The organism is Flavobacterium sp., assembly GCF_049240005.1.
Lineage (GTDB): Bacteria > Bacteroidota > Bacteroidia > Flavobacteriales > Flavobacteriaceae > Flavobacterium.
Map to the genome: position 1 here is coordinate 1 of NZ_JBMLTK010000029.1, position 57,288 is coordinate 57,288.

Genomic DNA, 57,288 nt, shown 5'->3' on the forward strand with positions numbered 1-57,288 from the left:
ATTAAAATTAATTATAACCCGGATTTTGTTGACTACGGATGTTCGGATTACCCTGAATTTCAGTTTGAGGGATCGGTAGAGTAAAACGATAATCGGTAGTTGGCAACGTTAACGGAGTAGCTGCTAAAATATCATCAGATGGATTTCTATCTATAGCTCTATTTGCAAGTACACCCAAACGCTTGAGATCAATATAACGGTGACCTTCGAAACACAATTCTTTTCTTCTCTCATCAACAATATCAGCCCAAGCTGCCTGTGCATCTGCATAAACCGGCAAGGCAACAGCTCCAGTTCGGCTTCTTGCATCTCGGATATTTTTAATGTATCCGGCTGCAGTTGCTAACTGATTTTCAACGACAGCACATTCGGCCAGAATTAAAAACATTTCCGAAATACGATAAACTTTAATATCATTACGCAAAGGTGCGTTGGTTTTACCAGGATACTTATCGATAATTTTATCTTCAGCTGTCGAAGTTGGATCAACGAATGCTAATCGGCGAATGTCACCAGCATTTTCATTCAATTCGTTAAACAAATTTAGTCCCATATTGAAGAAAGCGCCGCCAGTAATTTCGGTAGTATTAAAGAAGAAAGTACCTCCGATGCTTCCACCACCTCCAACAGTAGGTCTCGATAATGCAAACAATATTTCTCCACGACCAGCCGGAGCAGCTGCATCTGCCCACATTCTTCTGTACGGATTAGTAGTTCCAGCTGTATAGAAATTAGCTGCATTGTAAGGAGTGGCAGGAGTTAGAGTCAAGCCTGATTGATCGATTGCTTGCTGAGCATACTGTTTAGCAAGTGTATGGTTACCTGAATACAAGTAAAACCTTGCATAAGTAGCATTAATAAAATCTTGAGTAACGTACTTATATTGATTTGCAGGAACTGGATCAGGTAAAACAAGATTTGCCTGAGCATATGCTAAATCCGCTTCAATCAAAGCAAATATTTCCGCATTGCGAACTCGTGGTAGCTTCGTATCAACCTCTGGAACAAAATCAAGAAGCATTACGCCTAATGCATCAGGATCAGTCATATCAGGAGAATAAAAAGCGAGGAGCTGCATGTAAGCAAATGCTCTTAATGCGCGAGCCTCAGCAATAATGCTATTAACTCTCTGTTGATCTGCTTCATCTGCAACAGTAATTAAAGTCGCTCCGCGAATTAATCTATTAACACGGTTTATAAGTGAGTATTTACCCAACCATAACGATGATGCATAACCTTCTGCTGGAGTTAAAATATACCTGAACAATTCAGTACCTTGACCACCATTACCTGGGCCAATTCCAATCTCATCAGTAAAATTTGCCGTAAATCCAATTTCGTTGTCGACCGAAACAAAAGAATAAACGTTTCCAACAAGAAAGTCTTGTAAATCATCGGAAGTTTCAAACAGAGCCTGTTCAGTAAGCTCGCCTTCCTGCTTTATGTCTATGGCATCATCGCAAGAACTACTTATAAGTAGTCCGAGCACTGCGATTAAAGAAAATATTTTTTTCATCTATAATAAGTATTAGGATTAAAATTGTGCACTTACACCAAAAGACAACGTTTGTGGATTAGGATACCCAGTGATCAAACTAGCTGAAATACTTTCAGGATCAAATCCTCTCCATTTTGTCCATGTTAACAAGTTTTCACCCTGAACGAAAATTTTCATCGAGGTAAAGAACGTTTTTGCCAAGAAGTCACGAGGCACATTGTAACCAAATGAAACGTTCTTTAAACGAAGGAAAGACGAATCTTTCAACCAGCGTGTTGAATCAGAATCAAATGTATAGTTAGTTGCGTTTAATGCAGGGTAGTTTGATGGATTATCAATAGTCCAAGCGTTTAGCATGTCTGCAGAAACATTCTCTTGTCCAATAAACTCCGTAAGATTCGCCCAACGCATCTGGTTATCGTATCTGTAAACTTCTAATGCGTAGGAAAACTGAGCGTCCAAAAAGAAATTCTTGAAATCAGCATTTAATCCAAAACCACCAGTGTACACTGGAATTGCTGATTTGCCAGTCAAACGACGATCATTTACTGGATCAGGATTTTCAGTGACATTTCCATTGCGATCTAGGAATAGTAAGTTACCGTTTGATTGATTTACTCCAACATAAGGAATAAGGTTCCACTCATTAACTATTCTACCTGGCAATAAAACAGTACTGTTTCCAGCCTGATTACCTGGGTCGTTAATTTGGCGGATTTCGTTTTGGTTATATGCTCCATTAACAAATACTTTCAACCCATAATCTGCGCCTTTCAGAACTTGGTAACGCAATAATAGCTCAATACCTCGGTTTCTCAACGTACCGTTGTTTGCGTTCTGTGAATACTGGCCTGTTCCAGCAGAAAGGAAGTCTGGTGCATAAAGCTCTCGTGTTGTTCTTTCATATACATCAATAGTACCTTCTAATTTATTGTTGTAGTTAAAGTCAAGACCAACGTTAGACTGAGACTGCTCTTCCCATGCTAATGTAGGGTTACCTAACTGAGTAAATCCAGATCCGCTGCTACTTGCATCGTATCCAGCACCAGTACCGTACAAGTCACGAACAATGGTTGCCCCTGTAACAAGTGCATTTGTCCCATAGCCAGCAGCCAATACATTCTGGTTACCTTGAGTTCCGTATGAAGCACGTAATTTCAACATTCTCCATTTAGTATCTTTCATGAAAGCTTCTTTATCGATATTCCATCTTCCAGAAATAGCCCAAAAAGTTGCCCATTTATTGTCTTCTACAAAGCGATAAGAAGCATCTCTTCTTAATACAAGACCAGCACCGAATCTCTCGCTATAATCATAGTCAAAGGTTCCAAAATAAGAAAGTGTACCAGCAGTAATTTTACTAGCAGAAACTGCCGGCAAATAGCTATTTGGCGTGCTTGGATCAAAAGGAATATATCCTGTTCCTGCTCCAAAAGACCACGTTTTTTCATTTAACCCGTTTTGAGTAAACGAATTACCATTTACGTGCACCTTCGTATATTCCATATAAAGTCCTGCATCAATTCTATGCTTGTCTTTAAATGTTTTTGAATAATTCAAACTAGCAATATTTGTGAAAGTAACGTCACGAGTACTAGCATGAGATTCGAAACCTCCAAATTCTTCTTCTCTAGATTCTCTTACAGCAATAGCTAAGAAACCTCTAGGATCTCTTGCAAAAATACGTCTAGACAATCTGTAATCTACACCAAATTTGTTTTGTATAGAAAGCGTTTTTGACAACTTGTAACCTGCTGAAAAGTTTGCGAGAGCGCTTGTTTCGGTAAACTCATTTGGAACCGAACCTCTTAAAATATCTTCCAATACATATGTATCGTTAGCTCCGTTAAAATTAAATCCAATTCCGTCAAAAAGTTCTTGACCAGTTAGATAGGGAGATGGCTCCAAATAAGGCAAACCAAGAAGAGCACCTTGTAGCGGATTCTGGATGGTATTGTTATCAATTCCACTATTTGTTTCTTGCGCTAGTTGATTTCTTCTAGAAAAACCAATAGTAAATTGAGAACTGTATGTAAATTTCTCATTGGCACTTCGGCCATTAAAATTGTTACGAACTGTAAATCTTTGGAAATCAGTTGTAGGAACTAAACCTCCCTGTTCAAAATAATTGAAAGAAGTATAGTTACTAGTGTTAGCACCACCAAATGTTAATCCAACGTTGTGCTGTTGGAATATATCCTGATTAAAAAATTGATCTCTCCAATTTGTGTCAATTTGATAAGCATCAATTTGAGCCTGAGTTAATGAAGCACCTAAACCTAAACCAAATCTGTTTTCGATTGTTAATGCTTGCTTTGCATTAGATAAGTTGTACGATTCGCTTGGTAATCTAGAAACACCTGTCATACCGTCGTAGCTAACCTTTAATGAAGAGCCGTATTTTGCGCTTTTGGTAGTAATTACAAGTACACCGTTAGCTCCTCTGTTACCGTAAATCGAAGTAGAATATGAATCTTTCAACAAAGTAGCTGTCTCGATATCATTTTGGTTCAAATTTCTAAACTGATTCGCCGCAGTAGGAACTCCATCAATTACAATTAGAGGATCTAAGCTTGCGTTAATCGAACCAACACCTCTAACAATTAAATCGATTTGACCAGAACCCGGTGAACCAGAGCTCGAAATTACATTCAAACCCGCTATTTGTCCTTGGAGTGAGTTAAAAAATGAAGCGTTTGGTCTGTTTTGTATTGTTTCCGAAGAAATTGTTGCAGACGCTCCCGTTGTTCTCGCTTTTGTACTGGTTCTGTTATAACCTTCACTTACAAGCTGTACCTCAGTTAAGACTTGAACGTCTTCCTGTAGCGATACATTGATCGTCGAAGATGCTCCAACAGTAACTGATTTAGTCTTCATTCCAATGAAGGAAAATTCGAGAACATCGCCAGCGGCAGCCGAAATGGAGTACTTTCCATCTAAATCAGTCGAGGCGCCCTCGTTTGTACCCTTAATCGCGACAGTCACGCCGGGTAAAGGCATTTTTCCATCAGTCACAACTCCACTGATTGACTTCTTTTGCGAGTAGCCAACTAAAGTGGTAAACACAATCGCAATAGTGAGTAACCATTTAAATTTGAATCTCATATTTAATTAATTTGAATTAGTTATTCCGCAAACTTCATAATAATTTCTTAATTACACAACTTCTAGCCTTTTATTGCGAAAAATTAACTTATTTCCAAGCTAAGCTTCATATTTTTGAATAACTATGTTAACAAGAGTATATTTAAAAAAAAGGTTGCGCCTCATGAAGTTTTTTAACATTTTTAAGCTCTTTTTCAATTAGTTATGCTAAAACTAAACCATTTAAGCCATCTTCTTGAAGCTGGAGTCGATGAAGCTGGAAGGGGCTGTCTTGCTGGACCTGTCACTGCAGCAGCGGTTATTTTGCCTCCTCAATTCGAGAATAAATTATTGAACGATTCCAAAAAACTGACCAGTAATCAACGATTTCAGCTGCGCGAGGTCATCGAAAAAGAAGCCATAGCTTTCGCAGTTGCTTGGGCAAGCGTCGAAGAAATTGAAGCAATCAATATCCTGAACGCATCAATATTAGCCATGCATCGAGCCATAGAAAACCTTGCTGTTCAACCTCAACACCTATTAATTGATGGCAACCGTTTTAAAAAATATAAAGAAATACCTCATAAGACCATTATAAAAGGTGATGCCACATATATGAATATCGCAGCGGCTTCTATTTTAGCTAAAACCTATCGAGACGACTATATGGAACAAGCCGCAACTACTTATCCGCAATACGACTGGCACAAAAACATGGGATATCCAACCCCGAAACATCGACAAGGAATTCGCGACTTTGGGATTACTGAGCATCACCGAAAAACCTTCCAACTACTGCCCGAACCAGAACTTCCGCTTAATTGGTAACAATTTCGGCTTCGAAATACTGCCGGAAAAATTTCAAAAACAAGGCTTTTACTTCTTCTATAGGAACCTGAGTAACTCCTAGTTCGTTTTGCAAAGAGGTAACACCTTTGCCTCTAATTCCGCAAGGTATGATATGATCGAAGTAACCTACATCGACATTTACGTTCAAGGCAAAACCGTGCATGGTAACCCACCGCGAAGCTCGAACACCCATGGCACAGATTTTCCGCGCAAATTTCGTGTCGGGATCGAGCCATACGCCTGTTTCACCCGACGATCGTTGTCCTTTTAAACCGTAATGTCCAATAACAGCGATTACTGCCTCTTCCAACAAACGCAAATACTTATGGATATCTGTGAAGAAATTCTCCAAATCTAAAATCGGATAACCGACCAGCTGCCCCGGACCGTGATAGGTAATATCGCCTCCCCGATTAATCTTATAAAATGTAGCTCCAATTCGAGTTAATTGCTCTTCCGACAACAGTAAATTTTCAAAATCACCACTTTTGCCTAAAGTATACACATGCGGATGTTCCACAAATAGCAACTGATTTCTTGTAGGTTGATAGACTCCTGAACGATTTGCTAATTTTTGCGAAACAATTTGCTGAAAAATTTGCTCCTGTAAATCCCAAGTTTCTTTGTAATCTTTCGAACCTAAATCGGTTAATAGAACTTTTTTGTTTTGGAGTACTTGCATGCTGCAAAGTTACGAATCCTAATTCATTCTGTTTTTGATGATGATGTTTTTGAAAAAGTAACTACTTTTCTATTTAATTTTAACACTTGTAATATTGCAATATTACCTCGTATAAAATACTGATTTAAAATATTTTAAAACCTAAAAAACCAAAAGAAAAAAAATAACTTTCTTAAAATTTTCACAACACGCCTCCTAGCAACGATTGCCGCGGCCGTGATGGTAGTGGAAATAAAGCCTCAACCGTGCCGTGTGCGGGCGTTTTGAGACCAGCGACCAAAGGAAGCTGACTCGAAAAACAGCCCAAACCGGTACGGCAAGGCGGTATTGCAACGAACAGCGCGAAAAGCCGCCCTGATAAAACAGACAATCCAATTGAAAATGAATCAATTACCACAAAAATTTTACTACTCAATTTATCCGTGCTTTGGGTTTTGCAGCCGCGAGCTTAAAAGCTATCTTTGCAAAAAATTTATTCCATGCTTTCAGAACAGGAAATACTTCGCAGAGAAGCACTACAAGAACTTAAAAAGCTAAATATCGATCCGTTTCCAGCGGCGGCCTTTCACACCAACGCTTACGCGGAAGAAATTCTCAATAACTACGACGCCCTGGCGGGGAAAGAAGTCACTATTGCCGGTCGTTTGATGGGTAAACGCATCATGGGGAAAGCATCGTTTGCAGAACTTAAAGATGCGACAGGACGCATTCAAGTATACATTTCTCGAGATGATATTTCGACCGATGAAGCCGCTACTGCCTATAACGTAGTCTTTAAACGCTTACTGGATTTAGGAGATTTCATCGGAATAAAAGGAACTGTTTTTAAAACACAGGTAGGTGAGATCTCGGTACATGCTACTGAGCTGACAGTACTTTCAAAGGCACTTCGACCATTGCCGGTGGTTAAAACCGACGCCGATGGAAAAGTACACGATGCCTTTAGCGATGCCGAATTGCGGTACCGCAGAAGATACGTTGATTTAACCGTAAACGATCACGTTAAAGAAACCTTCATAAAGCGTACAAAGCTTTTTAATGCGATGCGCAATTTCTTTAATGAAAAAGGGTATTTGGAAGTAGAAACACCAATTTTACAACCTATCCCAGGTGGCGCTGCCGCACGACCGTTTATCACGCACCACAATGCACTTGATGTGCCTTTGTATATGCGTATTGCCAATGAATTGTATCTAAAGCGACTCATTGTAGGCGGTTTTGAAGGAGTTTACGAATTTTCGAAGAATTTCCGTAACGAAGGAATGGACCGTACGCACAATCCGGAGTTTACCGCTATGGAAATTTACGTAGCCTACAAAGACTACAACTGGATGATGTCGTTTACCGAAAAATTACTCGAGCATTGTGCGATTGCGGTAAACGGAACTACAAAAACGACTTTCAACGGCATGGATGTCGATTTTAAAGCGCCGTATCCGCGAATTAGCATGCGTGACGCTATTTTGAAGTTTACGCAGTTTGATATTTCTGGAAAATCAGAACAAGAATTATACGAGGCTGCCAAAACTATGGGTATTGAAGTGGATGGCACCATGGGTAAAGGAAAACTGATCGACGAAATTTTCGGCGCTTTTTGCGAAGGAAATTTTATTCAACCTACGTTTATCACGGATTATCCGATAGAAATGTCGCCGCTTTGCAAGAAACACCGCGAAAATCCGGAATTGACCGAACGCTTTGAGTTGATGGTTTGTGGAAAAGAAATTGCTAATGCTTATTCGGAATTAAACGACCCGATTGATCAACGTGAGCGATTTGAAGAGCAACTGCGCTTGTCGGAAAAAGGCGATGTGGAAGCCACGCAATTTATCGATGAGGATTTTCTTCGCGCTTTAGAATATGGAATGCCTCCAACATCAGGTTTGGGAATTGGCATGGATCGACTAATCATGTTTTTAACTGATAATACGTCGATTCAAGAAGTGCTTTTCTTCCCACAAATGCGTCCTGAAAAACAGAAAAAAACTGTTGAATTGCACGCTGAAGAGCAGCGTTTACTGGATTTACTGCAACAAGCCGAAGGAAAGCTTCTCATTTCCGAATTAAAAATCAAATCAGAATTATCGGGCAAAAAATGGGATCAGTACACTAAAAACTTGTCAAAATTAGGTTTGATTGGCGTAGTTGCTGAAGGAGAGGATAAATTTTTTGAGATAAAAGCCGAACATTAAACCTTTTGAAAATTAAATCGTCATAGACATATATCTAATTTTTAAGCAAATGAAAAAACTATTGATGATTGCGATTGTACTTACGAGTTTCGTAGGCTTCGCTCAAGAGAAAGAAGTTAAAACCCGCAAAGCACCGCTAACGCCCGAGCAACGCACCGAATTACGTGTTAAGGAATTGACGTTGCAGCTCGATCTGACTGCCGCTCAGCAAAAGGAGATTAAGCAAGTTTTCCTTGAAGCGGAAAAGAAAAGAGAAGCTACTCGCGAAGAATTGATCGCTAAAAGAAAGTCGGGTGTGAAGCCAACCGATCAGGAGCGTTTCGACATGAAAAACAAAATCCTTGACGAAAAAATTGCGCTTCGCGACCAAATGAAAAAGATTCTGAAACCAGAGCAATTTGCCAAATGGGAAGCATCGCGTGATAAAAGAGCGGATAAGATTGAGAAAAAGCTATCAGACCGACGTAGAGGAAAAAATGCAGAACCAGCACCAAATGAGCTGCAAGATTAATTTTATATCAAATAATTTCTTTAGATTTGGCTTTCTTTAAATCGAAAAACGTTATGAAAAAACTTGCATTACTTAGCTTTATGATGTTCTCGCTTGCGGGAATGGCGCAAAAAGCATCACCAATAGTAACAAAACCAGCTACTATTCAAACGGAAACTACAAAAGGTGTAGATCTCAAAAAAGTTGAATCTAATCTTGCGGACATGACATCGGTACTAGCTCTTACAGAACCACAAAAAGAAATGTTCAAAGAACTTTTTACTACCAAATACCGTCTTTTGAATGAAGCTGCAGGTGCTAGTGACGAACGTAAAGAAATTATCTATCAAACCATTGCGAGAAAACTAGAAGCTTCTCTTCCAAACGACCAGTATGAGACGCTGAAAGCAAACCAGCAAGTATTCCATAATTTAACTCATTAAAAAAAGGCGGTCGATTGACCGCCTTTTTTGTTCCATATTGCCATAAAACAGCTTTCTGTTACATCTCTGCCGCGACTTTCTTCGCCGCTGTAATCGTAAAATCTAAATCTTCGTAAGTTAAAGCGTCGGTTAAAAACCAACTTTCGTAAGCCGAAGGTGCAATGTAAACGCCTTCCTGCAGCATGCCGTGAAAGAATTTTTTAAACCACTCGTTATCGCCGAGCTTTGCAGTGGCAAAATCAACAACACTTTCCTTGGCAAAGTGAATAGAAATCATCGATCCAACCCGATTAATTGTAAACGGAATCGCAGTTTCTGAAAATGCCTCACGCAAGCCGTTTTCTAAATACGCACATTTCTCCTCGAGCCTTTTAAACAACTCGGCATCGGAATTTATTGCACGTAGCATCGTTAGTCCGGCAACCATAGCCAACGGATTTCCAGACAATGTTCCGGCTTGATACACAGGTCCAACTGGCGCTAAGAAATCCATGATTTCCCGACGAGCTGCAAATGCACCTACGGGCAAACCGCCGCCAATTACTTTTCCAAAGCAACAAATATCGGCCGTTATACCGTATAACTCTTGTACGCCTCCTTTAGCTAATCGAAAGCCCGTCATTACCTCATCGAAAATCAACAGCGTATTATTCTCCGAACAGATGTCGCGCAAAAACTGTAAAAATCCTGCTGCAGGAGGAATGCAACCCATATTACCCGCTACCGGCTCCACAATTAGTGCGGCAATTTCATTCGGATTGGCCGCAAACAACTCGCGAACACTGGCTTCATCGTTGTATGTTGCCAATAGCGTATCTTGTGCTGTTCCAGCGGTTACACCCGGACTGTTTGGCATACCAAACGTACTGGCACCACTGCCGGCTTGAATTAAAAACGAATCGGAATGCCCGTGATAACAGCCCGCAAATTTTATAATCTTGTTTCTCGAAGTAAAACCGCGCGCCAAACGAATAGCACTCATACAAGCCTCTGTTCCGGAATTTACAAACCGAATTTTATCGATGCCTGGAACCATTTCAATGGCTAGTTTCGCGATTTCAGTTTCAATTTCCGTGGGCATTCCAAACGAAGTTCCCGATTTTGCTTTTTCAATCACAGCTTCCACTACGGGCTCGTAGGCATGTCCTAAAATCATGGGGCCCCACGAATTAATATAATCAATCAATCGGTTGCCATCTTCATCATATAAATAGGCGCCTTTTGCCGATTTCACAAAAATCGGATGCCCGCCAACCGCTTTAAAAGCACGTACCGGAGAGTTTACACCACCCGGAATATACTGTTGCGCTTCAATAAATAAAGCACTACTTCTTTTGTATTCCATTATTTGATTTTAATTTTTTGTCCGACAGCAATCGCATTGTCTGCCAAATTATTTTTTGATTTTAATTCCTCTACACTGAGTCCGAACCGCTTTGAAATCGAATACAACGTATCGCCTTTTTGCACTTCGTAATAATCGCTGTCGCTGAAGGCAATCGATTCGTTGGGTGCCTGCTTCGGAATGTAATTTTTTCCCAAAACAGCCGCATCGTATTGCGCCAACTCGTACCGTTCTATATACGAAATTAACTTCTCTGGGTATTTCGGATCGGTGGCATAACCTGCATTTTTTAAGCCGCGTGCCCAAGCTTCGTAATCGTTCTTCTCTAATTGAAATAACGAAGCATAGCGTTGTCTCCCTGTTAGGAAAACGGCATGATCCCGATACGATTCGCTGGCATCGTTGTATTTTCTGAAACACTCTTGCTCGCTGTCGTCGTCGTGACGAACACTCTCGCCGGTCCAATCTTTATGACATTTAATTCCGAAATGATTGTTGGCTTCAACCGCCAGCCGACCTCTACCCGCTCCCGACTCCAAAATTCCTTGAGCCAAGATTATACTCGCCGGAATACCGTAAGTACGCATGTTCGACATGGCAACGTCTTTGAAATCGTTCACGTACGATTGCACTACTTCGGTGTACACCACAGTATTTGATGTCGATACAATGGTTTCTGTTTTCTTGGAATTATTGGGTTTAGTGATTTGCGACTGGTTTGAAGCACTCTGAGCAACCGGCTTTGTTTTCACGGTTTTGATCTTCGGTTCCGTTTTGGTGGTTCGCACTAAATTTTGTTTCGATTTGCAGCTGGTTGCTAAAAATAAAACAGCTACTAAAGCCAGTAAATACTTCATAATTCAGTTTGTATTTCTAAGAGTCCATTTGCTTTCAAACGTGCATTCATACCAGAAATTGCTTGCAATCCGCCGGTGTGAATGGCTAAAATTTTTGCCCCGTCTTTAAAAAATCCGTTTTGTACTAAATCTCCTAAACCGAACATCATTTTTCCGGTGTAAATCGGATCGAGTAAAAAACCGTTTTGTTTGTAAAAATCGTTGATAAAGTGTACTAATTTGGGCGGACATTTCGCGTAACCGCCGCAATGATACTGCTCAAAAAGCCGGCATCGCTTTGCATCGGCAAAAGTAAAAAAATCGCTGTCAGTTAGTGCGCCTTTCAAAGCAGAAAAAACGAGTAATTGTTGTTGTGGAAACAAAGCATGCGACAAACCGGCCGCTGTGATTCCGGTTCCGAGCGATACAGCAATGTAATCGTACGTCAAATCGGATTCCGATAAAATTTCCCGACACCCGTGCACGCCCCATTCGTTGGCACCGCCTTCCGGAATGATGAAATCGGTTGGCGCGGCTTTAAACGGCAATTGCTTTTGGGAATAAATCTCGCGCGATACGAACCGCAGCTGCATGCCACAACTTTCGGCAAAGCGCAAGGTGGCGTTGCGCTCTTGAAATTCGAGTTCTTCGCCACGAATGATTCCAACCGCCTTAAAACCAGCAGATTTACACGCATACGCACAAGCAGCAATATGGTTTGAAAACGCACCCCCAAAGGTTACAATGCGCTTTGCACCCATTTTTGAGGCGGCTTCTAAATTATACCTTAGCTTAAAAAACTTATTACCAGAAATCACCGGATGCCACAAATCGAGTCGCTTCATCGAAACCGAAACGCGATCGGATCCCGCTAAAAAAACACGCTGATTTTTTATTTGTGTCGGTAAAATAGTCATTACCGCAAAGATAATTGCCTAAGCAGGAACAACTGTTTGCATTTTGGTAATTTTTTGGGCGGCATTTCGCGCGTTTCACTACCTCCCGATAGCTATCGGGACGCGCCAAAAACGCTGCTTTTGTAGTTGCTTGGCGTGGCTTCTGGCGTCGCCCGCTCGCTGCCACAAAAGCCGGCGTTTTTGGCTGTGGGCTATTCGTTGCACTCGCGGCCGCGGCAGAAGTGCTCGAGGAAAAACGATTTACCAGACACCCTCAGCCCGCACAAGGGATGGCAACGAAAATATAAGCTTTTTGGCGCGATTGAAGCCCGAATTTGGCTGGCGACCAACGGAAGCCCAACCAAATACCTAGGCTGAAACTGCGCCAAAACGCGCGTATTGCAGTGAACAGCCCGACCTGCCGCTGCACAAACTTCCACTAAATTCGGCGGCAGGATGTGCACGGAAAATAGAAAGAATAGAAAGAATAGAAAGAATGGAAAGAATGGAAAGAATTGAAAAAAATGAAAAAGGGAAGAAGCTAAAGACTAAAAGCTAATTGCTAATCGCTTAAAGCTAACGGCCAACAGTTAACAGCTTAAAAAGCTCTCTCGACGATCGCTTAGGATGTGTTTTTTGGGCGTTGGCTGCTGCATCTTTGAAAATGCGGAACCAAAACACATAAGGCCCGACCAACTATTCCGTACCTTTGAGTATGCCAGAAAACAACTTCGATATCAAAGGATTAACCAACGAGCAGGTGAGTCGCGCTCGAGAGCAGTTTGGCGAAAATAAACTCCACTTTAAAACAGAGAACTCCTTTGTAGCGATCGTGAAACGCACCGCGCAAGAGCCTATGGTGATTTTACTATTGGTAGCAGCAACCATTTACTTTGTGAGCGGGAAAGCGGGCGACGGACTTTTTCTGACCGCAGCCGTTCTTTTTCAGGCATCTATTTCGCTGTACCAATTCTCGAGAAGTAAAAATGCTTTAGAGAAGCTAAAAGACCTATCGCAACCGCATTGCGACGTTATTCGAAACGGCGCACGGATACAAATTAAAAGCGAAGAACTCGTTATCGGCGACAGTTTACTTGTGGAAGAAGGAACCTTGATAACCGCCGATGGCAGTATTGTACACTCCAATGATTTTTCGGTTAACGAATCGGTTCTCACCGGCGAATCGCTTGCGGTTTTTAAAGATAAATCTAAAAACGACAACCGTATTTACGCGGGTAGCAGCGTAGCCAGCGGTTTGGCGATTGCTACCGTAACAGCTAGTGGAAATGATACCAAATTGGGTAAAATTGGCTCGAGTTTAGAAGGTATTGCCGAAGAAAAAACACCGCTCGAAGTACAAATAGCAAACTTTGTCAAAAAAATGGCCGTTACTGGCGCACTGGTTTTTGTAATTGTCTGGTTAATAAACTATTGGCGCACTCAAAACATACTCAACAGCTTGCTGCAATCGCTAACCTTGGCCATGAGTATTTTACCGGAGGAGATTCCGGTGGCTTTTACAACATTTATGGCCCTTGGCGCATGGCGATTAATGAAAATGGGCATCGTAGTAAAACAAATGAAAACGGTTGAAACCCTAGGTAGTGCCACGGTAATTTGTACCGACAAAACAGGCACGCTAACCGAAAACAAAATGAGTTTAGCCCAATTGTATGTGCTGTCGACCAACAAAATTATCGATGCCAGCGAAGCAGCAGCAAACAACGAAATACAACTTGTGCAAACAGCCATGTGGGCCAGCGAACCTCACCCTTTCGACCCAATGGAAATGGCGCTCCACAAAGCATATAGCGCTGTTGCTCAAACCGACGAAAGGCCAAACTACAAGTTAGTGAACGAGTACGCATTAGCAGGTAAGCCACCTATGATGACGCACGTTTTCGAAAATTCGGACGGCAAAAAAATAATCGCCGCAAAAGGCGCTCCTGAAGCACTCATACAGGTTTCGGACTTAACTCCCGTGCAAAAAGATCAAATAACGACTGCACTTTTAGACTTAGCTACCCGCGGTTACCGACTATTGGGTGTGGGTTTGTCGCACTACGAAAACAGTACCTATCCGGAAAATCAGCAAGACTTGCCGTTTGAATTCTTGGGAATTGTAGCCTTTTACGATCCGCCTAAAAAGAACATTCAAAAAGTACTGTCTGATTTCTACACCGCAGGAATCGACGTTAAGATTATTACCGGCGATAACACCGCAACAACCGCAGCCATTGCCAAGCAAATTGGGTTTCGAAACGTCGAAAAAACAATTACCGGCACCGAACTTATGCAACTCGATGCCGCGGAATTACAAACTTGTGTGCATGAAACTGCCATTTTTACCCGAATGTTCCCCGAGGCAAAGCTCAAAATAATCGAAGCGCTGAAAGCAAATAAGCAAATTGTAGCGATGACCGGCGACGGCGTAAACGACGGTCCGGCTTTAAAAGCAGCCCACATCGGTATTGCCATGGGTAAAAAAGGAACTGAAATCGCGAAACAAGCAGCTTCGCTGATTTTACTCGAAGACGATTTATCTAAAATGGTCGACGCTATTGCCATGGGTCGCAAAATCTACACGAACCTCAAAAAAGCAATACAATACATCATTTCGATACACATACCCATTATTCTTACGGTTTTCATTCCACTGGCTTTAGGTTGGGTCTATCCGAATATATTCGCTCCGGTACATATCATTTTCCTTGAGATAATTATGGGGCCAACTTGCTCGATCATTTATGAAAACGAACCGCTGGAAAAAAATGCCATGTCGCAAAAGCCAAAAGCACTCAGCAGTACTTTCTTTAACTGGAATGAACTGTCGGTTAGCATTTTACAAGGACTGATAATCACGATCGGTGCATTAGCCATTTACCAATTTTCGGTAGCATGCGGCTACAACGAGGCGCGAACGCGAACCCTCACTTTTACGGTACTCATTGCTGCAAACATTTTTCTAACCGTAGTAAATCGGTCGGCTTTTTATTCGGTTTTTACCACATTTAGATACAAAAACGATTGGGTTTTATTTATTATTGGTGTCACAGTTAGTTTAGTAACACTGTTGCTTTTTGTGCCCGTTCTAACTGCATTTTTCGATTTCGAACGCTTAAGTTATACAGATTTGTTTTTGTGCATAGCGCTTGCTGCCCTTACCGTTTTCTGGTTTGAAGGGGTAAAATGGCAGCGACGAGTAAATGCGCAAAAGGTCAAAAAAGACAGTTTGTTGTAAAACTGAGATTGTTTTATTTGATTGAACCACCTGTTTTTTTGGGCGGCATTTCGCGCGTTTCACTACCTCCCGATAGCTATCGGGACGCGCCAAAAACGCTGCTTTTGTAGTTGCTTGGCGTGGCTTCTGGCGTCGCCCGCTCGCTGCCACAAAAGCCGGCGTTTTTGGCTGTGGGCTATTCGTTGCACTCGCGGCCGCGGCGGAAGTGCTCGAGGAAAATTTTTCATAAACTCAGTGTATTAACTGTCTTAAGATTCTTATTTCAAAAGTTGATTTTGTACCTTTAAAGCAGCGATAGTAACTCATCTTCTGAAGTTAGGTACCACCGCCACATACACGAAAATTAATAAGCGTGAGCGTTCCCTACACATATCGATTAACAACTATTATTATCGCAAGCGTTTGGCTTATAAACGGACTTTTTTGTAAAGTACTTCAGCTGGTACCACGACACTCCCAAATTGTTCAAGAAATTCTGCAATTAGACTACGTAACTGCGAGCGCACTTACGACTTTTATTGGCGTTCTAGAGATAATCATGTTTATTTGGATCATCAGTAGTTACAGAAGCAAACTCAACGCCGTAGCGCAAATTATTAGTGTGGCGATAATGAATATCTTGGAGTTTTTATTTGTTCCAGAATTACTGCTCTGGGGGAGACTTAACGCATTATTTGCTGCTGTTTTTATTGTCCTTGTTTATTATACCGAATTTATTTGGCATAAGAAGCTCAAACTAACAACTCCATAATGAAGTCGCTTAAAAATCACCCATTTGCCGTGGAAGCTTTCTTTGAAAGCTCCATTGTCCTAACTTTTGCTGTTCCAAAAGCACAGTTAGAAAAATATATTCCCTCTTGCCTCACGCTCGACACGTTCCAGGACAAGTGGGCATTTCTTGCAGTCGCAATGGTTCAAACAAAAAACCTGCGCCCAAAGGGATTCCCAACATTTATGGGAAATGATTTCTTTTTAATAGGTTTTCGAATTTTTGTTAGATACAAAGCAAATACAGGAAAGCGTTTAAGAGGCTTATATATTCTAAAGTCAGAAACCAATAAAAAGAAGATGGAACTTTTCGGAAATATTTTTACACATTATAATTACAGCACAACGGATATTTCTATTACTACACACGAGAGCTTAAAAACGATACATTCAAAAAAATCAAATTTCGAATTACAGATTGAGTCGAACGATGAACCTGTTTGCATACCCGCTGAATCGCCATTTAACGACTGGAAAACCGCAAGAAGATTTGCAGGACCACTACCCTACACGTTTACTGTTAATAAAGAAAATCGAACGGTTTTAATCATTGAAGGCGTTCGACAAAATTGGAAGCCAGAACCAATAAAAATTAAGCGAAGCTCATTTGATTTCATTGACAATTTACAACTCGAAAATGCTGTTCTAGCAAGTGCATTTGAGATAAAAAATGTTCCATACTATTGGAAAAAAGGAAAGCTCGAAATATGGAATTAAGACGAAAACCTTTTCAAGGAGTTCTAAATATCATTCGATTTAACTGGCATTTCTATCTAATTGCTGGAATCTGCCTAACAATACTAGCAATATGTAGCAAGGAGATACCCGAACCGTTTCGAGATTTAGTTACTATTATATCATATATCACAGTATCGACAGTGGTAATTTCACTAGCTGTATCGTGTTACATTTACGATTTTTCAAAACTCTATAATTTTGACTGGTTACCTCCTGCCAACTTTAAAACAGCCCTTAACATTAATGCCGGATTTGACGAAACCAGCACACTTCTTAAACAAAAGTATCAACATATTAACTTAACAATTTGCGATTTTTACAATCCGATAAAACATACTGAAATATCTTTAAGAAGAGCTCGAATAGCTTATCCTCCAATAGAAAACACGTTGAAAGTTAGCACTGAAAAGCTGCCTTTTAATACACATACTTTCGATATTGTATACGCTATCTTCTCAGCTCATGAGATTAGGAATCACGAAGAACGTGAGTGCTTTTTCCAGGAATTACACAGAATTACAAAACCCAACGGTTGTATTGTTGTAACTGAACACCTAAGAGACCGCTTTAACTTTTTAGCGTATACCGTCGGATTTTTTCACTTTCACTCCAAATCAACTTGGAAAAAAACATTTATAAAGGCTGACCTAAAAATAGAAAAGGAAATAAAAACAACACCCTTTATTACAACCTTCAAACTAATCAAAAATGGAAGTACATCTTAAAATTATCGGGCTTTTATTTATCGCTTTAGCATGGGTACATATCATTTTCCCAAAGTACTTCAATTGGAAAGAAGATTTGAAACCACTCAGTTTAATAAATAGACAGATGATGATTGTACACACCTTCTTCATAGCTTTGGTTGTGTTTTTGATAGGATTACTCTGTGTTGTTGCTAGTAAAGAATTAATAAATACCAAATTGGGTCATGTCATTTGCTTAGGCTTAGGTGTGTTTTGGACATGTCGCCTCTTCATACAATTTTTCGTCTATTCGTCGGCATTATGGAAAGGAAAAACCTTTGAAACCGCAGTGCATGTTGTATTTTCAGTACTTTGGGCCTACTCAAGTATCATATTTCTAGTGGTTGCATTAGGTTAAAAGAAAAGCAAACTCTTTAGATAACTACTGCCGCACAAGGGATGGCAACTAAAATATAAGCTTTTTGGCGCGATTGAAGCCCGAATTTGGCTGGCGACCAGCGGAAGCCCAAGCAAAAACGTAGGCTGAAACAGCGCCAAAACGCGCGTATTGCAGTGAACAGCCCGACCTGCCGCTGCACCAACTTCCACTAAATTCGGCGGCAGGATGTGCACGGAAAATAGAAAAAATAGAAAAAGGGAAAAAAGCGTTAGATGTTAACAGCTAACAGCTAACCCAAAAATTTCCACCAGGCAAATAGCTTGCGCGCACTGAGGTAATTAGCGTCGTGTTCGAAAGTGTAGGCTTCTTGTTCAAAACAAATGTATCGATAGGCTTTCTGGGCATTTCCGCGATAAACGAACATATTTCGCAGGAAATCGAGGGCGTAAAACAAATAGAAAAATACGAAGAGTAGTTCTTTTTGTTGGTTGAAATGGATGCGCTCGTGCTGCACCAAAACCGCATCGCGCGCATCGGCAGCCGTTGCCACAAAAATAAACGGATACACCGCCAGCGCGCGAAAACGTTTCGAAAACAAAAATGGAGCTACAACAATCATTTGCTAAATGTTAAATCGGTTTACAAAGATGAGATTAAACGCGTAATTTTGTTAAGTCGTTATGCAACCAAATAAATTCCAAGAAGAAAAGCCCAAAGAAGGAGAAGATTACTATCTGACTCCCGAAGGCTATCGTTGTTTTACCGAAAAGTGGCACTTAAAGCGCGGTTATTGCTGCAAGAGCGGCTGTCGCCACTGCCCGTACGGATTCGACAAAAAAACAAACACCATCAGAAAAAAGAAATAAAAGCATGACTTTTAAAGAAGAAATTCTAGCGGGCATTCCCGATTATTTACCCGAATTAAAAGCGTACGATCCGACAGTAAATCACGCGCCAAAACGAAAAGCTATTCTTAGCGAGGCCGAAACTAAATTAGCCTTACAAAACGCATTGCGCTATTTCAAACCGGAGCTGCACGCTGCTTTACTTCCCGAATTTAAAGCGGAACTCGAAACCTACGGACGTATTTACATGTATCGTTACCGACCCGATTACGCCATTTACGCCCGACCTATTTCCGAGTATCCCGGACAATCCGAGCAAGCCAAAGCCATTATGTTAATGATTCAAAACAATTTGGATCATGCTGTGGCGCAACATCCGCACGAGCTAATTACGTATGGCGGAAACGGCGGCGTGTTTAGCAATTGGGCGCAATACCGCCTTACCATGCAGTATTTGGCAACCATGACCGATGAACAAACTTTAGTGATGTACAGCGGACATCCGCTGGGTTTATTTCCGTCGCATAAAAACGCACCTCGTGTGGTTGTGACCAACGGCATGATGATACCAAACTACTCTAAACCCGACGATTGGGAACGATTCAACGCATTAGGAGTTACGCAATACGGACAAATGACCGCCGGATCGTATATGTATATCGGTCCGCAGGGTATTGTACACGGAACCACGATTACCGTTTTAAACGCCTTTCGAAAAATTGGCAAGAATCCGAGCGGCGGCTTGTTTGTTACCTCGGGCTTAGGCGGCATGAGCGGCGCACAACCTAAAGCTGGTAACATTGCGGGTTGCGTTACGGTTTGCGCGGAAGTGAATCCGAAAATTACGCAAATCAGACACGAACAAAAGTGGGTTGACGAAATTTACAGCGATCTCGACGCCCTTGTTACCCGTGTTAAAGAAGCAAAAGCGGCCAAAGAAGCAGTCTCGCTTGCTTATTTAGGAAATGTGGTTGAAGTTTGGGAACGTTTTGATACGGAAGGTATTATGATTGATATTGGTTCTGATCAAACATCGTTGCACAATCCGTGGGCAGGTGGCTATTATCCGGTAGGTTTGCGTTTTGAAGAAGCCAACGATTTGATGGCTAATGATCCGGAAACGTTTAAAGAACAGGTACGAAAGAGTTTGAAGCGACACGCTGCTGCCATAAATAAACACACAGCGCACGGTACTTACTTTTTTGATTACGGAAATGCTTTTTTATTGGAAGCAAGCAGAAGCGGCGCCGATATTATGGCAGAAAACGGCATCGATTTTAAATATCCGAGTTATGTGCAAGATATCATGGGACCTATGTGCTTTGATTTTGGATTCGGTCCGTTTCGTTGGGTTTGCGCCAGCGGAAAAATGGAAGATTTGGATTTAACCGACCAAATTGCACTAGAAGTTTTACAGCGCTTGGCCGCGAAAGCTCCTGCGGAAATCGCGCAACAAATGATGGATAACATTAAATGGATTGAAAGTGCCAAGGCAAACAACTTGGTTGTGGGTTCGAAAGCACGAATTTTATACGCCGATTCGGAAGGGCGAGTTGAAATAGCGGCAGCCTTTAACCGAGCGATTGCCGAAGGAAAATTGGGAACTGTAATTTTGGGTCGGGATCATCACGACGTTTCCGGTACCGATTCGCCATACCGCGAAACCTCAAATATATACGACGGCTCTCGATTTACTGCTGATATGGCGATTCACAACGTAATTGGCGACAGTTTTAGAGGTGCCACTTGGGTATCGATTCACAACGGTGGCGGTGTTGGCTGGGGCGAGGTCATAAACGGCGGCTTCGGTATGGTTCTTGATGGTACTGAAGAAGCAGCTAAACGATTGGAATCGATGCTGTTTTGGGACGTAAACAACGGAATTGCTCGACGAAACTGGGCGCGAAATGAAAATGCCGTTTTTGCCATTAAGCGTGCCATGGAAGCGCAACCCTTATTGAAAGTTACCATCCCAAATCAAGTAGATGAGCAGTTGCTGAAGTAAACCGTGGAAAAAGTTGGAAGCTTAAAAATTTTTCTGTTCGCGAACGTACTTCTAGCTTTAGGTTGGCTAATCGACAATTTGTACTTAAAATACAGTTTGTTGTTTACTTCCATCGTGCTTAATGTAGTTGCCGTTTATACGAGTATTAAAGAAAAGAGAAGAAAATGAAAAAGGCTGTTTTTTTACTGATGGTGCTGATGCTTACGGTGGGATGCCGTAGTGTGCACGTTTCGGCAGATTTCGACAGAAAAGTTGATTTCGCTGCCTACAAAACTTACAATTTCATGAGTACTGAGATTGCCAAAGTTGCGATTTCAGACTTAGACAAACGACGCATTACCGATGCCATAGAAGAATCGCTGCAAAGCAAAGGTTTTTCGAAGTCGGAAAATCCGGATGTTTTGGTGAACATATTCACGAAAGAGCGCAAAGAAGTAAACGTCAACAACTGGAACGCCGGCTGGGGCTGGGGCTGGGGCTGGGGCTGGGGAGGTCCTTGGGGTTGGAATAATTATTCTGTAACTACCGACACCTACGGCACGCTCTACATTGATGTGGTTGACGCTCGCAAACAAGAACTCGTTTGGCAAGGACAAGGCGACGGACTGTTGGATTTGCACCCAAAACGAAAAGAAGCGAAAATCCGCGAGTTTGTGACGGAAATTTTGTCACAATATCCACCACAAGCGAAAAAATAAACTGATTTTCAGAGTATTAATTTCTGTTAATCGTTTCAAACAAAAAGCCGATTTAACTTTTAAAAGTAGGATTTAATGACAGATTAACGTATCGAACGACGCATTTACAACGTTTTCGCTGCGATGCGTCGTTCTACTTTTTGTACTTTAGCTGAAAAATATCTTATGTCTGAGCATTTTGTTAGCAATCCGTTGATTGACCGCTTACCGCAACATCTCAAACAATTCATCAAACCACAGAATTACGACGATTACACGCCTATAAACCAAGCAGTTTGGCGTTATGTGATGCGCAAAAACGTAGATTACCTTTCGAAAGTTGCCCATCATTCGTATGTGGATGGATTAGCGAAAACAGGCTTAAGCATCGATGAAATTCCGAATATGTATGGCATGAACCGGATTTTAAAGGAAATCGGATGGGCGGCAGTAGCTGTCGACGGTTTTATTCCGCCAAATGCTTTTATGGAATTTCAAGCGTACAACGTTTTGGTTATTGCTTCAGATATTCGACAACTTGAACACATCGAATATACTCCAGCACCCGATATTATTCATGAAGGCGCCGGCCATGCACCGATCATTGCAAACCCGGAATATGCCGAGTATTTGCGCCGGTTTGGCGAAATTGGTTGCAAAGCCATTTCATCGCACAAAGATTACGAAATGTACGAGGCAATACGCTTGCTATCGATATTAAAAGAAGCTGAAGATGCTTTGCCGGAAGACATCGCTGCCGCAGAAAAGCGTGTCGACGAACTCCAAAACAATATGGGTGAACTTTCGGAAATGGCGCAAATACGCAATTTACATTGGTGGACAGTGGAATATGGATTAATTGGTAGCTTAGACGATCCGAAGATTTACGGCGCGGGCTTACTTTCTTCTATAGGCGAAAGTAGTTGGTGCATGACCAATGCCGTGCAAAAGCTCCCCTACTCGATCGCCGCGGCACAACAAAGTTTCGATATTACCAAACCGCAACCTCAGCTTTTTGTTACACCTGATTTTGCACATTTGAGTTTGGTCTTGGAAGAATTCGCCAACAGCATGTCGTTGCGTACGGGCGGCTTAGCAGGTATCAAAAAATTGGTAAACAGTCAGGCATTAGGTACAATCGAGTTATCGACGGGCTTGCAAGTTTCCGGTGTTTTCACAAACGTTATTGCACATGAAGGCAAACCTATTTACATACAAACAACAGGAAAAACAGCTTTGGCATACCGCGAAAAAGAATTGGTTGGTCACGGAACTGAAACCCACAAAGACGGCTTTGGTAGTCCGATTGGAAAACTAAAAGGCATCAATTTAGCTATCGAAGATATGTCGCCGCGTGATTTAAGAGCTTACGATATTTACGAAGGCGAGCGCGTAGAATTGGTTTTTGAAGGCGATTTAACGGTTGAAGGCGAAATCATTACGGGAAGTAGGAACTTACAAGGTGAGATCATCATCATTAGCTTCCGCGATTGTACGGTAAAACACGGAGATAACGTATTGTTCCGTCCGGAATGGGGCGTTTACGATATGGCGGTGGGTAAGAAAATTGTTTCGGCATTTTCGGGACCAGCCGATGTGCGTAGCTTCGATTTGATTACGCACGTACCTTCTTCGACAACCATAAAAGCTAAGAAATCCGAAGAACGCTCAGCCTTAGAAGCGCTGTATGCAGCAGTTCGCAAACATCGAAACGGTACGGAAAAAGCTAATTTGTCGGAAATTTTACAAACCCTTGAAAGCCGTTTTCCAGAAGATTGGCTTTTAGCTGTTGAAATACTTGAATTAGCACATGTTGCTGAGAATGAAGCACTACAAAACGCCGCTTTAAAATTACTTGACACTCGCATGGAAATGCGGAAAGAGATTGCGCATTTGATACGTAATGGTATTGAGTTGGCGCAGCCTCAAGCCATCTAGATAGAGACAACCATCCACAAATACGCTTGATGCAATCAGTTCTTCGCAATCACATCACAAACCGACTAGGCGCCGATGTTCCTAATTTAGAGAAAGTAATTGCCGAATTTGAGCATCTTTCCGTAAAGAGAAATGTACTTCTGTTGGAGCAAGGCAAAATTTGTAACTATGTTTACTTTGTTGCGAAGGGGTGTTTACAAGTTTACATTTACGATAGCCATTTTAACGAAACAACGCGAGATATCGTGATTGAAGATCATTGGTGCTCGGAACTGTTAAGTTTTGGAAGTGGAAACCCAGCAACCGAAAACATCCGAACTGTTGAAGCCTGTGAACTCTTTGCGATCAACCGCCAGTCCTTTCAAAAAATGATGGAGACCGTTCCGCAATTTGACAAAGTGTACAAACAAATTTTGGAAGCTTCGTACGCCAATTCTGTTTACCGAATCAATACGTTTGTTTCGCTCACTGCTTTGGAACGCATTCAGTGGCTCATGACGTACCGACCAACACTAATGACTCGTCTTTCGAGTAAATTGCTAGCCTCCTACTTGGGTATCAATAAAGATGTTTTCAGTCGTTTAAAAGCCAAACTATAAAACATCGACTTTTGTCATCGTTCAACGAAAATACAAACGAGAATTTTACATCCTAATTAATTGTAAAATTGAACGTTATGACAGAGTATTTATTATTGTTTCGCAACGCCAGCAACGAAAATGGTTATTTGGCAACCTCGCAAGATATGGACGAAGACATGCCTAAATGGCAATCGTGGATTAGTGCCATTGCCGCTCAAGGAAAATTAGTTCACACAGCTCCCATGGAGTATCAAGCACGTATAATAAATTCTGAAAAAGTGATTGATGGCCCTCACAAAGAAAGTAACAGCGTTCTAGTATCCGGCTATCTGATTTGTAAATCCGACGATTTGCAAGAAGTTGTAGATTGGAGCCAAACCTGTCCGATCCTTAAATATCCTGAGAGTTCTGTGGAAATCCGTCCACTAATTCCATTTCCAATAAATTAGTTTTGTAATGGATAAAATACTAAACATCGGAAGATACCTCTTCCCGATTTCGTTCTTACTTTATGCAGGATTACACTTAGGAAAACCTGAAGTGGGAGCCGCTTTTGTACCTGACTATTTGCCCTTTCCGCTATTTTGGAACTACTTTACACTACTATGCATTCTGCTTTTTATCGGAAGTGCAGTACTCGGAAAATACGATAAATTAGCCTATACCTTAATGGCGCTGTACGTTATCTTAATGGCTTTTTTAGTTCACTTGCCGCGAGCGCTGGGTCAGGAACTTGAAATTGAGCGCATGACAGCCGACCTCGCTCGTGAGAAGGAGCTCGAAATGGTAAACTTTTTCAGAAATATCCTTGTAACAGGCGCATTAATGGGATTCGCGAAATTTGTTGCAAAAGACAACCGCATTGTTGGATAAGTTAAAAATCGCAATTCGTTAAAAAAACAAAGAGCGGACTAATCATCCGCTCTTTATTTATTTCTCTAACAGATAGAATTTTTTATAGATCTAGTATTTTGGTTATAAACTCTTTGCCTAAGTGCATATTCCCATAATTATTTACTTCAAGTAGTTAACTATTTTATCGGTATTTAGGTAAAAATAATTGTCGAAGATATCATGGCGAACTCTATTTTCGATTCTTCTTTCATCTGTGCCGCCTAGAATTTTGTTAATATCATTTATTTCTTTGGAACTTGTCAAATAACCCCAATGGTCTATCAATTTATGTAATTTTCTCTGCATAAAAGACATGTTTGTGGTTAGATCATAATCGATGTCGGTTACATCAATTACAAAAGTTGACTGAGGTAAGTTGGCGATATCTTCGGGACCCGCTTTTCCAAGACGTTTTGTGAAGTTCTTGGTAGCAGTAGAAATAGTTAGTGCATCGTCGCCTTTATGAATGTAGATATGCGTTCTTTGCCCTAACTTTTGCAACTTTCGTAGAGGCTGATTAATGTTGAAAGAGTCGGCTGAAACGTCGGCATGCAAAATAATCACTTCGTCAACTAATGGTACGATATATTTTTCTTCTAGATTTAACATCATTTGCTTTAGGACTTGATTTCCCATCGAATGAGCCATTATATGTATTCTTTGCTTACAGTTTTCTTCACTATATTTTCGAAACATTGTATAGAAAAACTTGTTGAGTTTTACATAAATTCTCGCTAGGTTCTGCCCTGTTATGAAGGAGTCATCTTTATCACTCCAGTAAGTGAGTACTTTTGAATTTGATGTCGGCCAACTAACATAAATTAGATGTTCTATAAAATCGTTACCATCTAAATATAGTTCTTTAAGTTTAAGCATATGGGCTTTTTCTTCTTCATGAGTTGTTTGGTAACCATGAATAAAAAATAACACATCTGACTTCGGCTTATAGTCATTCTTCATCGATTGATATAAATCATAGAACATTTTTTCGGTCCCACACAATTCTTTTTGATTTAAAGTCCCATTAAGAACTTTTTCAACATTTTGATAATCAGGATCAGAACTGTCTTCTAAAATCGTGTAATTAATGGCCGATTTTTCATCATTAATGAAACACTCCGCAATCCTAAAATTGTTAAGAGCTACTTTACTTCCGTCATTACTAAATTGCTCAATACCGGAAGAGTCTTTAATTACCTCCCGATTACTTATCATGTATAAACTCATAGGATAACTATTAAATTATTAAGGATTTATATTATTCATTTCTAACAAAAATGCTAATGTAATTCTGCGTTTTATTGAAAACAGGATGTAATAAAAAGCTCTGCTTGATGGGAATTTTAGAATCTCTAATTAACTTTGATATCTCCTGTGATAAGTCATCTTCATTAGTTCCTTTTTCGAAACGAATTTGATTGGTACTTATTCGATATCCTTGTTGAACATTTATCGATTGAGGCAATAATCTTTTTCTTATCACAAACTCAGGATAACTTATCCTTAGAAGTCTTTCAATTTTCTCTGACTTAGCTAATGAAATAGATAAATTATCTTCAAAATAAAAAATATCAACTGTAAACTTGTCAGTCCTTAGTGGCTTAGCTTGTTCAATTAAAAAGTTAGCGTTCTCAACCACAATCTTTTCAACGACGGGTGAGTTCTTTGCACTCAATAAACTCAACAAATTCCTTTGAAAATCAATTTCAGTAGAATCCAAAAGAGAATAAAGCATCAATGCTACCAGAGAGTCGTTTTTCGAGCTTTTATTGTTAATTGCAAACTTTACTTCTTCGTATAATTTAAACTTCAACTGATTATTGAATTCTTGAATCTTAATTTTTGTGTCCGTTTCTTGAGCTAGTATGTCAATATTACTCTTAATTTCATTTAACTTTTTTTCAGAAATAGTAAAGCAAAAGCTATAAATAGCTGTGAGAATTGCAATAATTGGGGTGACATATCGCAAATGAAGTTTTTCAAAAATCGTCTCTTTGTCCATGTATTTGGTTTTATTAATTGGAATGAAACACGAGAATAAAACTGCGTAAATTTCACCTAATTGATACTCAATCGAACATGTCAAAGCTAGAGCCTTCAAAACTAAAAATAGTACCTATAAATAGGTATTTTTAGTTTCGCTTAAAAGAAAATCTCGAAACAGGAACAATAGCCAAAAACCCCTCTATAAAGTCGAAAGGTTTGTAACCATGTGCTAAATTTATAGGAGAGTTGCTGTGGTTACATATGCTAAAATTTTTACTATATTTTAAACTTGTATAATAAAGATAATTGATCTAAACAATACAAAATTAAATGCCATCTTTAAAAGATGGCTTTAAAACTATAAATGATAAAAACTTAATTCACCGGAACATCGGTAAAAGTTCCGTACAAACGCGTTAGTCCATTTCCTGTGCGAAATGCCTCGTACGAACCGCTTATTTTGTTATTGGCGTTTGAAGTAATCGTTACTGTACCAGACTCGGCTACAAAAAACGGATTTTCGCCCGTGTACGTAAACATATTCGCTCCCGAACTAGTTAAGGTGTAGGCTGCTGCTGAACTTCCCGATAAATTAATTTCGAATAGAGTTGAACCATCGGCCTTTTTTGCAATAAGCGTATTAAACTGACTTGTAAAAGTAGCCGACGCAGCTTGGTTAATGGTGCCATTCGGATCGTTTTCACGCCAAGTAAAACCCGCAGTTGTATTGTTTCCGCCTCCGTTGTTTGAATTGTCGTCGTCGCTGCATGCGCTCGTTGAAATAAGGCTGATAACAGCCATGCACAATAAAAGTACTTTTTTCATGATGTTTGATTTTTTAACATCACGAAAGTGTAAAACTATTGATTACGAGAACATCCGAAGAAAATCGTATTTTAGTCTACGCGAATGCAAAGCTCTAAGTTTGCAAGAACGGTCGTTCCCATTAAATCAAGTTATTTCGCCGCGCTTTTTCAACGGCTTCCAATTTACTGTGCACGCGGAGTTTACCGTAAATATTTTCGATGTGTTTGCGAACGGTACTTGGCGATAAAAACAAATTTTCGGCAATGTTGATGTAATTCAGACCTTTGCTGATTTGTTCTAGAACTTCGGTTTCGCGAGCGCTTAAGGTAATTTCCTCTCGATTTTCGAAATTTTCGGCCAGTGTCGGATTCCGAAGCAACTTCAGCGTTTTAAAAGCGATAGACGGATGCATCGCTGCACCGCCATTATACGTTTCTAGAATTTTTTTATGCAACTCTTCCGGATCAATTTCCTTCAGCAAATAACCGTCGGCTCCAGCTTTTATAGCGTTGAAAATGTTTTCGTCGTTATCAAAAACGGTCAGCATGATGATTTTGATTTGCGGAAATCGCTGCTTTATGGCATGAGCTGCTTCAATTCCATCGGTTCCGGGCATTTCAATATCCATCAAAATAACATCGATATTGGCATTTTCCGTCACTTTCTTGACAATTTCAGCTCCGTCCTTGGCAGTAAATTTGACCGTAAAATCCTCGAAAAATTGTAGTTTTTCAACGGTCGATTTTACTAAAAAAGCATTGTCGTCGGCTATGGCTATTCGTATCATAATAATTGTGTTTTGGGAAAGCGGACACGGAGTTCCGTTCCTTGATTTTTTCGGGTGATTTCAAAGGTGCCCGATAATTCTCCGGCGCGCTTTTCCATATTTAACAAACCGTTTCCAAGCGTGATTTCATCAGTATCAAAACCTTTTCCATCATCAGAAATACAAATAGTCAAGTGCGTATCATCCTGACTAACAGACACATCAATGGATTTCGCATCAGCATATTTTAAACTGTTATTTACGGCTTCTTGAATGATTCGATACACATTCATACCTTGAATAGCGGTGAAAGTTCGGGCTTTCAAATTTTCATCAATTGAAAAATTAAAAGATACTTGCGACATTTCACGGGCTTTCTCGACAAAATTCAAAATCCGCAATTTTAGCTGATCGAAAGAAATATGGCTTTCGTTCATTGCCCAAATGGTATCGCGCAGTTCGACAATCGTGCTTTTGGTGAAATCGGATACCGACTTTAGCTTACGCAGAATCTTTTCGTCGCTGTTTTTAAAAGCAAAACCGATGTTATTAACGGATGAAATAATGAATGTGAGTTGCGCACCAATGTTGTCGTGCAAATCTCTGGAAATGCTTTCACGCTGTTCCTGCAGTCTTTTTTGTGTTTCTATTTGCTGCAATGCCGTTTGAAGTTCAAAGCTTTGAAGTTGTTGTCTGTTTTTGATTTTTTGTTGTCGATAAAACAAAAATCCTACTGCAATCGATAGAAATGCGATTGCGCTTAATGCGATTATTGTAATATTCCTACGTTCAGTTTTGGCTTGTTGTGCTAGCAGTTCGCGTTCTTTTTTAGCGGTTTCGTACACGGTTTCTAATTCGAAACTGGCTTTGGTTTTTTCGTATTCAAACAAATGATCTCTTCCTGCAGCATATTTTTCTGCGTAAAGCGAAGCATTTTTATAATCTGAACTCTTGCGATAGGCTTTAGCAAGAATTTCGTAAGCTTTAACCACAAGTAAAAATTGTTCGGCTTTCGTGGCAATCTGTTCAGCGTAGTGAGCTCGGGCTATGGCTTCATTCAACTTTCCTTGCTTATACAAACAGTTCGCAAAAGCAACACTAATGTTAGCTATTTCAAAAGTATTTTCAAACTTTTGATGCAACTGTACACTTTTACGATACGATTTTTCGGCTTCTTCGTAAACATGCATACTATCGTAAACCACAGCGATATTCGATAATGGATAAGCTGTGTAGGTTTCGTATCCCAGTTTTTGATAGCCTGCAAAAGCTTGTTTGGAATAGGAAAGCGACTCTTTGTATCTATTAAAATTTATAAGAATGGAGCCCATATTACCAGCTGATACGGTTTTCCCAAAATCATCGGTAGTTTTCTGATAGAGCAAATACGATTTGTTGTAATATTTGAGTGCTTTGGTATAATCTTTCATTTCCTTATAGACGATTCCAATGTTGGTACAAGTCATAGCAACTTGTGGGATGGCATCTATGTCTTCAAAAATTTGTAACGCTTTGAAATAATAAGTCAGTGCTTGCCGGTATTTACCCGACGTATCGTAGGCAACTCCAAGATTATTGTACGAGTCGGCAATTTCTTTCTTTGTTCCTGCAGCCTTGCGGGCTGCAAGCGATTTTTGGTGATAAATCAGCGCAGAGTCGAGTTTGCCATGAAACTGAAAACCGTTAGCCAGCACGTTGTACGCTTCGCCTTCGTAATTCTTGTCGTTTACTTTTTGCGCGTAAGCCACTGCTGTTCGAGCGTACTGAATGCTTTTATTATAGTCGGTTTGCGTATAGGCATCGCTGATTCGCACTAAATTTTTAAAACGTTCTTTCGCGGTTCCGGCATTTAAATTCCGCAACATACTGTCTATTTGTCGACTTTGAGCAAGACTAAAAAGCACAACAAAGGAGAAAAGCAGACTAAAAAATAGGCGCTTGTTCATGTTTGGTTTGGTTGGATAATCTATGAAAGATACTAAAAATTTGAGAAACGAACTATGAGTTAAAGAAGAAAACCCCCGACGCAAAAAATAGCGGCGAGGGAAATCAAACAAACGCTACTACTGCATTTTTACTGTAATTCAGCTCTAAACGAACCTTGAGTAATTGATACCTGATTTGTAGATCCGGGTGTGTTTTCTGGTGCTGTCGCAGAAAAAGTTCCCGCAATCGAAGTTTCGGTAACTTCGGTGATTTCTACTGTTCCAGTTCCGCGAACAGACGTAAATGTTTGAAAGCTCGTAGGCGTATCTCCTAGCAGCAAATAATTAATATAGCCGTCGGTTAAATCGTTATTGCCCGACGTGTACGTTCCCACTCCGTCGTAGTTTGCAATTTGAATCTGTATAGAATTACCCGAACTAGCACTGCTTTGTATCATTAACATTCCGGCCACCGATACGGCTGTTGGAGTAACAAAACTGCTGTAATTTTGCCCGTCGACTTTTGCGGTTAGAAAAAATCCCGAATTGCCGCCCGAACCGTTGTCATCGCTACTACAAGATATTGTTAAGGCTGCAAGAACTACAAAAATTGATTTGAAGATAGTTTTCATACACTGTTTTTTTATGGATTAGTACTATCACAAAGTTGCTTTATCAAAGCTATTGCAGCAATAAGGCAGCTGCCCTATTTTCTTACAACAACCTGTTATCCTTTGCCTTCTGAATGGCTTCGAGTTTATTGTGAACTTGCAATTTAGTATAGATATTCTCGACGTGTTTTCGGATAGTTCCTAAGCTAAGAAACAAGTTTTCGGCAATGACCTGATACTTCAAACCTTTGCTGAGCTGTTCCAAAACTTCGATTTCTCGCGGCGTAAGCGACACTTCCTCACGGCTTACTTGGGTATCTTCAAAAGCAATCGGATTGCGAAATAACTTCAGCGTTTTAAGAGCAATAGAAGGTGTCATGGTAGCTCCGCCTTGCATGGTATCGCAAATACCTTGATACAAATCTTCCGGATTCACTTCTTTCAATAAATAGCCGTCGGCGCCAGCTTTAATTGATTTAAAAATGTTCTCGTCGTTATCAAAAACAGTTAACATAATGATCTTAATCTGCGGAAACCTATTTTTTACCGCTTCAGTAGCTTGAATTCCGTTCATTACTGGCATCTCAATATCCATAAGAATCAAGTCTACATGTCGATCTTTTTCTAATTTGGCGAGTAGTTCCGCTCCGTTCTTCGCAGTGAATCTGCAAGTTGTGTCTGGAAATAAAGCTAATTTCTCTATTATTGCTTTTTGAAGAAAAATATTATCGTCGACAATGGCAAACCTCATCATAGCTATGTATTTAAAAGATTCTTATAAAGACGAAATTGTACGCGTGTGCCGTTTTCCGATTGAGAAATAATTTGAAAACTTCCGCCAATTTCTTCGATTCGTTTTTCCATATTGTGAAGTCCGGAACCGAAGTTTTGTACCTCTTGATTAAAACCAATTCCATTATCAGAAACGATAACTTTTATCGCCGCTTCATCGCTGCTTACTAGTACATTTACTTCCGAAGCTTTGGAGTGTTTGATCGCATTATTCACCGCTTCTTGAATAGTTCGGTACACATTCATCCCTACTACAGAACTCAGCTTTAGCGATTTCAACTCATCGTCGACTTCAAAACCAAACGAAACATCGCTCACATTCGATTGTGCTTTTTCGATAAAATTCAACAAGCGCACGCGTAGATCTTCAAATGTAATTTCATTGGAATTCATCGCCCAAATCGTATCGCGAAGTTCGAGTATCGTCGATTTTGTAAAGGTGCTTATATCTTGCAATTTGGTATCTAATGATATGTCTTTTATTTCAAAACTACTTCGAGTTGTATCCACAGAAGAGATGATGAAAGTAAGTTGTGCACCAATATTGTCGTGCAAATCACGTGAAATTTCTAAACGTTGTTCTTGGAGTTTATTTTGCGTTTCTACTACACTTAAGGCTTCTTTCAGCTGAAATTCTTTTTCTTTCTGAAGTACTTTCAAGCGCTGTTGTTTGTAGAAAAGAAAGCCGATAATCGCCATTAAAACAGCTATCAAAAGTAAAATGACAATTACAGCTGTTTTCCGATTTGAAGCCGCCTTACTTTCGGCTAACTGCAAGCGTTGTTTAGCTAGCGCATCTTCTTTTTTTCCGGTTTCGTAAAGAATATGATAGGCCGCGAGCGCATCTTCTTTACGTTCGTTAATCATTTCACGATACGACTTATCGTAGATCTCAGTCACTTCCAAAGCCTTTTTAAAATCGCTCTCGGCTTTGTGAATATCGATGAGAATTTGCAAAGACTTCGCGACATTAAACTTATTGCTGCTCGATTGCAGTAAACTCATGCTACTATCAATATACTTTTTTGCTTGAGAAAGCTCTTTTTTATACAAAGCTACAACGGCCAAATTGCTGTAGGAATCGGCTATTTGCTTCTGATTTCCGACTTGAAAATCCACTTTTAAACATTCTCTAAAGTAATGCGCAGCACTGTCTAACTTGCCGGTGTACAACATGCAATTAGCTTTGTTGTCTAGAAAGGTAACTTTTATGTACGGAATGTCTTTTGCGAGTTGTAGTCCTTCGCGATCGAGAGCAAGTGCTTTGTCGAATTTTCCTTGCATGCCGTATGCATTTGCCAGATGATGTGTAGTGAAAAGATAACGTTCCAACGGCTTTTTATCTTTTAAAACAGCTTTTGCTTTAAGTAGATATTTTTCGGCCGAAAGTAAATCTTCTTTCTGTAAATAAATTTGACCTAAAGTTCCGTAAACGCGCGCAATTCCTTGTGAAAAGCCCATTTTCTCATACTTTTTTAGGGCTTGAAAAACATAGCGAAACGCCAAGGGATAATCGCCGCGACTTTTATGACAAATTGCCGTCCACATCAACCAGTCGGTTTGGAGTGTGTCGTTTTCAATTCGTTTCAGATTCTCTTTTGCATCTTCTAATTGTTTTAAGGCTTCAGAATATGATCCCTTTGTAGATTGGTGAATACCGTAGGCTACTGCGTACTTAAACGAATCGATTGCGGTACTTTTCGAGTTAAATTGCTTCTTAAGACGATCCAAAGCTTTGGCATTAGAATCGGCACCCGCTCCGCTGGTTTTCACCATCCGGTCGTAATATTGTGCAATGGCTTTATTGTTTTTAGCACTAAGATTTGGGGAAGCAGCTCGTTGATTCTTACATGCTACGAGGACAGAGAGAAATAAAATCAAGTAATATTTTTGCATGCTGTACTGCGGGTTGGATTCATCTAATTTAACAAAATTTGTTTTTAGGTTACTTTTCTTGGCAGTCGATAATTTGTGAAACGAGTTCGTTTGTAAGTTCAAATCGCTTTTGCTCCAGCGAAGTAGCAGCTGAAAAATACGATTGTTGAAATTGCTTTGCTAGATATACCTTGGTTTGCAATTGTTCGTTAAGCTGTTGCTGATGTTGCATTTGATCTTCGAGTAACTTTAAGGCTTTATTACTGGTTTCACAGCTATCCAAACGCTTTTGTTTCCAAAAACGAAAACCCAAAACTAATCCGCAAACAAGAAAAAAGAGAATAGACCAAATCATAAAATCTTCGAATTTTCGTTACCCATCGAATGAAGCGCTGCTGCGTAGAGCAACCATGCTAATGTTGTTGGAGCTTGTTAAAATTGTTTGACTAAGTTCTGGATTTTAGTTGTTGCGATACATACGACGATTTTCGTATCTCATGTACGATTCCTAAATACATGCTTTACTTACTCTCAAAATCGCCGGTATTGATTGCCACATGAAAAAGAGCGGAACCTTCCTCGGTATGTTTATTTACCAGCAGCTGATTGTTCGTTGTAATGGCTGCGCCTACTTCATTGGCATCAGAATTAATAAGATTTCCCAGATTTTGCGGCTCACTCCAATTTAGAAAAGTATCATCGAGTCGCTTTGAAACAAAAATATCCATTCCGCCATATCCAGCAAATCCATTCGAAGCAAAAAGCAGCGTCTTGTTGTCGGCACTTAAAAAAGGCGCAAGCTCGTCGGCAGCTGTATTCAGCTGTTTACCCAGATTTTCTAGGTAAGTATAAGTTCCGTCGTCTTTTCTTCGGGCTAAATACAAATCGGAGCCGCCTTGTGTAAGATCGCTTTCCACTGCTAAAATCACAATTTTTGCATCACTCGTAATTGTCGCGTCTGCAGATTCGCCGTAGTTGCTGTAAGCGGCGATACGAAGCTTCCCAAGATTTTGAAAACTACTGTTTTTATACTGCATGAGGTTCCAACCTGTTTCCCCCTGACTCGCGGTATAAGTTGCACCGCCGTGCAGAAAGAGGTTCGCGTTGCCTCCTTGCAAATGGTTGTAAGTTGCGTTAAGGCTACACTCGTTTACTATCGTTGCGTCGGAGGGTTGTTCAAACGAGCTGCTAAAAACCACATTTTTTCCCGCTTGATCACGGGTAAAGAACAACTGCTTCCCATCTTCGGTGCAGGTAAACGAATCGCAGTTGTTTACTAAAAGTTCCGGCTTGCTCAACAGTAAGTCGTTCGGAATGTTATTTATCTGGGCTTCAATCGGAATCTTGCTGTCTGAAATTCCAATGGCATCGATTTGTTTTTGCCCGGGAAGTATCGAGAAGTCGAATTTGATTCGAACGCTCTTGACGTTAGCAACCGGTTCGGCTAACAGCACACGGTGAATTCCTGGAAAACCGTCGACAGCGGGTGCGGGCTCTACTTTTCGACGTTTGCGGTTGAAATAGTAAGAGCGATCAGTCTTCAGATTACGTTTATAAGGCTGATTACGCCAATCGGTGGTCCAGCGCCAAACTTCTCTGTATTTATTGTCGGATCCAGCAACCGAAATTACTTTGACACAACCCGAATTTAGGTTTTCAAAAATGGCAATTTGCTGCACAGTCTGTTCTTTCTCAAATGCCACTTCAAGTACTTGTGCGCCGCTTAAAGCCGACTTAGGCATCCATGCTGTAGGAGAACTTTCGCATTGCGGAAACGCATTTGGCTTCCCTAAAATTTGCTTAATTCCGAACTGCTTTCCTCCTAAATCAGAACTGTAACTAACTACTTTAGATGCCCATTGCACTTGTTGTGCCTGCAACTGCATGGCGAGTAGTATCCCAAAAAACGTTCGTAGTTTCATAACCTTAATCATTAAAAAACCGGCAAACGAGAATACATAAACCGGTTTCTATCGCAAAACTCAAGTAACTCTAATTGTTGACTTTAATTTTCTCCACTTTTTTTCCTTTGAAGGCAAAAATATACTCGCCATCGGCAGTGATATCAATACCATCACCGTATTGCGGACTTCCGCCTTTTCCTTTAGATTGTACCGAGCCTTTCGTTTCACCGTTTGTCATATCAATTCCGTAGATGATGTTTTTATTATTGCGCTGATCGCGAAGGAAGTAGTTATCGCCAACCAGATAAAAATAATCGACACCTTTGATTTTCTCTGAGGCGTAAGCACGTGTTCCGTCGGCTTTTCGGTAAGCGGCAAGTCCTTTTTCTGAAAGTACGACTACTTTATCGTCAAAATCAATTACATCAGTAGCTTTCCCGACCTTCGCATCGTTGTGCTTTACATCAAACAGTTGTTTTCCGGAAGGAATATCGTAGCTGTAAAATTCGTCGCCATCTCCAACAAAGACCGTTTTGTCTTCGTTTACGATAAAATCGGTAATTCGTTTATCAAATCGCTCTGAACGCCAAGCTGTTTGCCCTGTTTTATCATCGATCGCCAATAATCCATTTTTTTGATTTCTATATTCCCAATAAATATACGGTACCCAACTTTTCATCGATCCGCCGCCAAAACCGCCTAAGCCCCCGCCGAAACCGCTGCTAACTTCTTCTAAACGCAATTCCTGAACTTGAACTTTTCCTCCAATTTGAAGAATAACGCGATCGCCCGCCTTATAAATATTTGGCATAGAAAGCGCTCCCGTAATTTTCTCCGAAGCCCAAATAAGCTTTCCTGTGTTCAGATCGTGCTTTTCAATGTACTTCGTTCTGTCGCGGTTGCCAAAAACAAGGAGGTAAACGGCATCTTCGGTAAAAATCGGATCGGCGGTGGTTCGATATATTTTCTTTCTGCTCTTATTTCCCAGAATTCCGCCGGAAGTACCTTTATCCATGTCGTTTTCGTAGATCACTTCCCAGAGTTTTTGACCGTTATTGTAATCGTAAACGCGAATGCCGTCGAGATACATGAAAATTTTATCGTCTTTTATCCATAAATCAATGATGGCGCGTCGGGTTACAAGTTCTTTTTCGATGGTTCCAACAAAGGTTGCATCCCATAAAACCTCGCCATTTGCTGCATTGATTCGCACCATTTGGTTTTTGAAACCAGCGAGTAAAGCTCCTAGACCCGTAGGTTTGAAGTTTACCATGATGATCTCGTTTTTTTGTTTGTTGTACACATATTTACCTACTCCACCTTTAAAACGATTGGTTTCCCAAATCTTTTCACCTGTACTTGCATTGACTAAAATTACTGAGGCTTTTTGCGATATTAAAAAGGCGTCGAGTTCGTCTAAATATTTCACGGTATCGAGTTCGCCTTGATCGGCACCGTCTTCAGATTTAGTTCCTTTTGGAAGCAGATTCTGGTATTCTTCTGAACTCCAAAGCTCTTTACCGGAATAGAGATCCAAGACTGCAACGCGATCGGTACCCATTTTTCGTTCGTCGAAAAGGAATAAGTAACCTCCACCGCCGTTTTTCCATTGTACGTATTGATATTCTGATTTGTTGGTTTTGTTGGTAGTCATTTTCTTATAATCGCCGCTCCAGATTGGTTTTCCGTCTTTGTCTAGTGCCGACGCTGAATTATCATCGGTTCCAAGAATAATATCTCCGTTAGAACTCGACACGGCTAAACGTGTTGCTTTGTTATCGAATGTGCTTTCCCAAACGGTTGCAAATTGTCCGGATTTTTTTCCGGCACCGCCTTTACTTTTAAGAAGTTTTCCGAATTGTGCATGGGCTGCAACCCCAAAAATAAGCGCAAGAAAAAGAGCGCAAGACTTATTGGTTTTCATAATAGTTGGTTTTTAGTTTATAGATATTTAGTTGAATGTTATGCGGCAGCGGACTTTATATCGCTGTTGCTTTTCTAATTTGAAGAAGAACTTTTCGTCGATTAAGTATGAAGAGATGAAGTTTATGAAAAGTGGATTTTTGATGTCAGAATCCACCTTAAAGCACGTGGATACTTTGCCGTTTCCGACTATCGATAAATCGTAAACGATAAAACCTTTAACATCAGGAAACTTCTTTTTCTTAGCTTTTTGAAACTTTTCTGAATCAAAAAAGGTAACTACTTCAGCAGTAACAGCTTCTTGAACTTCTTCTTCGGTGGTAAGCAGTTGTCGGTTCTGTGCAGAACACGGCTGCTGCAGGAATAATACCACAACCAGTAAGTATAATGCCTTCATAATGAATGATTTATTTGGTAAAGTTCCCGTTTGATTGTTTGTGAATCAATACGTAATTTGCCTTATTCTGCTGCGTTCTTTCTCTTTCAGAAATGGCAAAAAAAAATCGCTCACTGGGAGCGATTTGCGAAAAAGTCTACTTGATTTAGAAAGTCCCGCGAAATTGGCCTTCGGTAACAACTCTTTGTTGACTGCAGTTGTCGTCGTTCTTTCCAGTAAATGAAAAAGTCCCTTCAATCTTTGTATCGTTGATGGTCGTTACGGTTATGGTTCCCGTTGCGCCTGCACAAACATCAGTACTAAAAGCGCTAAAAGAAGCTCCTTCAACATACGAAATCGAATTATCGCTATTTGGACCTACTTGGTAAGTACCTGGTGCTGTAACTCCAAACAAGGATATAGCAAGTGTTTTCGTATCGGTAGCTGTTGCACTTACCATAGACGTTGCAGTTACTTGAATCAGATCGGCTGAACGAATCGCTGTTGATGCGGCAACTCCACCAGCAGAGAAAGTTGTAAAGGTTTGCCCGTCGACTTTCGCACTGATGTACGTATCTAAATTACTTCCACCGCCCGCGCCGCCGTCGTCTGAACTGCATGAGGTTGCAATTAAAGTAGCCGCAGTTAAAACGGCCGCAAATGTCATTTTGATTTTCTTCATAATTACGTTGATTTAAGTTGTTAGTGATTATGAAGCAAAAATGCGTAGCAGCACCTTCTAAAGAAATACGTATAAAGCCGTATTTATTTGATTAAGACCGAACCAATTTTCGAAGTTTACTGTAAATTTCTAGCGAAAAAAGGGGTAGGTGTTTAGATAAGCTTAAAGCTGAAGAAAGGGATATTTAGATATTAAATCTGATTTTATGGCAGCTAATTTATCGAAATGCAAATTGATTTTACTCTGCGGACTGTGTGCTTCAAAACTCCTGAAATTTCGAACCGCTTTACAAATTTGTATAGTTTCCGTACTGAAGAACGAAGCCTCGAATTTTTCCCAGATATAATCGACTGCAATTTGGTTGGGATGAATTAAATCACTTTCGTAGAAGCGATAATCGCGTAACTCGTCGGTCATGATTTCGTAGGACGGAAAGTACACGACCGTTTCCTTATTCGACAGTTTAGCCGTTGCAAGCAACAACTGTGCTTTGCTGCGCTGGTTTTCGATGAGCCCGTCGCGGGTATGACGAACCGGCGAAACCGTTAAAACGATTTTTATGTTTGGATTATTTTGGCGAAGCAAATCGAAACTCGATTGCAATTCGTTTGTTATTTCATCGGCGGTAAGCAGTACTTTTTCAAACTGATTTCCAGGTAATTTCTGACAATTAGCCACAAACGAACCTGTATGCAAATACCGATAAACAAAAGCCGTTCCTAAGGTTAAAAACAAGACATCCGATTCGAGCAAAGCAACTCTCAGCTTTTGACTTGCTTCGTCTAAACGTTCTTGCAAGGCTGCTGTGGTCGATCCGAATATTTCAGAATGTGCGTCGAAACTAAAAAAGTGGCCGTCTCGATTTATGATATGCTCTTGCGACAACGGTTTTTCTAAAAGTGCGCTAGAGATACGATTTGCACAGGCAATTGGTGAAAAAAGTACACCAAACGGATTGTACACTTGGTTGAAACCAAAATAGGAAAACTTACTCGAAATATGTGTAGCGAAGCACGAACCCAAAAACACCTGCTTCTGACGGTGATTGACGTCGAAAGTGTATTTGGGTAGGTTAACTTCGGTGACCCATTTCATCTTAGAATTGCGCTTTAAACGCGTCTATGGCTTGTTGAATTCCCTCCGGATTTTTCCCTCCGGCTGTCGCAAAAAACGGTTGCCCACCGCCGCCGCCTTGAATGAATTTTCCTAATTCGCGCACCATAGTCGAAGCATTTAATTGTTTTTCGGCTACGAGTTCTTTAGATAGGTAAATCGACAAGCCCGGCTTTCCGTCGGTGTTGGTTGCGAGCAAAATTGCTGCATGATTGTGGTTGGCGCCAATGGCAAATGCTACATCCTTTGCTTGGTTGGCATCGGCGTCTATTTCGAACGCAAATATTTCGATGCCGTTTTGAAGCGAACCTTTTGTGCGCAGTTGCGTTGCTAGTGCTTCGAACCTTGCTTTATTGAGTTTTTCAAGCTGGTCTTGCGCCTTTTGCAAATCGTCTTGCAATTGCTTGATTGATTTTTGAATGTCTTGTGGATTTTTCAAAATCGATTTGATTTCCTTCAATTCGCTTTCTTGCTCTGCAAAATAATTTGCAACGGCTTCGCCAGTTATGGCCTCAATTCGGCGAATTCCGGCCGCTACTGCCGATTCGCTGCTGATTTTGAAATGCCAAATAGCGGCAGTAGATGGTACGTGAATACCGCCACACAATTCAACGCTATCGCCAAATTTAATCGCGCGGACTTTATCGCCGTATTTTTCACCGAATAAAGCCATAGCACCTTCGGCTACCGCGTCGGCAAAGGCAATCGCACGGCGTTCTACCAAGGGTAAATTTTCGTTGATACGCGCATTAACAAACGATTCTACCTGTTGTAATTCTTCGGCGGTTACTTTTGAAAAGTGCGAAAAGTCGAAACGCAAATAACCCGGCGCTACCAACGAACCTTTCTGCTCGACGTGCGTACCTAAAATATGGCGTAAGGCTTGGTGCAATAAGTGCGTAGCCGAGTGGTTTGCCGAAATATGTTTGCGCCAAACGGCATCTACTGTTGCTTGAACGCGGGTAGAAAGTTGCTCGGGAAGTTTGGCAACGATGTGCATGATTAAATTGTTCTCTTTCTTTGTGTCGAGAACTTCGACTACTTCATTTCCGAAGGTAAGCGTTCCGCGATCGCCTAATTGGCCTCCTCCTTCTGGGTAGAATGGCGTACTTTCTAAGACCAATTGATAACGAATTCCGTCTTTTTTGGAATCGATTTTACGGTAGCGAACCAAAGTAGTTTCGTTGGTAAGCGAATCGTAGCCTACAAACGGATTTTCGAGTTCGCGATCGTTTACTTGCACCCAATCGGCGGTGGTAACTTCGCCTGCGGCACGCGAACGTGTTTTTTGTTCCAGCATGGCGGCTTCGAAACCGGCTTCGTCGAGTTTGAGGTTGCGTTCACGAAGAATTAGTGCTGTTAAATCGATTGGAAAACCGAATGTATCGTATAGTTCAAAGGCTTTTTGTCCGCTTACTGTATCGCCTTTAGTTTGTGCAATAACTTGATCAAGCAATTGCAATCCTTGGTCGAGTGTGCGTAAAAATGCTTGTTCTTCTTCGCGAATTACGTTGGTAACTAATTGTTGTTGCGCAACGATTTCTGGAAACGACTCGCCCATTTGCGCGGCCAAGGTAGCCACTAACTCGCATACAAAAGGTTTTTTCGCATCGAGAAAGGTAAATCCGTAGCGAACGGCGCGACGCAAAATGCGACGAATCACGTAACCTGCTCCGGTGTTTGACGGCAACTGACCGTCGGCGATGGCAAAAGCAACGGCACGAACGTGATCGGCTATTACGCGAATGGCGATATTGATTTTTTCTTGCTCGACATTCGGATTGTCTTTTGTGTACGAAGCGCCCGTAATTGCTTCAACTTTTTGAATCAATGGTGTAAAAACATCGGTGTCGTAGTTGGATTTTACACCTTGCATGGCCATAGACAAACGTTCGAAGCCCATACCGGTATCGACATGCTTTTCGGGAAGTTTCTCCAAAGAACCGTCGGCTTTACGGTTAAATTCCATGAAAACGAGGTTCCAAATTTCGACAACGTGTGGATGGTCGGCGTTAACGAGCTCGCGTCCTGGTGTTTGTGCACGCTCTTCGGCAGAACGCAAATCGACGTGAATTTCGGAGCACGGACCACACGGACCTTGATCGCCCATTTCCCAGAAATTGTCTTTTTTGTTTCCGAGGATAATTCGGTCTTCGGCTACGTATCGTTTCCATAGATCGAAGGCTTCTTGATCGAAAGGTACGTTTTCGGCAGCGTTGCCTTCGAATACTGATACGTATAAAAGTGATTTATCGAGTTTAAGTTCTTCGGTTAAGAATTCCCATGCCCAATCGATGGCGTCTTTTTTAAAGTAATCGCCAAACGACCAGTTTCCGAGCATTTCGAACATGGTGTGGTGGTAAGTATCGATACCTACTTCTTCGAGATCGTTGTGTTTTCCGGAAACGCGGAGGCATTTTTGGGTATCGGCGATTCGTTTTGAAGGAGGTGTTCCGTTGCCGAGGAAGAATTCTTTGAACTGCGCCATTCCGGAGTTGTTGAACATCAGCGTTGGATCGTCTTTAAGAACGATTGGTGCTGAGGGAACAATCAGGTGTTGTTTGGACTGGAAGAAGTTGAGAAACTTTTTACGGATGAGTTCGGATTTCATAATCGACAAAGGTTAGTATCGTATTTTGGGTCTGACAGCCCTGCCCCGGATGGCACGGAAAGCCTGAACGTGCAGTGGCGTGTGCGTGTGGGCGGCGCGCGGCGACCGAAGGAAGCCCGCACGCTGCACTACACAAACCGCCGATGCAGGTTTAGCTTGCAGTAACAGCCGGAAATGGCAGCCAAAATAAAGTTTTAAAAAATTGACTGCAAAAGTAAAATTTTTAAAGACTTAATGAGATTTAAAAATACGTTTTCGCAGCATGACAGAAAGTCGAATTTTGCTACCTTGGCAGATGAAATTCATTTTTGGTATGCAAATTGATTTAGTTCCGGGGAAATTGTATTACTCGATTGGCGAAGTGGCAAAGGCATTTGATGTAAACGCTTCATTGATACGTTTTTGGGATAAGGAATTTGAAATTCTGAAACCTAAGAAGAATGCGAAAGGCAACAGGATGTTTACGCCAGACGACGTTAAAAATTTACAATTGATTTATCATTTAGTGAAAGAGCGCGGTTTTACGTTGGAAGGAGCGAAAACGCATTTGAAGGAAGGGAAGAAAAAATCGCTCGACACTTTTGAAATTATTGCAAAGCTTGAAACAATTAAACAACAATTGATACAAATTAAACAACAATTATAAACAAACATCATGAGAAAGTTCATACCGATAGCGGTTATTGTAGGGATTATTTTAATAGGTATTTTTTGGGTTGTGGGCATGCAAAACACTGCCTTAGGCTACGACCAAGCCGTTAAGAAAGAATGGGGAAATGTGGAAACGGCGTATCAGCGCAGAAACGACTTGATTGGCAATTTGGTAAACACTGTTAAAGGTGCAGCCGACTTTGAGAAATCGACTTTAACAGCGGTTATTGAGGCGCGTGCCAAAGCTACTTCGGTAACAATCGACCCGAGCAACGTAACACCGGAGCAGTTGCAAGCTTTTAACGCGGCACAAAGTGGTGTTAGCAGCAGCTTATCGCGATTATTGGTGAGTGTGGAGCAGTATCCGACTTTGAAAGCCAACGAAAATTTCTTGAAATTACAAGATGAATTGGCGAGCACTGAAAATCAGATTTTAACGGCGCGCACGCGTTTTAACGAGCAGGCGCAGATTTACAACGGCTATGTGTTGAAAATTCCACAGAAATGGTTTTTGAGCGGTTACCCGGAAAAGCCGTATTTCAAATCGGTTGAAGGCGCAGACAAGCCTGTAGAAGTTAAATTTTAATCGGATGTCGGCCGTAGAAAGTTTTTTAACTCCCGCTGAAGAATCGGCGATAGTAGCTGCTATCGCTTCGGCAGAGCGCGCGACGTCGGGCGAGATACGTTTACATATTGAACGTTTGTGTTCGGGCGACCCTTTGGAACGTGCGAAACAGGTTTTTGAATTGCTTGAAATGCATAAAACCGAGCAGAAGAACGGCGTGCTGTTTTACTTGGCGGTTGACGATCATAAATTTGCTATTTGCGGTGACCGTGGTATTGACGCCGCGGTTCCCGCTGATTTTTGGAACTCGACCAAAGATTTGCTGGCATCGCATTTTAAGCGAGCTGAATTTGCAGCCGGTTTGATTGCTGGAATTGAGCTTGCTGGCGAGCAACTGAAAAAATATTTTCCGTACGCGAAAGACGATCAAAACGAATTATCTAACGAAATATCGAAAGGCTAATGCGGCAACGTATCCTACTTTTCTTGTGGCTTTTACTTGCCGGAACGGCTTTTGGGCAACTAAAAATTCCGGAAATTCCGAACCCGCCGCGTTTGGTGAACGATTATGCGAATTTGCTTTCGGCTAACGACAAAGCCCTGTTGGAGCAAAAGTTAGTTAACTATGCCGACAGTACCTCGACACAAATAGCGGTGGTGATTATCGAATCGCTGCAGGGCGAAGATATCGGTTTACTTACGCCCCGCTGGGGACAAGAGTGGGGAATTGGCGGAACAAAAGACAAAGACAACGGTGTTTTAATGCTGCTGGCGGTTAAGGAGCGGAAAATTTGGATCTCGGCAGGCTACGGATTAGAAGACGTGCTTACCGCAGGTATTGGTGGTACAATAACCCGAAACGACAGAGTTCCTTACTTCAAAAAAGGAGATTATGCAGGCGGTTTGAATTCGGGCGTTGATGCCATCATTAAGCTTTTTGCAGGCAAGTACGATGCGGAACCCAAGAAAAAGTCGGGTGGTTTTCCGTTGCCACTATTGTTTGTTATCGTGGTTGTGGTGCTGGTTTTGGTTAGCAAATTTGGCAAAGGCGGTGGTGGCAAAGGAAGTGGTAATCATCGCGGTGGCGGTTTCGATTTAGCAGATATCATCATTTTAAGCAGTCTAGGCAGAAGCGGCGGAGGCGGTAGTTTCGGCGGCGGCGGAGGCAGCTTTGGTGGTGGCGGAGGCGGCTTTGGTGGCTTTGGCGGCGGTGGTTTCTCTGGCGGCGGCAGCGGCGGAAGCTGGTAGTGGAAGGTTGGTTTTGATAGCTATAGAGGTCGCAACGTTCACTATGTAACGTATCGTTTTAGGGGAAGCTAGTCCCGATAGCTGTCGGGGTCGCGACGTTCACCACTCAACGTATCGTTTTCCCCGACCAAACCAAGTATCGTCGGTGCCTGAGCCTGTCGAAGGCGGATTTTTTTAGAAGTTAGAAAATAGGGGCGAGTCACGTTGGCTATCGGGAGAGAAAGGAGAAACTAAAGACTTCGAGTTGGCTTCATGACAAAACTTCTTGTGGAGCCGCCAAAATACGAAAGTTGGAGGTTTCACAATCTTAAAACCTAAAAATCCAACTAGCTGGTACCATTATTTTGATGCGTCACCAGCTTGCTTTTTACGAATTTTTCACACCGCAACGGCACCTTTTATGGCTGGATGTGGGTCGTAACCTTCCAAAACAAAATCATCGTAGGTAAACTCGAAGATGTTTTTTACTTCGGGATTGAGTTTCATGACTGGCAAAGGCCGTGGCTCGCGACTGAGTTGTAATGCAATTTGTTCGCGGTGGTTGTGATAAATGTGTGCATCACCAAAGGTATGAACGAAGTCGCCGTAACCTAAACCACAAACTTGTGCAATCATCATGGTTAGTAAGGCATAGCTGGCAATATTGAACGGCACGCCCAAAAACACGTCGGCACTTCGTTGATAGAGTTGGCACGAGAGTTTACCGTTGGCCACGTAAAATTGAAAAAAGGCGTGACAAGGCGGCAGTGCTACTTTTCCGTTGGCGACATTTTCGGCAAAAGAGACAGACGTATCGGGTAACACAGAAGGATTCCAGGCAGAGACTAGGAGTCGGCGGCTGTCGGGTGTTTTTTTTATGAGTTCAATAACTTCCGAGATTTGGTCGATTTGCTCGTTGTTCCAGTTCCGCCATTGAAATCCGTACACCGGACCCAGATCGCCGTTTTCATCGGCCCATTCATCCCATATTTTTACGCCATTCTCTTTGAGATAACCAATATTTGTTTCGCCTTTCAAAAACCAAAGCAATTCGTAGATGATCGATTTGAGATGCACTTTTTTGGTGGTCACTAACGGAAATCCTTCGTTTAAATCGAAACGCATTTGATAGCCAAAAACGCTCGTAGTTCCAGTTCCGGTGCGGTCTCCTTTTTCAACACCGTGTTCCAAAATGTGGTTTAGTAAATCGTGATATTGCTTCATGTTTTGTCCTAAATTCTATGGCTAAAAGTAAAGAAATAGTGAAAACGAAAAAGCAGTTGTTAATGACTTTTGATAAGTTGCTAGTTGCTTTATCGAAGTCGTTTAATAATGATACTCGATGTTTGATTGGCATCGAAAGTTATCGTTGCATTTGAACCATCACGAACGCAATTAATTCGCAAAACGTCGCTTGCATTTAGAATAATATACTGCGTAAAGTTTACAGAAAAGGAGTTGTTGCTGCTGCCGCCATCTTCGGGCGCCATGGCCTTAACTGGCTCGTTTACATCGGTTCCGTTTACATTTAAGCGTATATTCATGTAGCGCTCTACAGTATTGCAACGCAAATAAAAATTACAGGTGATTTCGTACAAACTATACTGTTATACGCAGTTGAAAAAAAATGTAATAAATTTGAAAATAACTACCTAAGAACAGACTCAAAAAGTAGCTTACATTCCTCACAACTACATCGTATTTAAAAACACCTAGAGTTAACGGCACAAAATTATTACTTTACCTCACGACATTATTTTGCATTAGAAAATTTACTATAATTTAAGTAGGCTGAGCGCAACAAAGAGAATAAGTCGTAAATTGTTAGAATTACTCAGTGGTAACTTACTGTTTTCATTTTGTTTAATGAAATGTGCTTTACATCTTGAAATTTTTAAAACAACAGGTAAAATTATATCTTTGTAGACCATGTTGATTGCATGATTCATTTAAACTGAAATGAGTGAAAAAAGTCTCATTCGGAAAAGATTAGACAAACTCTTCTCAAGCCTAATCCCTCAAAAACAAATGGAAAAGCCGTTTCTCAATTCCCCGAGAAACGGCTAATTTTTTTGGTTAAAGCCCGTTTTAGATTTTTTGAAAGGTAAGGTAGCGAACAACTCCCGAAGAAACATCTTTACGATAAAGGGTGAATTGTTCCTCTAAAAAAATATCGATACTCCAATCTCCATTCAAGAGTTCCAAAACCACATCGTTACTAAAGTTCATTTGAAACGTAATACCCGAATCATCATTCAAATAAAACAACCAGGGAGCTTCATTGGAATAGGATGAAGCAGTAACTATCACCTTGTCTTCTATAGAATCAAAACTAAAGACAAAATCGGAATAAGCATCAGTCAGATCAATTTCATTTTCGCTAAAATCGACGATTCGATAGGAAGACTGACTTATCTGCTCCGTGTACTGTTGCAAATATTCCTCGTCCGATCTAGTTTCATAATCATCGATAGAACAAGAGAACAACAAAAATACCGTTAGTATTGCAATGAACCTCCGCGAAAATCGACGCATAAACTTACTCTACTTTCGTAAAAGTTAGTAAATCTGTTCCTCCGTTTCCACCGCTCACATCAATCAGATTAATTTCCGTAGTTGTATAAGAGACTACATCCCAATCATCGGTAAGTTCAATCAACGACGCTGGTGCTGGAGCCGTAAAACCTAAGTTAAAATCGGCATCTAACGAAATCGAATCATCGTTGCTTGTCGAATTAGAAACTGAAAAAGTGCCCGTCACATTCACTCCGCCACCTAGTACGCTTACAGAATTCGACGAAGTATTAAAAGTAAACACGAAATTCTGATAATTTGATGTCTCGTTCACGTCATCGAAATAATTACTAACCCGCCAATTTCCCGACGCCATTAATGTTTTCACTTCATTTACTAACTGCGAGTTGGAGCCGCTTGAGTTATCATCCGATTCAGAACAACTCATAACAGAAAATGCTGCCACAAAGGGCAAAATTAAACGACCTAATTTCATAATATATGGTTTTGGTTATAGCTACGACTCGCGGCGCGAAATCTCATCTCGAATTTTTGCAGCACGTTCGTAATCTTCATTTTGAACGGCGTTTTCGAGCATTTCGTGCAAGTCGCTCAAACTTTTTTGTGTGTAAGTAGCATCGCCCGACTTAGGATTCGAACTCAAACCAAACGAATCGGTTGTAGCTAGTGGCTGCTCAGGTTCGGCAGGTTCTGGATCGAGCGGATTCCCTTTCAGATAAATTCCCGCCTTGTCGAGTATGTTTTTGTAGGTAAATATCGGCGCACTAAATCGCAGCGCCAGTGCTATCGCGTCTGAAGTGCGCGCATCGATGATTTCCTCAATCTTATCGCGCTCACAAATTATCGAACTGTAAAATACGCCGTCAACCAATTTGTGAATAATCACTTGCTTAACCACGATATCAAAACGATCGGCAAAATTCTTAAACAAATCGTGTGTTAACGGACGTGGTGGCTTGATTTCCTTCTCTAAAGCAATCGCAATCGACTGCGCCTCAAACGCTCCAATAACTATCGGAAGCTTTCGATCGCCGTCAACCTCATTCAAAATCAACGCATAAGCGCCGTTTTGGGTCTGACTGTACGAAATTCCTTTGATGGTTAACTTTACAAGACTCATAGCTGCAAAAGTAGAAACTTAAGCGAAATATTAAAATGCAATAGGTACAAAAAAGAAATCGGACCCAAAAGTCGTAACTCCGAGTCCGATTTATCTATTTTATGAATTAATTATTCGCCTTAAACGCTTTTAACTTTTCATTCAATTTTGGTAAGATTTCAAAAGCATCACCAACAACTCCGTAATCGGCCACTTTAAAGAACGGCGCTTCCGGATCGCTGTTAATAACCACTTTTACTTTCGATGAGTTAATTCCCGCAATGTGCTGAATAGCTCCCGAAATACCTACCGCGATATACAAATTCGTAGCAACTGGTTTTCCTGTCTGACCCACGTGCTCGCTATGCGGACGCCAGCCCAAATCCGAAACCGGCTTCGAACAAGCGGTAGCGGCACCCAAAGTTGTTGCCAAATCTTCCAACATGCCCCAATTCTCTGGTCCTTTTAAACCACGACCGCCCGAAACTACAATGTCAGCATCGGCAATAGAAACTTTTCCATTTCCTGCTTCGATCGACTCAATTTTCACTGAAAAATCACCGTCGTGTAAAGTCGGTGCAAATGCCTCAGCACTGCCGCTAACGCTATTGGCTTTCAGTCCAAACGAATTTTTAGCAATCGACAATACTTTCACGTCCTGAGAAATTTCAGTAATCGAAAAGGCTTTGTTAGAAAACGCCGTGCGCTTAACCTGAAAAGGTGCGTAGCTCGCGGGCAATGCCACTACATTCGAAGCAAATCCGGCCTGTAAATGAACCGTAACCAACGGCGCTAAATACAAACTATCTGTGGTCGACGACAAGACAACTACCGAAGCCGATTCTTGTTTTGCGGCTTGTACAACCACATCTGCATACGCTTTTGCGTTAAAATCGTTCAAACGCGAATCGCTCACTTGCAACACTTTGTGCACGCCGTAGTTGTATAATTCAGAAACATCACTAGCGTTTACCGTAACAGCCGTAACCGATGTACCTGTTGCTGCAGCTACTTCCGAAGCGTACGACGCCAATTCAAAAGCCACTTTCTTAAACTTTCCGTCCGATGACTCGGCATAAATTAAAACTGCCATATTTTTTTTCTTTTTATTTATTATTTGGGCGTGCCGGCGCAACGTTCTTTGCCCCCAGATGGAAGTGCAGCGCCGTCGGGCTTTCCGCTGTACTCCTCGTCCCTCTTTTCATCGGGCCTGCGGGGTGCCGCTGCAATCCCTCACGCAGAAAATCGTTACCGTATTAAATTACCTTCGCTTCGTTGTGCAACAAATTGATTAACTCATCCAAATTGTCGGCACTAACCAACTTTACTGCTTGCTTCGCGGCCGGCTTCTCAAATTTCACCGATTTCGATGCCTGATCTGCAGCTACCGGTTCTAAAACAGTAAGCGTTTTGGTACGAGCTGTCATGATACCGCGCATGTTCGGAATGCGTAAATCTTTCTCTTCAACTAAACCTTTTTGTCCGCCAATTACTAAAGGCAATTGTGCCGACATCGTTTCTTTGCCACCGTCCATTTCGCGAACCGCTTTGGCTGTTGTGCCTTCCACAGTTAACCCAATGCATGAATTCACAAAATTGATGTTCAACAAAGCTGCCAACATACCCGGAACCATACCGCCGTTGTAATCCAACGATTCTTTTCCAGCGATAATTAAATCGTAATTGCCCGCTTTGGCAACCTCAGCCAATTGCTTCGCCACAAAAAAACCATCGGTTGGCTCTGCATTTACGCGAATGGCGTCGTTTGCACCAATCGCCAAAGCCTTACGCAAGGTTGGCTCACTGTCTGCTCCACCCACATTTACCACCGTTACACTTGCACCTTGTTGTTCCTGAAACCAAATCGCACGCGTCAATCCAAACTCATCATTCGGGTTAATCACAAACTGAACACCATTCGTGTCGAACTTCGTGTCGCCATCCGTGAAATTAATCTTCGACGTCGTATCCGGAACATGACTGATACAAACCAATATTTTCATTTCTGTATGATTAAGATTTATTGCGTGCGAAGTTAAGAAAAATTAGCTTAAAAAAACTATGCATGCATAATAAATTTCACATTTATATCGTTTTCGTAAGCAATTGTAAGGCAATTCTTGCTTGGAGAAAAATCGGCTTATCTTTGCTGAAATTTTTCACGCATGACACATAAAGCCGGATTTGTAAACATTATCGGAAATCCAAACGTTGGCAAATCCACGCTCATGAATGCGTTTGTTGGCGAACGCCTTTCCATCATCACATCGAAAGCGCAAACTACCAGACACCGCATTTTGGGTATTGTAAACGGCGACGATTTTCAGGTAGTTTTATCCGACACGCCTGGAATCATTAAACCGGCGTACGAAATGCAGGAATCGATGATGCAATTCGTAAAATCGGCTTTTGAAGACGCCGACGTGCTTATTTACATGGTCGAAATTGGTGAAAAAGAACTCAAAGACGAGGCGTTTTTCAATCGAATTATACATTCTAAGATTCCGGTTTTATTGCTTTTAAATAAAATCGATAAGTCATCGCAAGAAGAGCTTGAAGCCCAAGTACAATTGTGGAAAACGCAAGTTCCAAACGCCGAGATTTATCCCATTTCAGCACTCAACAACTTTCAAGTAACCGAAGTTTTTAATCGGATTTTAGAGTTGCTGCCCGAGTGTCCGCCTTATTATCCAAAAGATGCTTTAACCGACAAGCCCGAACGTTTTTTTGTAAACGAGATTATCCGCGAGAAAATTCTCTTGAATTACGACAAAGAAATTCCGTACGCCGTAGAGGTTGAAACAGAAGAATTTCTGGAAGACGACAACATTATCCGAATTCGAGCGGTAATTATGGTGGAGCGCGATACACAAAAAGGAATTATCATTGGCCATAAAGGAGCTGCGTTAAAAAAAGTGGGCATGGAAGCGCGTGCTACGATGGAGCAATTCTTCGGCAAGCAAATTCATATTGAACTATTTGTGAAAGTCAATAAAGACTGGCGCCGAAACATCCGACAGCTGAAGCGTTTTGGCTATCAGTAAATCAAAATAACGACACAATTTACGCTCATTTTCCATTCGTTTTTGATTGCTTACCTTTGCGCCAAATTTTAGGCCATGAACCAGATTGTTGCAATAGTAGGAAGACCAAACGTTGGCAAATCAACCTTATTTAACCGACTGATACAGCGCAGAGAAGCGATTGTAGATTCGGTTGCCGGCGTAACGCGCGACCGCAATTACGGCAAAAGTGAATGGAACGGCCGAACTTTTTCGGTTATCGATACCGGCGGTTACATTAAAGGTTCCGACGATATTTTTGAAGGCGAAATTCGCAAGCAAGTAGAACTAGCCATCGACGAAGCCGACGCAATCATATTTGTTACCGATGTCGAAGAAGGCATAACTCCTATGGATGAAACGGTAGCGAGTTTACTTCGAAAAGTTCAAAAGCCGGTTTTATTGGCTGTGAATAAAGTAGACAATTCGATGCGCGAAAAAGACGCGATAGAATTTTACAATCTCGGCTTAGGCGAATATTACACCTTATCGAGTACGTCGGGTAGCGGAACGGGCGATTTACTCGATGCGCTCATGCAAGCACTTCCCGAACCCGAAGTAGTAGCCGCTACCGAAGACGAATTACCGCGCTTTGCCGTAGTGGGCCGACCAAACGCTGGAAAATCGAGCTTTATCAATGCGCTTATTGGCGAAGATCGCTACATTGTAACCGACATTGCTGGAACCACGCGCGATTCGATTGATACGCGTTTTGAAAAATTTGGTTTTAAGTTTAATTTGGTCGATACGGCTGGAATTCGCCGTAAAGCAAAAGTCAAGGAAGATCTCGAATTTTACTCGGTCATGCGTTCGGTACGTGCCATTGAACATTCGGATATCTGCATATTAGTTATCGATGCAACGCGCGGATTCGAAGGCCAAGATCAAAGTATCTTTTGGTTAGCAGAGAAAAACCGAAAAGGCGTTGTGATTTTGGTAAATAAATGGGATTTGGTGGAAAAAGACACCATGTCGTCTAAACAATACGCCGATCGAATTCGCGAAGAAATCAGTCCGTTTACCGATGTACCTATTTTGTTTGTTTCGGCTTTAAACAAACAACGCTTACTCAAGGCGCTTGAAACAGCTGTAAAAGTGTACGAAAACAAAACACAGCGCATACCTACTTCGAAATTCAACGACCATATGTTGAAGTTGATCGAAGCGTTTCCACCACCGGCTTTAAAAGGCAAGTACGTAAAGATTAAATATTGCATGCAATTGCCAACGCCAACGCCGCAGTTTGTGTTTTTTGCGAATTTGCCGCAGTATGTAAAAGATCCGTACAAACGTTTTCTGGAAAATAAAATCCGCGAACACTGGGATTTTGAAGGCGTACCGATTGATATTTACATTCGCGAGAAATAAGTTTTAGAACGAACCGTTTCAGCCCCGATTGCAGCAAAATAGCTGCATCAGAAAAGGAAAAACTGCAAGGAAAATAAACCGAATTCTCTATTTTTTTTTAAATCATTACCCAAATTACTATCGCTTTTTGGGCGTTCCCTGCACTTTTTTCCGGCAGGCCTCGAGGCACAGCCGCAAAAAACCGCCGGTCAGGCCATTCGCTATATCCCAAAAACCCAAGCCCGCTCCCAGCCCGTTTTTGGGGATGCCGCTGCTGTCCTTAACGCGAAAGAAGTGCTGGAAAAAGCTAAAACTACTATTTTCCCCCGTGCACTTACCCGCGTAAGCGATTGCAGTGAAAATACCGCGCCGGCGGTGCGTAGTTTTTGGCGCTTCGGGGTGGCGACCACCGGAAGCCGAACCGCAGCCATCCAAAAACACGTACCGGCAAGCGGTATTGCAACGAAAAGCGCGACGGCGGCCTGCACGTATTTTCTTTGAAGAACAATCGAGCCGCCGGTACGCCCAAAAACTACTATCGCAAGACAATCAAAAACCGTCGAAACAATTGTTTTCAATACGGGCTTTAGTACCTTTGCATTATGGAAGTAACGAAGAAAGATATTCGCGCGTTAAGCAAAGAACAATTGCGCGATTTCTTTATCCAATCCGGCGATCAAGGGTTCCGCGGCAATCAAGTGTACGAATGGCTGTGGAAGAAAGGTGCACACGATTTCGACGACATGACCAACCTTTCCAAACAAACCCGCGCGCTACTCCAACAACATTTCGAAATTCGCCACATTAACGTCGACCAAATGCAACGCAGCGAAGACGGCACCGTGAAAAACGCCGTTCGCCTGCACGACGGTTTGGTTGTAGAATCGGTACTCATACCCACCGATACCCGAACTACCGCCTGCGTTTCGAGCCAAGTAGGTTGTAGCCTCGACTGCAACTTTTGCGCCACCGCCCGACTAAAACGCATGCGTAACCTGAACGCCGACGAGATTTTCGATCAAGTAAAGGCCATCGATACCGAGAGCCGAGCGTACTACAACCGTCCGCTTTCCAACATCGTTTTTATGGGCATGGGCGAACCGCTGATGAATTACAACAACGTTTTGGCCGCTATCGACCGTATTACGTCCGACGAGGGTCTGGGAATGTCGCCCAAACGCATTACCGTTTCCACATCCGGAATTTCAAAAATGATTCGGAAAATGGCCGACGACGGCGTAAAGTTTAAGCTCGCCGTCTCGTTACATGCCGCCGTTGAAGACATTCGGAACGAAATTATGCCGTTTACCAAGAACTTTCCGTTAACCGAACTCAAACAAGCTTTGGCGTATTGGTATCAGAAAACCAAAAGTCGAGTTACGTACGAATACGTAGTTTGGAAGGGAATTAACGATCACAAACAAGCCATCGACGCCTTGGTGCAATTTTGCAAACACGTGCCTTGCAAGGTAAACTTGATTGAATACAACGCTATAGACGACGACCGCTTTCAACAAGCCGACGAAAAAGCCATAAACGCCTACATCGCGGCTCTTGAAGCCAACAATATTGTAGTGAAAGTGCGCAGAAGTCGCGGTAAAGATATCGACGCCGCCTGCGGACAATTAGCAAATAAAGAACAAAGCATTAACACCTGATTAGCGGTCGACTACCTACCTTTGTAACTATGAAAATTACTGAGCAGATCAAGCAGCCAATACAGGCAGAAATGGAGCGCTTTGAGTCGAAGTTCCATGAATCGATGACTTCAAAAGTTGCCCTGCTCAACCGCATTACCTACTACATTGTAAATCGGAAAGGCAAGCAAATGCGTCCGATGTTTGTATTTCTCTGCGCCAAACTGCTCAACAACGGCTCAGTAAACGAACGCACCTACCGCGGAGCTGCCGTTATCGAACTCATTCACACCGCCACACTCGTACACGACGACGTGGTTGACGATTCGAACAAACGCCGTGGCTTTTTCTCGATAAACGCACTTTGGAAAAACAAAATTGCCGTTTTGGTGGGCGATTATCTGCTCTCAAAAGGTTTGCTGCTGTCTATTGATAACGGCGATTTCGATTTGCTTAAAATTATCTCGGTTGCTGTGCGCGAAATGAGCGAAGGCGAACTGCTTCAAATTGAAAAAGCGCGTCGACTCGACATTACCGAAGACGTGTATTACGAAATCATCCGACAAAAAACGGCAACCTTAGTAGCATCCTGCTGTGCTTTGGGCGCACAATCGGTGAGTCAAGACGAAGCTGTCGTGGCAAAAATGCGTCTGTTTGGCGAATACATTGGCATGGCTTTTCAAATCAAAGACGATTTGTTTGATTACAGCGATGAAGCCATTGGTAAACCCACAGGAATCGATATTAAGGAACAGAAAATGACGTTGCCGCTGATTCACGTGCTGAATACTGTCGATAAAAAATCGAAAGATTGGGTGATTAATTCCATCAAAAATCACAACAAAAATAAGCAACGCGTTAAGGAAGTTATCGCCTTTGTGAAAGCGAACAACGGTTTGACATATGCTGAAAACAAAATGCTGGAATATCAACAAAAAGCGCTCGACATTTTGTTCAGCTTTCCACAAAACGAATACCGCGACGCCTTACAATTAATGGTAAACTACGTTATAGATCGAAAAATATGAAGTTTTTTAGCACGCCAGCTTCTTTGGTTCAAGACGCCTTATCCAAATCGTATTCCTACGCCGAATACCGTAAACTAGTAACCGATTTAATTGCCGAAGGTAAAAGTACTGGACCGAAACAATCGGCCGATTTGCTGCAATACAGCGAACTCAACGAAGCACGGATGTCGCGACTCGACAAAACTTCTGAAGTCTATCCGGAAATTGCCGCACAACTCGAAAAACTTCCGCACAGACAAACCTGGATTGCCATTACCGAAGGCTGGTGTGGCGATGCTGCCCAAATCTTGCCGTACATCAACAAAATGGCCGAGGTTGCACCAAACGTAAGCTTTAAGTGTGTTCTTCGCGATGAAAACCCAGCATTTATGGATTATTTCCTTACGGGAGAAGCGCGTTCGATTCCGCGAATTGTAGTTACCGACACCGATACATTTGAAGTGTATGCGGCCTACGGACCACGCCCGTTCGAAGCTGCAGAAATTGTGCGTCAGTACCGCGACAAATACGGCGTGATCGATGAAAAGTTAAAAATTCACCTACAAAAATGGTACAACAAAGACGCCGGAATGCTGATTCAAAGAGAATTTTTGAGTTTGGTGAAGTTGTAAGTTTCCTTCTCGTCTAAAAAAAATTCCTGAAGTCGAATTTAGGTTGTCAAAGCTGCCTCAAAGCTCTCAACCGTGTAAGCTTCTTTAACCAGAAACGCACCGCTGCCTTCCCGACGCAGTGCCGTTAAGTGCGCGCCCGACTGCAATGCCATTCCCAAATCGTGCGCAAGCGAACGTACATAAGTTCCTTTACTGCATGTCAGCCAAAAATCGAGTTCGGTCTCGGAACGGCGATTTACCTTAAATTCGAAAATCTGCACCGGACGTGCCGCAATTTCCACAGTTTCGCCCGCTCGTGCATGTTCGTACAACCGTTTCCCGTCTTTTTTAATCGCCGAATAAATGGGCGGCTTTTGGAGTATCGTTCCTTCGAACGATTTCGCTGCCGCAGAAAGAAATTCGTCGGTAATGTGTGCGGTTGGAAAAACAGCGTCAACTTCAGTTTCCAAATCGTACGAAGGCGTTGTGGCTCCCAGTTTTATTGTACCAGAATAAATCTTAGTCTCCGCTTGAAACGTATCGATAGATTTGGTCATTTTTCCGGTGCAAACAATCAAAAGTCCGGTTGCCAGCGGATCGAGCGTTCCGGCATGACCCACTTTTATTTTCTTCAAACCCAACTGCGATTTCAACAACCATTTCACTTTATTAACCAATTGAAAACTCGACCAATGCAAGGGTTTGTCGAAAAGCAAAACTTCGCCTTCGAGAAAACCCGCTGCGGTAAATGCGCGATTTTCCATTTTAACGGGTAAAGTAAATCAGTAGTAAAATGCCTGCAATAATGCGGTACCAACCCCAAAGTTTGAAGCCGTATTTCAACAAGAGTGCGATAAACGATTTGATGGCGATAATTGCAACGATAAACGCCACAACGTTTCCACCTAAAAACAATTGCCAGCCGTTTTCGGTTGCCGAAATAAGTTCGTAACCTTTGCATCCGCTGGCTTCGTAAGTTTTCACAAAAATGCTGTACACGCTAACGGCAAGCATCGTTGGTACGGCTAGAAAAAACGAAAATTCGGCTGCTGCTTGTCGCGATAGTCCTTGTTGCATCCCACCAATGA

At 41.6% G+C, this 57,288-nt stretch carries 57 protein-coding genes (1 of these 57 only partly in view); 25 read left to right on the forward strand and 32 right to left on the reverse strand.

Features of this window, described 5'->3' with window-relative positions:
- Positions 1-7: 7 nt before the first annotated feature.
- Positions 8-1,516: a RagB/SusD family nutrient uptake outer membrane protein gene (locus ACOVQQ_RS03000; RefSeq protein ID WP_421816874.1), complete on the reverse strand. Its 1,509-nt coding sequence runs from the start codon at positions 1,514-1,516 to the stop codon at positions 8-10.
- An 18-nt stretch (positions 1,517-1,534) separates the two neighbouring features.
- Positions 1,535-4,603, reverse strand: coding sequence for a SusC/RagA family TonB-linked outer membrane protein (locus ACOVQQ_RS03005; protein ID WP_421816875.1), 3,069 nt, complete (start codon positions 4,601-4,603; stop codon positions 1,535-1,537).
- A 204-nt stretch (positions 4,604-4,807) separates the two neighbouring features.
- Between ACOVQQ_RS03005 and ACOVQQ_RS03010 the strand changes: the two genes are divergently transcribed.
- Positions 4,808-5,410: a ribonuclease HII gene (locus ACOVQQ_RS03010; protein ID WP_421816876.1), complete on the forward strand. Its 603-nt coding sequence runs from the start codon at positions 4,808-4,810 to the stop codon at positions 5,408-5,410.
- Here the strand turns inward: ACOVQQ_RS03010 and lipB are convergent.
- The gene (gene lipB / locus ACOVQQ_RS03015; RefSeq protein WP_421816877.1) at positions 5,400-6,113 is read right to left on the reverse strand and encodes a lipoyl(octanoyl) transferase LipB; all 714 of its coding nucleotides are present in this window, start codon (positions 6,111-6,113) and stop codon (positions 5,400-5,402) included. The two genes, ACOVQQ_RS03010 and lipB, sit on opposite strands and share 11 nt — an antisense overlap.
- Positions 6,114-6,592: 479 nt before the next feature.
- Here lipB and lysS point away from each other — a divergent pair, with 479 nt between their 5' ends.
- The 3 genes from lysS to ACOVQQ_RS03030 are packed head-to-tail and all read left to right on the forward strand — an operon-like array spanning position 6,593 to position 9,238.
- Complete coding sequence (lysS, locus tag ACOVQQ_RS03020) at positions 6,593-8,305, forward strand: lysine--tRNA ligase (protein ID WP_421816878.1); 1,713 nt, start codon at positions 6,593-6,595, stop codon at positions 8,303-8,305.
- Between the two features lie 49 nt (positions 8,306-8,354).
- Positions 8,355-8,816 carry a hypothetical protein gene (locus ACOVQQ_RS03025; RefSeq protein ID WP_421816879.1) on the forward strand — a complete coding sequence of 154 codons (462 nt, stop codon included), beginning with the start codon at positions 8,355-8,357 and terminating at the stop codon, positions 8,814-8,816.
- A gap of 53 nt (positions 8,817-8,869) precedes the next feature.
- Positions 8,870-9,238, forward strand: coding sequence for a hypothetical protein (locus ACOVQQ_RS03030; protein WP_421816880.1), 369 nt, complete (start codon positions 8,870-8,872; stop codon positions 9,236-9,238).
- A 58-nt stretch (positions 9,239-9,296) separates the two neighbouring features.
- On the opposite strand, the gene hemL is transcribed toward ACOVQQ_RS03030, so the two are convergent.
- From hemL to ACOVQQ_RS03045, 3 genes are read right to left on the reverse strand one after another with little or no spacing between them, the layout of a single operon-like run.
- Complete coding sequence (gene hemL, locus ACOVQQ_RS03035) at positions 9,297-10,583, reverse strand: glutamate-1-semialdehyde 2,1-aminomutase (RefSeq protein WP_421816881.1); 1,287 nt, start codon at positions 10,581-10,583, stop codon at positions 9,297-9,299.
- Complete coding sequence (locus tag ACOVQQ_RS03040) at positions 10,583-11,440, reverse strand: glucosaminidase domain-containing protein (protein WP_421816882.1); 858 nt, start codon at positions 11,438-11,440, stop codon at positions 10,583-10,585. Before ACOVQQ_RS03040 ends, hemL begins: the two co-directional genes overlap by 1 nt.
- The gene (locus ACOVQQ_RS03045; RefSeq protein WP_421816883.1) at positions 11,437-12,336 is read right to left on the reverse strand and encodes a 1-aminocyclopropane-1-carboxylate deaminase/D-cysteine desulfhydrase; all 900 of its coding nucleotides are present in this window, start codon (positions 12,334-12,336) and stop codon (positions 11,437-11,439) included. Before ACOVQQ_RS03045 ends, ACOVQQ_RS03040 begins: the two co-directional genes overlap by 4 nt.
- A 694-nt stretch (positions 12,337-13,030) precedes the next feature.
- Between ACOVQQ_RS03045 and ACOVQQ_RS03050 the strand changes: the two genes are divergently transcribed.
- From ACOVQQ_RS03050 to ACOVQQ_RS03070, 5 genes are all read left to right on the forward strand, one after another.
- Positions 13,031-15,556: a cation-translocating P-type ATPase gene (locus tag ACOVQQ_RS03050; protein WP_421816944.1), complete on the forward strand. Its 2,526-nt coding sequence runs from the start codon at positions 13,031-13,033 to the stop codon at positions 15,554-15,556.
- A 352-nt stretch (positions 15,557-15,908) separates the two neighbouring features.
- Entirely contained in the window at positions 15,909-16,307 is a 399-nt protein-coding gene (locus ACOVQQ_RS03055) for a DoxX-like family protein (protein ID WP_421816884.1), read from the forward strand.
- Positions 16,307-17,041 carry a DUF2071 domain-containing protein gene (locus ACOVQQ_RS03060; protein WP_421816885.1) on the forward strand — a complete coding sequence of 245 codons (735 nt, stop codon included), beginning with the start codon at positions 16,307-16,309 and terminating at the stop codon, positions 17,039-17,041. The genes ACOVQQ_RS03055 and ACOVQQ_RS03060 overlap by 1 nt, the downstream gene beginning before the upstream one ends.
- Entirely contained in the window at positions 17,032-17,787 is a 756-nt protein-coding gene (locus ACOVQQ_RS03065) for a methyltransferase domain-containing protein (protein ID WP_094484806.1), read from the forward strand. The genes ACOVQQ_RS03060 and ACOVQQ_RS03065 overlap by 10 nt, the downstream gene beginning before the upstream one ends.
- Positions 17,771-18,166, forward strand: a complete 396-nt coding sequence (locus ACOVQQ_RS03070; RefSeq protein ID WP_421816886.1) for a hypothetical protein — start codon at positions 17,771-17,773, stop codon at positions 18,164-18,166. Before ACOVQQ_RS03065 ends, ACOVQQ_RS03070 begins: the two co-directional genes overlap by 17 nt.
- 271 nt (positions 18,167-18,437) lie before the next feature.
- On the opposite strand, the gene ACOVQQ_RS03075 is transcribed toward ACOVQQ_RS03070, so the two are convergent.
- Entirely contained in the window at positions 18,438-18,767 is a 330-nt protein-coding gene (locus ACOVQQ_RS03075; protein WP_421816887.1) for a hypothetical protein, read from the reverse strand.
- Between the two features lie 61 nt (positions 18,768-18,828).
- On the opposite strand from ACOVQQ_RS03075, the gene ACOVQQ_RS03080 reads away from it, so the two are divergent.
- From ACOVQQ_RS03080 to ACOVQQ_RS03110, 7 genes are all read left to right on the forward strand, one after another.
- On the forward strand, positions 18,829-19,014 hold the full coding sequence (locus tag ACOVQQ_RS03080; RefSeq protein ID WP_298148271.1) for a DUF5522 domain-containing protein: 186 nt from the start codon (positions 18,829-18,831) through the stop codon (positions 19,012-19,014).
- 4 nt (positions 19,015-19,018) lie between these two features.
- Positions 19,019-20,998, forward strand: a complete 1,980-nt coding sequence (locus ACOVQQ_RS03085) for a urocanate hydratase (protein WP_421816888.1) — start codon at positions 19,019-19,021, stop codon at positions 20,996-20,998.
- Between the two features lie 164 nt (positions 20,999-21,162).
- A complete protein-coding gene (locus ACOVQQ_RS03090) occupies positions 21,163-21,696 on the forward strand; it encodes a DUF4136 domain-containing protein (RefSeq protein WP_421816889.1) in 534 nt (177 codons plus the stop codon).
- 165 nt (positions 21,697-21,861) lie between these two features.
- Positions 21,862-23,613 carry an aromatic amino acid hydroxylase gene (locus ACOVQQ_RS03095; RefSeq protein ID WP_421816890.1) on the forward strand — a complete coding sequence of 584 codons (1,752 nt, stop codon included), beginning with the start codon at positions 21,862-21,864 and terminating at the stop codon, positions 23,611-23,613.
- Positions 23,614-23,642: 29 nt separating this feature from the next.
- On the forward strand, positions 23,643-24,212 hold the full coding sequence (locus ACOVQQ_RS03100) for a Crp/Fnr family transcriptional regulator (protein ID WP_421816891.1): 570 nt from the start codon (positions 23,643-23,645) through the stop codon (positions 24,210-24,212).
- 77 nt (positions 24,213-24,289) lie between these two features.
- On the forward strand, positions 24,290-24,643 hold the full coding sequence (locus tag ACOVQQ_RS03105; protein WP_421816892.1) for a YciI family protein: 354 nt from the start codon (positions 24,290-24,292) through the stop codon (positions 24,641-24,643).
- Positions 24,644-24,650: 7 nt separating this feature from the next.
- Positions 24,651-25,067, forward strand: a complete 417-nt coding sequence (locus ACOVQQ_RS03110) for a hypothetical protein (protein WP_421816893.1) — start codon at positions 24,651-24,653, stop codon at positions 25,065-25,067.
- A 141-nt stretch (positions 25,068-25,208) separates the two neighbouring features.
- On the opposite strand, the gene ACOVQQ_RS03115 is transcribed toward ACOVQQ_RS03110, so the two are convergent.
- The 15 genes from ACOVQQ_RS03115 to alaS all read right to left on the reverse strand — a co-directional run bounded on the left by ACOVQQ_RS03115 (position 25,209) and on the right by alaS (position 42,459).
- Positions 25,209-26,315 (reverse strand): alpha/beta hydrolase, encoded by a 1,107-nt coding sequence (locus tag ACOVQQ_RS03115; protein ID WP_421816894.1) that lies wholly within the window; start codon positions 26,313-26,315, stop codon positions 25,209-25,211.
- 31 nt (positions 26,316-26,346) lie between these two features.
- A complete protein-coding gene (locus ACOVQQ_RS03120) occupies positions 26,347-27,090 on the reverse strand; it encodes a hypothetical protein (protein WP_421816895.1) in 744 nt (247 codons plus the stop codon).
- A 359-nt stretch (positions 27,091-27,449) separates the two neighbouring features.
- Entirely contained in the window at positions 27,450-27,899 is a 450-nt protein-coding gene (locus ACOVQQ_RS03125) for a hypothetical protein (RefSeq protein WP_421816896.1), read from the reverse strand.
- A gap of 121 nt (positions 27,900-28,020) precedes the next feature.
- A complete protein-coding gene (locus ACOVQQ_RS03130; RefSeq protein ID WP_421816945.1) occupies positions 28,021-28,671 on the reverse strand; it encodes a response regulator in 651 nt (216 codons plus the stop codon).
- Positions 28,665-30,593 (reverse strand): tetratricopeptide repeat-containing sensor histidine kinase, encoded by a 1,929-nt coding sequence (locus ACOVQQ_RS03135; protein ID WP_421816897.1) that lies wholly within the window; start codon positions 30,591-30,593, stop codon positions 28,665-28,667. Before ACOVQQ_RS03135 ends, ACOVQQ_RS03130 begins: the two co-directional genes overlap by 7 nt.
- A gap of 128 nt (positions 30,594-30,721) precedes the next feature.
- Positions 30,722-31,204: a hypothetical protein gene (locus ACOVQQ_RS03140; RefSeq protein WP_421816898.1), complete on the reverse strand. Its 483-nt coding sequence runs from the start codon at positions 31,202-31,204 to the stop codon at positions 30,722-30,724.
- 82 nt (positions 31,205-31,286) lie between these two features.
- On the reverse strand, positions 31,287-31,937 hold the full coding sequence (locus ACOVQQ_RS03145; RefSeq protein WP_421816899.1) for a response regulator: 651 nt from the start codon (positions 31,935-31,937) through the stop codon (positions 31,287-31,289).
- Between the two features lie 2 nt (positions 31,938-31,939).
- Positions 31,940-33,871 carry a tetratricopeptide repeat-containing sensor histidine kinase gene (locus ACOVQQ_RS03150; RefSeq protein ID WP_421816900.1) on the reverse strand — a complete coding sequence of 644 codons (1,932 nt, stop codon included), beginning with the start codon at positions 33,869-33,871 and terminating at the stop codon, positions 31,940-31,942.
- A 49-nt stretch (positions 33,872-33,920) separates the two neighbouring features.
- Positions 33,921-34,205, reverse strand: coding sequence for a hypothetical protein (locus tag ACOVQQ_RS03155; RefSeq protein ID WP_421816901.1), 285 nt, complete (start codon positions 34,203-34,205; stop codon positions 33,921-33,923).
- Between the two features lie 166 nt (positions 34,206-34,371).
- Positions 34,372-35,772: a hypothetical protein gene (locus ACOVQQ_RS03160; RefSeq protein ID WP_421816902.1), complete on the reverse strand. Its 1,401-nt coding sequence runs from the start codon at positions 35,770-35,772 to the stop codon at positions 34,372-34,374.
- 70 nt (positions 35,773-35,842) lie between these two features.
- Complete coding sequence (locus ACOVQQ_RS03165) at positions 35,843-37,678, reverse strand: PQQ-binding-like beta-propeller repeat protein (protein ID WP_421816903.1); 1,836 nt, start codon at positions 37,676-37,678, stop codon at positions 35,843-35,845.
- Between the two features lie 27 nt (positions 37,679-37,705).
- Entirely contained in the window at positions 37,706-38,074 is a 369-nt protein-coding gene (locus ACOVQQ_RS03170) for a hypothetical protein (RefSeq protein WP_421816904.1), read from the reverse strand.
- A gap of 145 nt (positions 38,075-38,219) precedes the next feature.
- Positions 38,220-38,735, reverse strand: coding sequence for a DUF6252 family protein (locus ACOVQQ_RS03175; RefSeq protein ID WP_421816905.1), 516 nt, complete (start codon positions 38,733-38,735; stop codon positions 38,220-38,222).
- Positions 38,736-38,897: 162 nt separating this feature from the next.
- A complete protein-coding gene (locus ACOVQQ_RS03180; protein WP_421816906.1) occupies positions 38,898-39,830 on the reverse strand; it encodes a GSCFA domain-containing protein in 933 nt (310 codons plus the stop codon).
- A gap of 1 nt (position 39,831) precedes the next feature.
- A complete protein-coding gene (gene alaS / locus ACOVQQ_RS03185) occupies positions 39,832-42,459 on the reverse strand; it encodes an alanine--tRNA ligase (RefSeq protein WP_421816907.1) in 2,628 nt (875 codons plus the stop codon).
- A gap of 313 nt (positions 42,460-42,772) precedes the next feature.
- Here alaS and ACOVQQ_RS03190 point away from each other — a divergent pair, with 313 nt between their 5' ends.
- From ACOVQQ_RS03190 to ACOVQQ_RS03205, 4 genes are read left to right on the forward strand one after another with little or no spacing between them, the layout of a single operon-like run.
- Entirely contained in the window at positions 42,773-43,105 is a 333-nt protein-coding gene (locus tag ACOVQQ_RS03190; RefSeq protein ID WP_094486482.1) for a MerR family transcriptional regulator, read from the forward strand.
- Between the two features lie 9 nt (positions 43,106-43,114).
- The gene (locus tag ACOVQQ_RS03195) at positions 43,115-43,696 is read left to right on the forward strand and encodes a LemA family protein (RefSeq protein ID WP_094486461.1); all 582 of its coding nucleotides are present in this window, start codon (positions 43,115-43,117) and stop codon (positions 43,694-43,696) included.
- A gap of 4 nt (positions 43,697-43,700) precedes the next feature.
- The gene (locus ACOVQQ_RS03200) at positions 43,701-44,138 is read left to right on the forward strand and encodes a TPM domain-containing protein (RefSeq protein ID WP_421816908.1); all 438 of its coding nucleotides are present in this window, start codon (positions 43,701-43,703) and stop codon (positions 44,136-44,138) included.
- On the forward strand, positions 44,138-44,923 hold the full coding sequence (locus ACOVQQ_RS03205; protein ID WP_421816909.1) for a TPM domain-containing protein: 786 nt from the start codon (positions 44,138-44,140) through the stop codon (positions 44,921-44,923). Before ACOVQQ_RS03200 ends, ACOVQQ_RS03205 begins: the two co-directional genes overlap by 1 nt.
- A gap of 378 nt (positions 44,924-45,301) precedes the next feature.
- Here the strand turns inward: ACOVQQ_RS03205 and ACOVQQ_RS03210 are convergent, their stop codons facing one another.
- The 7 genes from ACOVQQ_RS03210 to ACOVQQ_RS03240 form a co-directional block, all read right to left on the reverse strand.
- A complete protein-coding gene (locus ACOVQQ_RS03210) occupies positions 45,302-46,126 on the reverse strand; it encodes a thymidylate synthase (protein WP_421816910.1) in 825 nt (274 codons plus the stop codon).
- Positions 46,127-46,215: 89 nt separating this feature from the next.
- Positions 46,216-46,446: a hypothetical protein gene (locus tag ACOVQQ_RS03215; protein WP_421816911.1), complete on the reverse strand. Its 231-nt coding sequence runs from the start codon at positions 46,444-46,446 to the stop codon at positions 46,216-46,218.
- Between the two features lie 544 nt (positions 46,447-46,990).
- Positions 46,991-47,338 carry a hypothetical protein gene (locus ACOVQQ_RS03220; RefSeq protein ID WP_421816912.1) on the reverse strand — a complete coding sequence of 116 codons (348 nt, stop codon included), beginning with the start codon at positions 47,336-47,338 and terminating at the stop codon, positions 46,991-46,993.
- A gap of 103 nt (positions 47,339-47,441) precedes the next feature.
- Positions 47,442-47,912, reverse strand: coding sequence for a hypothetical protein (locus ACOVQQ_RS03225; RefSeq protein ID WP_421816913.1), 471 nt, complete (start codon positions 47,910-47,912; stop codon positions 47,442-47,444).
- A 21-nt stretch (positions 47,913-47,933) separates the two neighbouring features.
- Positions 47,934-48,557, reverse strand: a complete 624-nt coding sequence (locus ACOVQQ_RS03230) for a bifunctional nuclease domain-containing protein (RefSeq protein ID WP_421816914.1) — start codon at positions 48,555-48,557, stop codon at positions 47,934-47,936.
- 106 nt (positions 48,558-48,663) lie between these two features.
- Positions 48,664-49,629, reverse strand: a complete 966-nt coding sequence (locus ACOVQQ_RS03235; RefSeq protein WP_421816915.1) for an electron transfer flavoprotein subunit alpha/FixB family protein — start codon at positions 49,627-49,629, stop codon at positions 48,664-48,666.
- Positions 49,630-49,792: 163 nt separating this feature from the next.
- The gene (locus tag ACOVQQ_RS03240; protein WP_094486451.1) at positions 49,793-50,539 is read right to left on the reverse strand and encodes an electron transfer flavoprotein subunit beta/FixA family protein; all 747 of its coding nucleotides are present in this window, start codon (positions 50,537-50,539) and stop codon (positions 49,793-49,795) included.
- Between the two features lie 162 nt (positions 50,540-50,701).
- Between ACOVQQ_RS03240 and era the strand changes: the two genes are divergently transcribed.
- Positions 50,702-51,580, forward strand: coding sequence for a GTPase Era (era, locus tag ACOVQQ_RS03245; protein ID WP_421816916.1), 879 nt, complete (start codon positions 50,702-50,704; stop codon positions 51,578-51,580).
- Between the two features lie 75 nt (positions 51,581-51,655).
- Entirely contained in the window at positions 51,656-52,966 is a 1,311-nt protein-coding gene (gene der / locus ACOVQQ_RS03250; RefSeq protein ID WP_298142589.1) for a ribosome biogenesis GTPase Der, read from the forward strand.
- A 200-nt stretch (positions 52,967-53,166) separates the two neighbouring features.
- Here der and ACOVQQ_RS03255 read toward each other — a convergent pair whose 3' ends face one another.
- Positions 53,167-53,523 carry a hypothetical protein gene (locus ACOVQQ_RS03255; RefSeq protein WP_421816917.1) on the reverse strand — a complete coding sequence of 119 codons (357 nt, stop codon included), beginning with the start codon at positions 53,521-53,523 and terminating at the stop codon, positions 53,167-53,169.
- Positions 53,524-53,547: 24 nt separating this feature from the next.
- Between ACOVQQ_RS03255 and rlmN the strand changes: the two genes are divergently transcribed.
- From rlmN to ACOVQQ_RS03270, 3 genes are read left to right on the forward strand one after another with little or no spacing between them, the layout of a single operon-like run.
- Positions 53,548-54,603 (forward strand): 23S rRNA (adenine(2503)-C(2))-methyltransferase RlmN, encoded by a 1,056-nt coding sequence (rlmN, locus tag ACOVQQ_RS03260; protein WP_421816918.1) that lies wholly within the window; start codon positions 53,548-53,550, stop codon positions 54,601-54,603.
- Positions 54,604-54,632: 29 nt separating this feature from the next.
- The gene (locus tag ACOVQQ_RS03265) at positions 54,633-55,610 is read left to right on the forward strand and encodes a polyprenyl synthetase family protein (RefSeq protein WP_421816919.1); all 978 of its coding nucleotides are present in this window, start codon (positions 54,633-54,635) and stop codon (positions 55,608-55,610) included.
- The gene (locus ACOVQQ_RS03270) at positions 55,607-56,221 is read left to right on the forward strand and encodes a thioredoxin family protein (RefSeq protein WP_421816920.1); all 615 of its coding nucleotides are present in this window, start codon (positions 55,607-55,609) and stop codon (positions 56,219-56,221) included. The genes ACOVQQ_RS03265 and ACOVQQ_RS03270 overlap by 4 nt, the downstream gene beginning before the upstream one ends.
- A gap of 38 nt (positions 56,222-56,259) precedes the next feature.
- On the opposite strand, the gene truB is transcribed toward ACOVQQ_RS03270, so the two are convergent.
- Both truB and ACOVQQ_RS03280 read right to left on the reverse strand, forming a co-directional pair.
- A complete protein-coding gene (gene truB, locus ACOVQQ_RS03275; RefSeq protein WP_421816921.1) occupies positions 56,260-56,964 on the reverse strand; it encodes a tRNA pseudouridine(55) synthase TruB in 705 nt (234 codons plus the stop codon).
- 1 nt (position 56,965) lies between these two features.
- Positions 56,966-57,288, reverse strand: the final stretch of a protein-coding gene (locus tag ACOVQQ_RS03280; RefSeq protein ID WP_421816922.1) for an undecaprenyl-diphosphate phosphatase. The gene runs 481 nt beyond the window's last position; only the last 323 of its 804 coding nucleotides appear in the window; its start codon lies off the right edge, out of view — the gene reads right to left on this strand; its stop codon occupies positions 56,966-56,968.

What these genes read in the sequence shown, in the direction of transcription:
- ACOVQQ_RS03075 (WP_421816887.1), bottom strand. Translation starts at nt 18,767, where the DNA reads ATGATTGTTGTAGCTCCATTTTTGTTTTCGAAACGTTTTCGCGCGCTG.
- alaS (WP_421816907.1), bottom strand. Translation starts at nt 42,459, where the DNA reads ATGAAATCCGAACTCATCCGTAAAAAGTTTCTCAACTTCTTCCAGTCC.
- ACOVQQ_RS03010 (WP_421816876.1), top strand. Translation starts at nt 4,808, where the DNA reads ATGCTAAAACTAAACCATTTAAGCCATCTTCTTGAAGCTGGAGTCGAT.
- rlmN (WP_421816918.1), top strand. Translation starts at nt 53,548, where the DNA reads ATGGAAGTAACGAAGAAAGATATTCGCGCGTTAAGCAAAGAACAATTG.
- ACOVQQ_RS03155 (WP_421816901.1), bottom strand. Translation starts at nt 34,205, where the DNA reads ATGATTTGGTCTATTCTCTTTTTTCTTGTTTGCGGATTAGTTTTGGGT.
- ACOVQQ_RS03080 (WP_298148271.1), top strand. Translation starts at nt 18,829, where the DNA reads ATGCAACCAAATAAATTCCAAGAAGAAAAGCCCAAAGAAGGAGAAGAT.
- ACOVQQ_RS03040 (WP_421816882.1), bottom strand. Translation starts at nt 11,440, where the DNA reads ATGAAGTATTTACTGGCTTTAGTAGCTGTTTTATTTTTAGCAACCAGC.
- ACOVQQ_RS03170 (WP_421816904.1), bottom strand. Translation starts at nt 38,074, where the DNA reads ATGAAGGCATTATACTTACTGGTTGTGGTATTATTCCTGCAGCAGCCG.
- ACOVQQ_RS03060 (WP_421816885.1), top strand. Translation starts at nt 16,307, where the DNA reads ATGAAGTCGCTTAAAAATCACCCATTTGCCGTGGAAGCTTTCTTTGAA.
- ACOVQQ_RS03225 (WP_421816913.1), bottom strand. Translation starts at nt 47,912, where the DNA reads ATGAAATTAGGTCGTTTAATTTTGCCCTTTGTGGCAGCATTTTCTGTT.
- hemL (WP_421816881.1), bottom strand. Translation starts at nt 10,583, where the DNA reads ATGGAATACAAAAGAAGTAGTGCTTTATTTATTGAAGCGCAACAGTAT.
- ACOVQQ_RS03070 (WP_421816886.1), top strand. Translation starts at nt 17,771, where the DNA reads ATGGAAGTACATCTTAAAATTATCGGGCTTTTATTTATCGCTTTAGCA.
- ACOVQQ_RS03030 (WP_421816880.1), top strand. Translation starts at nt 8,870, where the DNA reads ATGAAAAAACTTGCATTACTTAGCTTTATGATGTTCTCGCTTGCGGGA.
- ACOVQQ_RS03115 (WP_421816894.1), bottom strand. Translation starts at nt 26,315, where the DNA reads ATGAGTTTATACATGATAAGTAATCGGGAGGTAATTAAAGACTCTTCC.
- ACOVQQ_RS03265 (WP_421816919.1), top strand. Translation starts at nt 54,633, where the DNA reads ATGAAAATTACTGAGCAGATCAAGCAGCCAATACAGGCAGAAATGGAG.
- ACOVQQ_RS03235 (WP_421816915.1), bottom strand. Translation starts at nt 49,629, where the DNA reads ATGGCAGTTTTAATTTATGCCGAGTCATCGGACGGAAAGTTTAAGAAA.
- ACOVQQ_RS03175 (WP_421816905.1), bottom strand. Translation starts at nt 38,735, where the DNA reads ATGAAGAAAATCAAAATGACATTTGCGGCCGTTTTAACTGCGGCTACT.
- ACOVQQ_RS03065 (WP_094484806.1), top strand. Translation starts at nt 17,032, where the DNA reads ATGGAATTAAGACGAAAACCTTTTCAAGGAGTTCTAAATATCATTCGA.
- ACOVQQ_RS03205 (WP_421816909.1), top strand. Translation starts at nt 44,138, where the DNA reads ATGCGGCAACGTATCCTACTTTTCTTGTGGCTTTTACTTGCCGGAACG.
- ACOVQQ_RS03000 (WP_421816874.1), bottom strand. Translation starts at nt 1,516, where the DNA reads ATGAAAAAAATATTTTCTTTAATCGCAGTGCTCGGACTACTTATAAGT.
- lipB (WP_421816877.1), bottom strand. Translation starts at nt 6,113, where the DNA reads ATGCAAGTACTCCAAAACAAAAAAGTTCTATTAACCGATTTAGGTTCG.
- ACOVQQ_RS03190 (WP_094486482.1), top strand. Translation starts at nt 42,773, where the DNA reads ATGCAAATTGATTTAGTTCCGGGGAAATTGTATTACTCGATTGGCGAA.
- ACOVQQ_RS03180 (WP_421816906.1), bottom strand. Translation starts at nt 39,830, where the DNA reads ATGAAATGGGTCACCGAAGTTAACCTACCCAAATACACTTTCGACGTC.
- ACOVQQ_RS03165 (WP_421816903.1), bottom strand. Translation starts at nt 37,678, where the DNA reads ATGAAAACCAATAAGTCTTGCGCTCTTTTTCTTGCGCTTATTTTTGGG.
- ACOVQQ_RS03215 (WP_421816911.1), bottom strand. Translation starts at nt 46,446, where the DNA reads ATGAATATACGCTTAAATGTAAACGGAACCGATGTAAACGAGCCAGTT.
- ACOVQQ_RS03145 (WP_421816899.1), bottom strand. Translation starts at nt 31,937, where the DNA reads ATGATGAGGTTTGCCATTGTCGACGATAATATTTTTCTTCAAAAAGCA.
- ACOVQQ_RS03085 (WP_421816888.1), top strand. Translation starts at nt 19,019, where the DNA reads ATGACTTTTAAAGAAGAAATTCTAGCGGGCATTCCCGATTATTTACCC.
- ACOVQQ_RS03160 (WP_421816902.1), bottom strand. Translation starts at nt 35,772, where the DNA reads ATGAAACTACGAACGTTTTTTGGGATACTACTCGCCATGCAGTTGCAG.
- ACOVQQ_RS03150 (WP_421816900.1), bottom strand. Translation starts at nt 33,871, where the DNA reads ATGCAAAAATATTACTTGATTTTATTTCTCTCTGTCCTCGTAGCATGT.
- lysS (WP_421816878.1), top strand. Translation starts at nt 6,593, where the DNA reads ATGCTTTCAGAACAGGAAATACTTCGCAGAGAAGCACTACAAGAACTT.
- ACOVQQ_RS03110 (WP_421816893.1), top strand. Translation starts at nt 24,651, where the DNA reads ATGGATAAAATACTAAACATCGGAAGATACCTCTTCCCGATTTCGTTC.
- der (WP_298142589.1), top strand. Translation starts at nt 51,656, where the DNA reads ATGAACCAGATTGTTGCAATAGTAGGAAGACCAAACGTTGGCAAATCA.
- ACOVQQ_RS03200 (WP_421816908.1), top strand. Translation starts at nt 43,701, where the DNA reads ATGTCGGCCGTAGAAAGTTTTTTAACTCCCGCTGAAGAATCGGCGATA.
- ACOVQQ_RS03240 (WP_094486451.1), bottom strand. Translation starts at nt 50,539, where the DNA reads ATGAAAATATTGGTTTGTATCAGTCATGTTCCGGATACGACGTCGAAG.
- ACOVQQ_RS03095 (WP_421816890.1), top strand. Translation starts at nt 21,862, where the DNA reads ATGTCTGAGCATTTTGTTAGCAATCCGTTGATTGACCGCTTACCGCAA.
- truB (WP_421816921.1), bottom strand. Translation starts at nt 56,964, where the DNA reads ATGGAAAATCGCGCATTTACCGCAGCGGGTTTTCTCGAAGGCGAAGTT.
- ACOVQQ_RS03270 (WP_421816920.1), top strand. Translation starts at nt 55,607, where the DNA reads ATGAAGTTTTTTAGCACGCCAGCTTCTTTGGTTCAAGACGCCTTATCC.
- ACOVQQ_RS03210 (WP_421816910.1), bottom strand. Translation starts at nt 46,126, where the DNA reads ATGAAGCAATATCACGATTTACTAAACCACATTTTGGAACACGGTGTT.
- era (WP_421816916.1), top strand. Translation starts at nt 50,702, where the DNA reads ATGACACATAAAGCCGGATTTGTAAACATTATCGGAAATCCAAACGTT.
- ACOVQQ_RS03025 (WP_421816879.1), top strand. Translation starts at nt 8,355, where the DNA reads ATGAAAAAACTATTGATGATTGCGATTGTACTTACGAGTTTCGTAGGC.
- ACOVQQ_RS03135 (WP_421816897.1), bottom strand. Translation starts at nt 30,593, where the DNA reads ATGAACAAGCGCCTATTTTTTAGTCTGCTTTTCTCCTTTGTTGTGCTT.
- ACOVQQ_RS03125 (WP_421816896.1), bottom strand. Translation starts at nt 27,899, where the DNA reads ATGAAAAAAGTACTTTTATTGTGCATGGCTGTTATCAGCCTTATTTCA.
- ACOVQQ_RS03140 (WP_421816898.1), bottom strand. Translation starts at nt 31,204, where the DNA reads ATGAAAACTATCTTCAAATCAATTTTTGTAGTTCTTGCAGCCTTAACA.
- ACOVQQ_RS03105 (WP_421816892.1), top strand. Translation starts at nt 24,290, where the DNA reads ATGACAGAGTATTTATTATTGTTTCGCAACGCCAGCAACGAAAATGGT.
- ACOVQQ_RS03090 (WP_421816889.1), top strand. Translation starts at nt 21,163, where the DNA reads ATGAAAAAGGCTGTTTTTTTACTGATGGTGCTGATGCTTACGGTGGGA.
- ACOVQQ_RS03005 (WP_421816875.1), bottom strand. Translation starts at nt 4,603, where the DNA reads ATGAGATTCAAATTTAAATGGTTACTCACTATTGCGATTGTGTTTACC.
- ACOVQQ_RS03050 (WP_421816944.1), top strand. Translation starts at nt 13,031, where the DNA reads ATGCCAGAAAACAACTTCGATATCAAAGGATTAACCAACGAGCAGGTG.
- ACOVQQ_RS03230 (WP_421816914.1), bottom strand. Translation starts at nt 48,557, where the DNA reads ATGAGTCTTGTAAAGTTAACCATCAAAGGAATTTCGTACAGTCAGACC.
- ACOVQQ_RS03045 (WP_421816883.1), bottom strand. Translation starts at nt 12,336, where the DNA reads ATGACTATTTTACCGACACAAATAAAAAATCAGCGTGTTTTTTTAGCG.
- ACOVQQ_RS03100 (WP_421816891.1), top strand. Translation starts at nt 23,643, where the DNA reads ATGCAATCAGTTCTTCGCAATCACATCACAAACCGACTAGGCGCCGAT.
- ACOVQQ_RS03195 (WP_094486461.1), top strand. Translation starts at nt 43,115, where the DNA reads ATGAGAAAGTTCATACCGATAGCGGTTATTGTAGGGATTATTTTAATA.
- ACOVQQ_RS03120 (WP_421816895.1), bottom strand. Translation starts at nt 27,090, where the DNA reads ATGGACAAAGAGACGATTTTTGAAAAACTTCATTTGCGATATGTCACC.